This window comes from Shewanella sp. YLB-07 (assembly GCF_009377275.1).
In genome coordinates this window covers 230,687-288,357 of sequence record NZ_VOQB01000006.1, presented here as the reverse complement: position 1 = coordinate 288,357, position 57,671 = coordinate 230,687, and the positions used below count along the sequence as shown (strand labels likewise).

Here is a 57,671-nt window from a genome sequence, read left to right as displayed (position 1 = left end):
ATTGCTGTAAACACAGTGGGTATTATCGTGCTCAAGCGCATGCTCGACAGAATGGGCGAGGGTGATTGATTGCAGAGCAATCAGCCACAAGCCGAACACTAGCCAGAGGCTATTTTTAAGCGTCAGGGACATCCGATTTGTCATTATAGTTAACCTGATCTCCTCTTATGCTCGATTAGCTTATTAAACGATACGTTTGCTAATTCTATTTTAGTAATGGCTCAAGTTACTCTTGCTCGATAGAAATTGCAAAGCTAAAAAGTCGCGATAACTTCAAATTTCTGTTGAATAAACCGCTCCAGCAACCCAGTGTTTATCTGTCTCTATGAGAGTTTCCCCCCTTGATCTCTGATTCTATCTATCGGTGCAGGGACTGCCAGCCCTGTGTCTGAAGGGGTGTAGCTGTTACAGAGAAAGGTTTTGGTTATTAACTTGTGTTACAGCATGTTACCTCTGTGTTCGCAGGTGTGCCTTTGTGACGTAGGTCACACTTTAAACCTGTGATAGTTAATTAGCTCACAATAATATTCGTCGACTCGGGGTTTAATGTTTTATTCAATTAGAAAATAGTGAACCTATCCTGCATGAAAAGTGACACGAGTATTTTCAACCAGCCTAAACCCTTCAAGATGATATTTTTCATCGAGCTGTGGGAACGGTTCGGTTACTACGGCCTGCAAGGGATCTTAGCCGTCTATTTTGTCGAGCATCTGGGCTATAGCCAGCAAGATGCCTTCGTGACCTTCGGTGCATTTGCTGCCTTAGTGTTTGGCTTAGTGGCGATCGGTGGTTATGTGGGCGATCATGTGCTGGGGACTAAGAGAACCATGATTTTGGGCGCTCTGGTGTTGGCGCTAGGTTATTTCATGATGGCCATGTCAATTGAGCATCCCGGACTTATTTTCTATGCGCTAGCCACTGTGGCCGTGGGCAATGGTTTGTTTAAGGCTAACCCGGCAAGCCTGCTGGCAAAATGCTACGAGGATAACGACAGTCGTCTCGATGGCGCATTTACCTTGTACTATATGGCGATTAATGTGGGATCTCTGGTGGCGCTGTCACTGAGCCCGGTCATTGCTGACGCGTATGGTTATGGGGTGGCCTTTGCTATCTCAGGTCTTGGCCTGATCGCGAGTCTGCTGAGTTATCTGCTGTTTCGCTATACCGTACAAGGAATCGGCTCGAAACCCGATAATCAACCACTGAGCTATATCCGCCTATTGATTGTGATGCTAGTGTCTGTGGCTGCGGTATTTTTGTGTGCCTGGCTGATGGTCAACATCATGATGGCTAATATCGTGCTGGGCTTGATTGGCATAGGCGTGATTAGTATATTTGCCAAGGAAACCTTGGCAGAGACAGGTGTCACCAGAAAGCGGATGATAGTGGTGTTTATCCTGATGCTGCAAGCAATCATCTTCTATGTTCTCTACGCGCAGATGCCGACCTCGCTCAATTTCTTCACCATCTACAATGTCGATACCCAAGTGATGGGTTTTAATATTAACCCTGTTAGTCTGCAGGCGTTAAATCCATTTTGGGTGGTCTTGTGTAGTCCCATACTCGCTTACCTCTATTTGCGCTTTGGCCAGCAGGGACGGGATCTGTCCATGCCTGCCAAGTTTACCTTAGGCATGTTTATGTGTGCCTTTGCCTTCTTGATAGTTGCTGCTGCAGGCACTTACTTTGCCGACAGCCAAGGCATGGTGTCTATGTGGTGGATGGTACTAGTGTATCTGTTTCAGAGTTTGGGTGAGTTGCTGATCAGCGGTCTGGGTCTGGCCATGGTAGCCAGCCTAGTGCCTCAACGTCTGATGGGGTTCACCATGGGCGCCTGGTTCCTAACTCAGGCGGCATCGTTTGTCATCGGTGGTTACGTTGCCACCTTCAGCGCCGCACCAGAGAACGTGACCGAGCCACTGCTGACTTTACCTATCTACATAGATCTGTTTTTGGACATAGGTCTGGTGACCTTAGTCATCGCTATCATCATGGCTTGGCTTGCACCTAAGCTGACCAGGATGATGAATGATGATCAAGTAGCCGACAGTGAAGCGCTGCAGCAGGCAAGCTAATATTGGTTATCTGGGACAAGTGCGCTCTTGCATACAGAGTCGCATACTTATCTGCATAAAATGCCTTCGACTCTTGCTGTCCGAAGGCATTTATAAATCTGTTTAAACTTAAGTGCCGGATGTCACGTTTATCTGGTTAAGTGAGAAGTAACTCACTGTAATGGTTAGTGTAATTAAGTGTAAAACCAATAGATCTGACAAAAATATAGTCTAGACTTAAGTCAATCTTAATTTCAGATAAAGCCCATGAAAAATACTTCCTTGTTATTGGTCCTCTTAATCTTCCTTTTTGGTTGCGATAGCAATCAAACCAATAAAGCCAAAGAAAAAGAGATATACATTACCTCTGCGCTGGTTGAATCCCAGACTATTCTTGATTCGGTAAAACTTGTGGGAACACTTGTTGCTAAAAAGTCAGTGGTCATTACTTCAGAAGTTGATGGGCGAGTTGAAATGATAAGGATTGCAGACAGCGAGTATGTTGAGAAAGGGGATATCCTACTCACACTCAACAATGATCTGGTAAAAGCTGAATTGGCTGAGGCGCAGGCTTACCTTAAAGATGAAACTCGTAAGCTAGATGAGTATATACAACTTGGCCTCAAAGGTGGAGTGAGCCAAACCATCAAAGAGAGCCAACAGAACAGTGTGGATATAGCGCAAGCAAAACTTGATGCCGCAAGAGTCAATTTTAATGATCACCAATTAGTTGCGCCATTTTCAGGGGTATTGGGTTTAGGCAATATCACGGTAGGACAAAGGTTGATTAAGGATGAGTCCCTAATGACGTTGGACGATCTTTCATTGATGCAAGTGGATTTAAATATTCCCGAAAAGTATATTTCAAAACTAACGAAAGGCCTGATTATTACCACTAAATTCAGTGCATGGCGTAACGAGACGTTCATTGGTGTCGTAGAAGCAATTGACTCCAGAGTGCAGCCACAAAGTCTTGATATAAAAATAAGAGTTTCCATTCCTAATCTTCAACAAAAGCTAAAACCTGGCATGCTCGCTCATGCAAAACTCCAGTTTCCATCGTACGACTACACAGTTTTGCCGTTACAAGCGATTGAGTATGCAGCTGACCAGACCTATGTATACATCATAGATGATAAACAAATAGCTAACAGGATTGAGGTGGAGCTAGGGGATCAATTTGGTGAGCTGATGACAGTGATATCAGGCCTGAGTCCAGGTCAACGTATCGTGACAGAAGGCTTGGTGAATATACAAGACCAAGACATGGTAAAGGAATCCACTATACCAGCATCAGAGGCGACTAAATAATGTGGATCTCTGATACTTCCGTTGAACGGCCAACGATTGCGATAGTCTTAAGCATACTGTTGACCCTGTTTGGCATGGTGGCATTTCTTAAACTCCCAGTAACCGAAATGCCCGATATGGTAAGTCCTATTGCGAACATAAGCACCAAGTATAAAGGTGCCTCGGCATCGATCATAGAAAGTCAGATCACCGCTAAACTTGAGGAACAACTCACTGGTATTAATGGGGTTAAGGATATCACCTCAACCAGTAAAAATGGTGCGTCGAGTATCACCATTGAATTTGAGGAAGGCGCCGATATTAATGAAGGTGTGAGCGATATTAGAGATGCTATTGCACGGGCTAAGAACTCTCTACCTGAAGATGCAGACGAGCCCACAGTATCAAAAGATGACGGAACGGGTGAACCAGCGCTATATGTCAATGTCACCTCTTCAGCGATGAATAGAACCCAGCTGACTGATTTTGTTAGTCAGAATGTTGAAGACAGGTTTAATATCCTCAATGGTGTTAGCGCGGTCGATTTATCTGGTGGTTTGTTTAAAGTCATGTATATCAAGCTAGATCCAGAAAAAATGGCAGGGCATCAGATCACAACGACCGATATACTCGATGCTTTGAAGGCAGAGAATTTAGAGAGCCCGGCGGGCGAGGTGAGAAATGATTCCATCGTAATGCCAGTCCGCACAGAGCGCCTCTATGATGCTGAGAAAGATTTCAGGTTTCTTGTTATTGGTAAATCAAACTCTGGCACTGTGATCTATCTAAATCAAGTCGCTGAAGTGAAATTGAAGGCCGAGAGTGAAAATTCAAGCTATCGAAGTAACGGTATTTCCAGTGTGAGTCTGGCTATAGTGCCTCAAGCAGATGCGAATCCACTGGAACTTGCTAACCTGGTTCATCGCGAAGTGGCTCAGATACAAAAGTTTCTGCCAAAAGGTACCCAAATTCTTGTCGACTATGATGCTACCGTTTTCATAGAACGTTCGATTAATGAAGTATACAAAACACTGTTGATGACTTGTGCTCTGGTTATCTTGGTCCTCTATCTGTTTCTTGGTCAGGCGCGGGCCACATTGATCCCTGCTGTTACTGTTCCCGTCTCGCTTGTTGCGACATTTATCTTTGCCAGCTATTTAGGATTTTCGGTTAACTTAATAACCCTATTAGCCCTAATATTGGCGATAGGGTTAGTCGTTGATGACGCCATTGTAGTGGTTGAAAACATATATCATCACATCCAAAAAGGCCGGCCACCGTTACTTGCAGCGTATGAAGGAACTCGAGAAGTCGGTTTTGCTGTGTTAGCAACTACGTTTGTTCTGGTTATGGTGTTTCTGCCCATTGCATTTATGGACGGTATGATTGGGCGCTTGTTTACCGAATTTGCAGTAATGATTGCGGTTTCGGTCTTATTTTCAACCTTAATTGCATTAACTTTAACGCCAGTTTTAGGCGCAAAGCTGTTACGTAAAAAGCAAACAAACAATGTATTCAATACTAAAGTAGAGCAGGTATTATCAGGGCTAGAAGTGCATTATCGAAACTTGCTTAATCAGAGCTTAAAGCATAATTATAACGCACCAATTATCATCATTCTTTGCTTAGTGGCAAGTTTTATCATTGCCACTAACACTCCCTCACAGCTAATGCCTCAAGAAGACAGAGGCATTATTTTAATTAAAGTGAATGGCCCTGAGGGGACCAGTTTTACCCGCATGTCAGATAATATGAAGAAGATTGAAAAGCGGCTATTGTCGATGCTAAATGACGGTACTATAAAGTCAATCAGTGTACAGACACCCATCTCAGGCGGTAAAAGTGGCGATCAATTTGGTTTAGCCATCTTGCAATTAGAAGATTGGGATTTACGTCAGCAAAGTGCTCAAACCATCTTAAAAATAGTAAAGAAGCAACTTGCTAATATTCCTGATGTGCGAATAAGACCTACGCTTCCAGGATTTAAAGGTGGCTCTAAAGAACCAGTACAAATCGTATTAAGTGGCAGCGATTACGCCACGCTCAACGAGTGGGCGATGGTGATGGAAACCAAGATGGAGAGCAGTCCTCTCATGACTGGTGCGTTGATCGATTACTCGGAAAAAACGCCTGAAATGATAATTAAAGTCGATAGAAAGCGGGCGGCTGAACTGGGGATAAGTGTGTCAGAGGTCTCAGATACCTTAAATGTCATGTTAGGGGGGAAAACAGAGACCACTTATATTGAAAGTGGCAATGAGTACGATGTATTCGTGCGTGGCGATGAGCAAAAATTTAAATCGAGTAGTGATTTATCGAGCATATTTATGCGGACTAGCTCAGGGGAAATAGTATCTGTCGACTCTTTCACGCGTGTAAAGCGCATTGCTTCGGCGCAGAAACTGACACATATAGGAAAACGGAAATCAATAGTGATAAAAGCAGACCTGGCTGATGGAGCAAGCTTAGGTGATGCATTAACTTATGCTGAAGATCTGGCTATTGATAACCTACCTCAAGATATCAACTTGAGTTATTCCGGAGACTCTAAAGATTTTATTGATAATCAAAATAGCACCATGCTCATCTTTATACTGGCATTGTTGGTTGTTTACTTAGTGATGGCTGCGCAATTTGAAAGCTTCATCAATCCCTTTGTTGTCATGCTGACCGTGCCAACAGGCATATTTGGTGCTTTTCTGGGAATTTGGTTAACCGGTCAGAGTATTAATATCTACAGTCAGATAGGCATCATAATGCTGATAGGTATGGTGACTAAAAATGGTATCCTCATAGTGGAATTTATCGGCCAATTAAGAGATAAGGGCGAGTCGTTCGACTCTGCAATTATAGAAGGTGCGACTCGCAGATTACGACCTATCCTTATGACTGCGTTTACCACACTAGCTGGTGCCTTACCGTTATTATTGTCCAGTGGTGCTGGGGCTGAGAGTCGCATATCTGTGGGGATAGTGGTGTTTTTCGGTATGGGTTTTTCTACATTGGTTACACTAGTGGTTATCCCTACCATGTATAAATTATTGTGCAATTCAACTAAATCTCCGGGCTCTGTTAAACAAGAGATACTCGAGCTTAGAGAAAATAATACTCCGGTTAGTTAGTTCCTTAAATAGAAGTCTGGCGATTTAAGGAACTACTATGACAGAGCTACAGGGGGATAGACCTGTTCACAACATCTAATTAATCGCTATGGCTTAAGATTTTTGAGCCCGAATTTTACATCACTGGATCTTAGGACTTTGTCGAGCGATTGCAGGTGAGGGCGCTTGTCTCAACTCTTTTTTCGTTCAGGACTGTTTACCGTTCATGGCTTTTTACTGTTCAGGACTGTCTCTTCTCTTTATAACTTGCACTCGTTGTGACAGAAGGAAGCACTAGGCTTGCGGTCTGATACTAGGTTAGTTAATCTGGAGTTCGCTGATTGCTTTAAATCAGTTGTTTCTTTAAATCAGCTTTCTAAATCGATGACCGTTACAATGTGGCGGTATTTTGAGTCAATCAAACAAGGTATCTATGATGTGCACGACTTGTATCTGCGCTAACCGCTGCCCCCCGCGCGGTTAATATTTCCAGCCAAAGGCTGATGGCTTAGCTTCTACTTATTCATCACTGTTTAAGAAGCTGACCAAGTACAAGTACAATTTTTTAAACATCTGAGCGTGTCTCGGGTGGAATTGTTGCACATTTAAAAATGGAATTACCATGAATATCGATACTATTATCTTGTTCGCAGGAATTGTCTTCCTGATCGCCATTATCCCTGGACCCAATGCCTTACTGGTACTCTTTACTGCGCTGACAAAAAGTCGATTACTGGCTTTTAGCAACATTGCCGGTGTCAGCCTGGGATTCATCGTCCACGCGTTTATCTCGGCTCAAGGCATCAGTCTGTTATTGAGCCAGTCTGTATGGGCATTTATGCTTTTAAAATGGTTGGGCGTAGCCTACTTAATCTGGTTAGGCATCAGCAATATCCGCGCAGGCATCAACTTAAGCACATTGAAGCTAGCAGCTGAGCCCATCACAGAGCCAGTAGCCAAACCACAAGCCGATCTTGCCGGCGAAAAAGTAGCGGAAACTGTCGCCGCAAGCACTAAATTAAGTAAAGACAGTCGGGCTATGGCCAATGATTTTATGAAAGGCTTTCTGACTAACATGCTTAATCCTAAGATTGTCATGTTTTACCTGTCTATATTTCCGCAGTTTATCTCGCAGCAAAGCGTACTGGCCGACAGCATGATCTTAGGCCTGACTCAAGCCATCGTGGTTTCGAGCTGGTTTTTGGTGGTGATAATGATGGCTGAGAAGTTTAAATCTCTGCTGACGAATGTCAGAAACGCCCGCTGGATGAATTATGTCTCCGGCAGCATCTTCCTGGGCTTCGGCGCTAAGCTGGCAGTCACTAAGCTGTAACATGAGCTATGACCTGATATCAGCTTTATGTGAGCACTGAATAAAATAAATGAACCTTGACACCGCTATGGGTCCTGACCGTTAGGACAGCTGTTTAGGCGCAGGATTCTGTTTTACTCTGCTTAGACAAGCATGTCTAATCTCGCTAGTCCTTTCACCCGCAGCCTTCCTCTGAAGGCTGCGGGTTTTTTTTATGCATTAACTTATGCAGTCTAATTGATTTGATACTGGCACTATCAGAGATTATAGCGTTCCGCTTACCATCATATCCGTTAGTTTGTTCACCGGCTTGTAGCCTTTGGCACATGATGTTTTTTACTAATTAATTGAAATATAAAAAAAAGCGTCTTTTTGTTATGCCATTTATTTTGAATAAATGTATAAATTAGCAATCAATTATTAAATAAATAACTGGAGCCATATGCAGATACTTAACTCATCTCAGCCAACGACTATTTCCACACACACTAGTGATCAAAATGTATCGACGGTTAACCAAACCAGTTCAATTAAAAAAATTTCTGACAAGGTGGAGACGGCACGCAACAATCAAGTGCAGGATGTGATCTTCATTGGTCGTGGAAGCAGTATTGCTTATGCGTTAACTGAGGTTTGTGACCGATATGAAGGACAGCATTCAGCACAAGCACTATCCCATGAACCTCCATTAACGGGGCGAGCCATGGTCATAGGTAGCTCTGAGCCCTGGTCTAAAGAAGTACGAGGCTCTGGTTTTATCAATCATCAAAATGAGCTGATAGATACCTGGGGCAGTAAAGCACCAGAATATAGTAAGGAATATGCAGATCGCCAGCAATTTTCTGATGCGAATACCGCGCAAATTAACCGTGCGGTCAGCCTCGGTGTTCGAGAGGTAAATGACGAAGTAACCAGTGTAAAAAAAGGTGACAATGGCCTGTTTAAAGTGAGTACTAAGCAAGGCCATGAGTTTGTTGCTAAGCAGGTTATATTAGGTATTGGCGCTGGGCCACACACCAATGCTTTGGCTGAAAGTGATGATTCATCATCACTGACGCCTGCAGAACAACGCCTTGGCAATATCACTGTGAATAACAAAGAATCCCTTAAGAGTCAGGTCTTAGATTTAGATGAGTTTATGCGCTTAACAGATAATGGAGAATCGTTAAAAGGAAAAACGGTTGTCGTGCATGGCCCAAATGCTGGTATTGATGCGGTTGAAAGAGCAGGGAGTCTGGGTGCCGACATTAAATGGTTTATTCGTTCAACCTCGCCTGTACTGTTAGATGGTAATCAGCTTGAGCATGCACCAGAGGCTGCCGAAAAAAGTTTGGTTAAAGTCGATAAGGTTTCGATTTCTCCGGATGAAAACGGCAAGATTAACATTGATTTCTCTCATAATAACAAAGAGAAAACAGCGGACACTTTGAAGGCAGACTTTTATGTCTATGCACTGGGTCAAGATAGCAAGAGAGCTGGTGCTATTCATTCGGTATTAGACCCATCTATCTCAAAATACTTAGAACCCATTTATGATATCGATCAGATTTATTCCGATAAACCCTACAATACGGTACTGGGGATTCAATCTAAAAAGGCCGAATCAGAGAACGGCGTTATCATCGTGGGGGCTTCGGTCGCGCAGATGGCTGGTAATGTACAGCATACTTATTTAGAACAGGTGCGCGAGCGTATTAATGGACTGACAGACCAGCTTGATTTATCGCCAGTTGATGTTTCAAAATTACAAGACCAGTTAGCCGATATACAGGACCAGATTGATAGCGCTGCAAAAACTAAATCGGTCAGTTTAAACTCGCATGATAAGGCTGTTTATCAAGGACATGTGACCATTCTGCAACAAACGCTTTCTCATTATCAAACGGCGCAACAGGATTTAGCCAGTGCTAAAGGACCTGGCGTGCGAGACCAGGTCGAAAATGTAGTTAAAACAGAGGTCGCATCAGTTGTCGTCTCTCCGCAACTTGCTACTGTGAAAGCCTCAATAGGGGCGTTAACCAATATTATGCCGCAATATATAGCAGCAGGTGAGGTCAATTACTCCTCCGATAACAGGACTATGTTAAGAGTAAGTCTGGTCCATAATTTCCCCAAAATACCTGAGACTGCAGCAGAGCAGTTTATTCAAGACACAATCGATTTACGGGTGATGAATAAAGGGCAATTTCTAGATAGAATTGCGAGTGACTTATCACAATACACTCAAGAGTTATTGAAAACTCACGACGCTGAATCAGTCTTATCTCACTTGAGCCAGCTTAATGTGAAGCCCGAACTTACAGATGCTTTGATTGAATTACAGCAAAATAGAACCCTAGGATCTGAACAAAGACTAGAGCAGGAAAAAAACTTGAAACAGGAGCTGCTGAAATCCATTGATACTAATGCCATCCCTGCTTGGGGAACCCCTGAGCACGTTCGTTATGGTTATGCATCTAAGCTCTCTGACTTGCACCTTGAGAACAAAAATGAGACACCCATTAGTTTATTTTGGTTAGGGGAACCAATCAGTGAATTAAACGCAATACGGGTTTAATACTAGACTCGGGCTTGATGTTAAAAGCCATAATTTCTCCCTATCAACAGACGTAATGTGCAATCTCGCATAACACGTGATAAAAATAGGCCTTATGACATTTATGCTATAAGGCCTATTTTGTAAAACCATAATGTGTGGACTTAGCGAGTAACATAGGTCATTGATGGTTTGTATTGTTTATTCTCTAAAGGGGTTAAGAAACCGCTCTCTGGTTCTTGCGCTAGTAGACCTTCGAGCCGCTGCAGCAGAGTAATGAAGTGAGGCTGCTGGCAATGGTCATCGAATGCTTGCTGGTTGGAAAACTCCTCCTGAAATATAAATATATTGGGCTTTGTCGTGCTGTGATATGTAAACTCAGCTTACTGACAATATGATTAATTTAGATGATAGGCATTAATAAATGCACCTATGTGCACTAGACCAATGTTATATGTCTAATCTTCGAAACAAGGAATAAGTAAATGCAATATGAAAGGGATCAACTAGAAAATAGGTTAAAAGAAAATGAAAATAAACTAAAGAGGCTAAGCTGGTACGACTTTCCAGCCATGCTTGTGATAGGTTTAGGTTTGTTTTCAAAATTTGGAGACAACCCTGAGTCCCTTCATCCATTATTAGCAGACTCCTCGGTAGTTAATACAGCATTAGCCATCGCAGTTCCTTGGGCTGCTTTCTGTACTTTTCAGACAATTAAACTCGCGTTGGAAAACAATAAAATAAAAAAGGAACTTGGCATATAACGAGCCAATAACTGGGCAGGTAACAGCGGCCAATTTGCAGAGCCATACCCAGGTTTCTGTAATCAAGAATAAATCATTTTAAACATTAAATAACGTATTTCCTTGTAAACGGTCACCTGAAAATAACGAATGTAGGTGACACTTTATCGACGTTATTTGACATATATAAAACCTATTAGTGACTTAAATCGTTGCCCGCCGGAATCTCGTGTAGCCGTTGGAGCACAAATCACTCTTTATGTAAAAGCTGATAAGGAATTAGGTTATGCCTCTGAAGAACTGAAAAAAGTTAAAGATTTTTTGGGTGAGATAGAACTCACTTTAGGCCAAAATGTTATTTCACCTGGGGTTAAACCTGAATCAGATGTTTCTGCAGCGACTTGGAATTTTATCTCTTATCGAAATGAAAACAGAAGTGATCGGGAGGGAACGTCTTCTCACTTACTTTTCGAAGAACCTTTTTACCAAATCATCTCAGACTAATGGTATTGGGGACGATTTGTTGTTGATGACAAATTTCGTGGGCTTACGTGGGATTAGTATAGGAAAACAGCTTGTGTATCATTAATTAAAAGACATATTATGAGAACATAACTGAATCACTTACTAGTAATGTTCGCATCCCAAGCGTCTGACTTATCGACTATCAGGCTAACTATCTCCGCTAACTCTTTCCCTTTAGCGGTTAAACCATAATTGACCGTCACTGGAATCGTTGCTTGTTGCTCTCTCCAGATAAACTGCTCAGCCTCCAACAATTTCAACCTTGAACTGAGCACTTTACTGGATACTAATGCCAGTTCTTTCTGTATTTGGCCAAACCTCATTAGCTCACATTTCCCAAGCAGATAGACAATGTGCGCTGTCCACTTAGTTGATATTAAAGATAAATACTTATCAACATTACAGTACCCCTCGGGGGCTGTGACATGTCTCATTTAGTTTTCCTCACCGCTTTAGTTTGTCCAAAGTATCATTTTTTTGTGCAAAATGCCCTAGTAACCAAAAGGTAACTAGTTACTTTTTGGTTACTAATAGTAAAAAGAAACTAACTTGAGTATCGTAACTTCATTGCCAAAATATCGTTATTTAATGGCGCACACAATAAAGGAAATAAAGATGAATCTAGTAAAAACACTAATACTTTTGGTGTCATTTTTTGTTGTTAATGCAAAAGCCGATGTCCCCCTTGATTACCAGAAGCCACAATCACCCGATGAGCTTCACTCTCTATTTGCTCAGTATTTTAAGGCAAAAGATCTTACAGGACTGACAACATTATTTGCAGCAAATGCGACATTTATTCTTGATAGTGATGGGGGGAGGGCGACAGGCCATGAAGAAATTGCTAAAGCACTAGCCCCTTATTTAAGTTTTGACAGTGAAATGCAGACCTTGTCTACGTCGATTCATATCAATGGCAACATCGCTTTGATTCGTTCCGAGTGGAAGCTTGCCGATAGTGATGTTAGTGGCACCGCGCTTGAAGTTATGCAGTATCAAGATAATGGGTGGGTCTACTTAATTGATAATCCAAATGGATTCTAAAAAGGACGTAATATCTATAAAACAGTAGAGAATACTTTACTCAATAGCATATCGAATAACACCGACATCCACAGTTCTGTTATTCGCTCCGATACCTTTATGTCGCTCTGTCACCTTTGTTTGGACTTTCTTTCTGAGCTGTGTTCGGTCTTGTATCTGCATTCGCTTGATATATGCCTTTGTTCTAAATTTCTGGGGGTGTCTACCTGTCCGAAAGAGAAGTTACCATACGCGAGATTTTATTCTACATTGATAAATATCAACAGGTTATCAATTACTTGATGTGTAAGTGAATGGTTTCTTAATATAAGCGTCAATATATAAGGTAGGAATAAAAATGAGCAAAGCTCAAATTCACAATACAACATGTACACTTTTTGAAGCGCCTGTTTATGACGGTATCGAACACACTTATAGCCCTGAAGATGGTGTGATTGGCGCTACGGAAGAAGGGTTTAACGACAAAACTCAGTCTATTCGTGTAGGTAAAGATGTCTCTATTATTTGCTGGCAACACGGAGAGGGTTTAGGTATTACTCAGCAATTTTATGAAGATGAACCGGAAATTGGTAACAGTTTCGGTGAAGGTATTAGTTGTTTTTGCGTTATCCCTAATGATAACGACGTCATCTACATCAAACTTGAAACGAGTAAAAGCATAGAAGGGGTTTACACACTCCATTCTAACGTATCAGGTTCTGGCGCGTTAATTCCGGTTGTATCCAGTAGTGATGATCCCGATTTTTATCCTATCGGTAAAATGAGCCCTACACAAATTGAAGACATGTTTATCAGTGTGCAAGTCGAAAAAGGTGGGATATATCCTGCCAATGGTGCTCTGTACTTCAAACACTCAGCACAGAGTGGTGGAGTAGAAGTTGACTGGAATGCTTCTGATAATCTGTACCCTAAAAACATGTCTGTGAAGGCTGTTCCTGATGCAAAGAACTATTTCGTGTTGACGCTAGAATCTCTCCCTATCTAATCGCGAAGATCTCAGACCACCTGATTTAAATCAAGAATCCCTCGGCGAAAACTGAGGGATTTTTTGAACATAGTGCACTCAGAGTGTGAACCGATTTCACCGTGAGAAGTTGGTCAACTTGCCCTGGGAGAAATGGTTAAACCAAGCTAGGAATTTATATGTATGATTTTCAAGGTAAGCTCTACTTAATAACCGGAGCGACCAGTGGTTTGGGATTAGCCACTACCGAAAGTATTATCAATCATGGTGGCAAGGTTATCGCTACAGGACGAAATGTCACTAAGCTCAAAGAATTAGAAGAACAATATGGTTCGTGTATTTCTGTGGTTGAAAATGACTCCCGGAGTCCATCGACGGGGGTTGAACTGGCCGTAGTCGTCAAAGAGCATGGTTATCTCGACGGTCTTTGGCTAAATGCCAGCATAGATAGGCATGATACTTGTGATGAGATAACTGAAGACATTTATAAACCAGTATTGAGTGTGAATTCTAGAGGGCCAATATTACAGGTTGTGGCATTAAGTAAGTATTTGAAAAGTGATGCTTCGATTCTCGTTTCGAATTCCAGTTCTGTGTATGAAGAAGCCGCCCCAACGAGTTTATATTCAGCGTCAAAAGGTGCGCTACTAACAAGTATTCGAGTCTGGGCTAGAGAGTTAGGTCCAAAAGGAGTGCGAGTTAATGCATTGTTTTTTGGATCTATTGCAACTTCCCCCGGAAGTTTATTCCCCGAAGATGCAAAACTAGAATTTGAGCGTGTTGTCATTAATCAAGTGCCATTAGAAAGGATGGCTACAGCTCAAGAAGCAGAATCTGCTGCCTTATTTCTTTTATCAAATCAATCATCAAATATTACTGGCAGTTACATACCTGTCGACGATGGTTTGATATTGAGCCAGCAATCTATCTGATGAATAAAGCCTGATAAGAAGGATAGGGCGCTTACGCACCAACTTTTACCTAACATTCACTAATAACTATTTTTTGCGTTAGCCTACTTAGACTGACATACTCGGCCCATATAATTTATAGACAAGAATAAAACTAATGAAAATCCTTATTGTTGGCGCCGGTATCGCCGGGTTATCCCTTGCCAGGCGTCTTGATGCTACCGCACATGAATATACGCTCATAGAGCGAACTAGTTCATGGTCGTGTGATGGTGCTGGAATATGCCTTCCTGCGAATGCCGTAGCAGGTTTGGATAAGTTAGGATTGAAGCAGCAAGTCGTAGAGTCGGCTCATCAGGTTAAAACTGTCAGTTACGTTAAGCCCAATGGCAAAGTTATATCGTCTGCTTCCTTATTAGAAGAACCATTGAACCAGCAGCCATTTCTGGCATTGCCAAGAGTAAAGCTGCTCGAGTTACTGCGCCAAGGTATGGATAATAAAGTCAGGTTTGGCGTCACCATTAAGCGAATAAATCAATATGATGAAATTGCCGATGTTGAGTTCGACAATGGACACTCTGAGCTGTTTGATCTTGTGGTTGCTGCTGATGGTATAAACTCACAAACTCGTCATATGGCATTCGAGAACTCGGAATTAGAAGATCTGGGTGTGACAAACTGGCGTTTCTTGATTGAGCAAGATACTCAAGGACTAGAGCCTACATATTATTTGGGCTCAGATAACTTCTTTATGCGTTATCCTATGCCAGACAACAAAGTCTATTGCTATGCACACGTGCTAGATAAAAGTGGTGAGTTTGAATCGATAAGCGATAAGAAAGCCTGGTTGCGTAAACGTTTTTCTGGTTTCGAGAGCAAGGTTGTCTCTGCTATCGAGTCTTTAGAGGCCGATACGCCTGTTATACAAGGTAGATTAAAAGCCGTGGCTTCGCGTGATGTCTATTCGGGTAAAGTCGTGCTCATTGGCGATGCACTGCATGGATGCCCACCGACACTGCAACAAGGTGTTGGTATGGGCTTAGAAGATGTGCATTGTTTGGCTGACTTACTTAAGACTCATAAAACCACCAAAACCTTATTGCCAGAATTTAAAGCGCAACGTCTAGCGCAGATCTCCTGGGTTATCGATGAATCCAATAGAGTGATTCACCTGGCCGGAAAAGGGCGCTCATTTATCGGTCGTGTCATTCGTAACATGGTGATCCGAAAAACCGGCCCGGCTAACGTGAATGGCTGGCGCAAGCTATTACTTTGGGATAAATCTGAACACTCTTAAACATACCGATCATAAACAGGGCTCATTGTAATACTTCGATGAGCCTCTTTTATTGCGTTTTGTGAAAGCTGTAATGGTGGCAGTCTATGCTCATAAACAACTGGAATCCTAAGTGGAGTGGATCTTGAGTGAAAAGCATTATCAGCCCCTAATGTTAGATAAGTTATTTAACATAATATACATTGTGCGCATAAGAAGATATTTCGTCATACTATAGATTGAGGCGATCATATTGATTGCCTCCGTAAATACCTAGAAGCGTTGATTTTTACACTTTTCTTATTGCTGTTTAGTTTTGTCTTTCAAGCAATTGCTGCTCATCAATAAGAACAATTAGAAATAACTCCATAGGTAATTTATGAAAAATTGTTCTATAAAAAACGACTTAAATGGACTTTTATCTATGAAACCAAAAACACGTAGTTTCTTTTTGGCTAACTTTAACCGGGAAAATGGCACCATCGATACAAAGATCGCAGCTGCTTTTTTTCATGTCACCACTCGCACTATTAATAATTGGGTTATCACTGGTTGCCCTGATTGGGTTGATCATTACGTATCCCTGTATGAGCGTTCAATCCCTGACTCTAAAGAATGGGACGGATTCAAGTTTGTAGATGGTCGTCTTTATACGCCTTACGACAGATTAACTTTTGCACCAAGTGAGTTATTAAAAATCTTCTATGACAGGCAATTTAATAGATTTGATCGTGTCGAAAAAAACCAGCTAAAAATCCAAGTTTCAGAACTTAGAAACGATGACGAAGCCGAAGCTATACGTGAGGAAATAGACATTATGATTAGGACTCTGGAGAAAGTTAAACAGTCACCCATCGTCGCTGAAAAGATGGTTTTTTCGGAAAGAGTTAGAATAAAAAGCAAGTGATAGCTTGTAGTTTAATATTTCTAAACTAAGCTTTGATTACTTAAATAACTTCATGTGTTTAAGTAATCCGTTAAAAGAACAAAAGCCCGTACTTTATCCTATGGGCTTTTTATTGACTGAAAGTATGACTATTCTGATTTTTATATCAATTGCCGATAATGACACTTATCGGCATTAACACATCCTATTTTACACGCCGTTTTTAGCTTCTAGCCGTGTGACACGCTTATCAATATCATGGATAAGCTTTATCAATGTGGCTTTCTGCTCGGCCATAAGCGAGCTTATACGCCATAACAGAAATACAGCCATTGCACCTGTAATTGGTGCGCCTAGCTGCTTCATTAGAGTTAATGCTTCCAATTCCATAGATTATGGCCTCCAGAGTAAGGTTTTATCGTGCTTACGTTCATTTCTGAACGCTTCCCAAGCTCCTACTGCCCCGATTGCAACTACGCTCGCGCTTTGCTGGCTAACAATGGCATCCCCGACTGTGACCAGTGCATTAGCTGCATCTGGATGTATCCCTGATATCGCGGCCGCAATAAGCGCAAGGCCCCGCCATGTTGACCACTGAGTAAGATAGTTTCTGATTGCTTTCAAGTTAGAGCCCTTCTATTGGTTGACCGACTAAATGTCGATATTCTTGTTTCAGTGTTCGGTTATCAAAAAGTTGGTGCATGAGCGCCCTATTCTTCTCATCAACTGTAAGCACTCGCCATGCTTCACTTGAGATCTGAAAGTTGCTGTCTAAATACCAAGGCTGAATGATCAAGGCGGTCAGTTCTACCGCTTGCCAACCGCCCGCCCAGGCACTCACATCTGACCATGCTTGACCGACAGGTTTGGTGAGTATGTTGGCCGTTTCATCCAACCGCCCTAACCCTTTGGTTAACTGATGAACCAGATACACCGCCGCGCCAGCTATCACTGCACTATGCAAGCCCTTGGGCAGTTGCACTATTGATAAGCGTTTCATCATAGGGGTTATATCCGTTTTCAAAGTGGATCATTGCGCCAATCACTTTCGGATAATCGGCCATAGATAGCGGCTGTTGTACAGATACGCCTGCACGATTCGCCACAAAATTTGCATACTCTGGAGTGGGGTTTTCATGTGTAGGAGCCCAACGGTTAATGATGCCTTCAACGGTATTAAGCCCCCTTTTATCTCGATAAGTTTTCAAGATACGGGCGGCGGCTCTAATCCCATAAAATGGGGTATCAAACACTTCAAAACTTTCATCGTTATCGACGATAGATTCGCCTAACCAGTCGTAATCAACGCGGTCATTTTCCCGAATATTAAGCGGATTATTGTTAGCTAACCCCCGAGGCATTCGCATAGTACTTCCTGTATTGGGTTGTGTGGAACTTGTCGCTGTGTTCTCCCATGGGAAAAGCACAGCGTTAAAGTCAGTATTTGGCACTGAATTGACCGTGACAGGTGTTGTCTTAGTGCTTCGTGTAAACCACCAAGCGCCTAGGCTACACACGGTCGCAGCACCGATTAATGTTAGGTTGCGCACCTAGTTATTCTCAGCCAGCCATTGAAGCGGCACATCAAATATCGCCCCAACAGAAATCGCCACAGGCCAGACAATCGAAATAGGCACCGTGTTTTGTCTGTCTTCAATTTGCCTGACGATGATGTTCTGCCCGTCAAAGACAAGACGATCACCCGCATATTGCGCACCAGAGGCTAAATTAGATTCATACCATGTCAGCTCACCGCCAAAGTTTTCAATTACCCCAAGCCAGTTAAGCCCGCCAAGCACGACAGAGTTACCCACCTTAATCATGTATTTAGCAAAACGGGCCTCTTGGCGGCTGGTTGTCAACTCGTGCCATGATTGCCCACCATCATGGGTATGGAGTAACACACCCCGATTAGCATCAAACCAGTACAGCTTATTTCCGGTAGACACCAAGCTGTGACCAGAATCACCACCACTTAAAGCAATCTCCATCCATTGGTTATTTAACAGCTTGTATACATTGCGCTCAGTGATGGAATAGATATCACCCGTTGAGGTCTTATGAACCACTGAGTTAGCGCCATTGCGTGGTAAGGCTTCCCATGTTTGCCCAGCATCGAAGCTTTGCCAGATACGCTCCTCTGCGGCAAACAATAGGTTTTGTTCATCAGCAGAAATCCAACCACTGAACACATGTAAGCCGTCATTTATCACTTGGCCGTGAATATCAAGGGAACCTTGCAAGCTAGCGAAATAGTCAAAGGTTTCACCACCATCACGAGACACGCCTATTCGTGACAGGTGTGGTCTGAAAACAAAAATACCGTTAGGTGTTTGCCCAAACTGTTGGTACACCTCCATGGAATCCTTACCGAACAATGGGGCGACTTGGCTATCTAACCAAGTTCGGCCATCGTCCTGTGAATACACCAAACGGCCATTGCCGGTGATCAGGTTTCCGGTGGTTTTGTCATGGAAGAAACAACTGGATTCATCATTATGAAAGTAATCGTCATCTCTGCCCGTGGCCGGAACGCCTGTGCGTGAGGTTTGATTCGACACCATGTCAATTTTTGCGGGCTTAACGTAAGCATGAATCGCACCGCGCGTACCTAGGGTTAACGGCTCACCCGCTTTAAGGCTGTAACCGTTATTGGCATTCACATCTAAACCACCGATAACGATATCCGCCGAAGCGGTTAGCGTGATGCTCTTTCGTCTAAAATGTCGGTCAATGGCCAGATTTGAGCCTAAGCCACATATGGCATGACCTGAATTAACAAAAGAGCTAGCACCGCCAGCCGCTAACATGGAGTAATCGAGTTTGGTATTGCCTAACCAAAACTCGATACGTTGGGCCGTTTTACTCTCTAAAGTGATTTCGGTTATTTCAATGGGGAAATCTGCGCTCATCCCTTCACGCATATCTGTTTCAAAGTCAGTGGAGTGCTTAGCCCCATCACGGAAACGAATACGAACCACATCAGGTGAAGACAGCAAATAGAAGTAACGGCCGACTTTATTTAAGACGTTGGTTTGTCCTGCTAATAAGGTAGTGGTGAAAATCATTACTTCTTCCCCTTTGCCATAATTATTGCAACAGCAACCAGCGTTAACCCGCCGCCGACATACATCAGCGATTTATTGCTGTCTTTGGCTGCGGCCACAGAATCGGAGCGGCTAAAATCCTCGGCAAAATTCATCATATCTTTGAACCCGTCTGTTAGTTGGCGGGTAGTAGTTTGAGTGGTTTCGTTGTTGGAGTTGAGCGCGGCGAGAGTGAGGTTTTCGGCTAAGTCGCTACTGTTATCCATAGCGGCCAAACTAATGTCTGTGTTACTGCGAACCATGGTATCGACATTGCTAAATACTGAGTCCATAGCATCACGGCCAAAGTCATAACTGTCACCAACACCACGGTTAACTAAGTCCATAGCATCACGGCCAAAGTCATAACTGTCGCCAACACCACGGTTAACTAAGTCCATAGCATCACGGCCAAAATCATAACCTTCGTTAAGACCACGGCTGAGAATTTCGCCCGTTTCTGTCATGACATCGGCATTGAGACGAGCTATTTCCCGTTGAGTATTATTAGACTCAAGAAACAAGTCATTAGCGGCGTCTAATACGTTTTCTGTTTGACGTTCGCCCGCCATGGCAACATCTGCCACGGCATTAAACCCGTCAGTGACCATGCCCGCACCTTGGCTGAATAATTGCGGCAGCATATCGGCAATGTTAGCGACGATTTCAAATGCGCCGCCATCAGTAATTGTATTACCTGAGCCATTGAGAATGAGGCCATTATTCGCCCCCTGAATACCAAAGGTCGTACTGTTATTTTCTGTTGCCTGTTCTGATTGTGAACGTGAGTTTGACCCCATTATAAAACCGTCCTTAATACCGTTTCGGCTCGCTGATAACCTAGCCCCGCCTTACTGCTCATTCTGAGCATGGGTTCAGGTTTTAACGTGTGGAGCCTGATACTGGCAAAGCCCTGTGACTTTGCCAGTTGATTGATGTGTTGAAGGTGCGGCAGCGAGTTTTTACCCGCTGCCGCGACGATGACAAGTTCGGCACCATTGGCGGCATTTTCTGAGCGAACAACAGTATAAAACTCCCCTGCCCACTCGATTAATTGCGCCACGCCTTGTGAGACTTCGCGTTGAATGGTGCGCAAGTCATCACCTAAGGCGGGTGCAAGTAACCGCCATGCTCTTTGGTTTACTTCTTTAGTAGAAAGTAAGCTGCAATTGCTGCTGCGCCCAAGATTAGCCATAAGTTGCCACCCGCTCCGCTACCTGCACCGAAATTAACATTGCCACCCATAAAGGCGGCGTTGTTGGCTTGATCACCAGTACCCGAACTAGCAGCACTGGAATTACTCATTCCACCGCCGCCCATTAGTTCACCACCCTAGAGCGGTTCACTATCTGACTGACAATAAGCCCCGCGATAACCGTGGCGGCGATTGATTTTAAAAACGCTTTATTCATCACGCCGCCCCTATTTCCGCGTTAATAGCAGTAGACCGACAACCAGTGCCGCGCCAATAGCCATTACAGTGCTAGACCCCATGCCCTTTAACCCAGATTGAGCACTCGTCATGATTGCCATGGTCGGGTTACCACTTGGGGTTTGTACGGTGGTTTGCAGCTCTTTTTGCCCGGCACTGCTAGCATCTTTAGCCGCGTTAACCTGTTCGACAGCAAGCCAAGTTTTCAGGCCACCACTGACAAGGTCTTGTGTACTCTCCCAGAAACCGCCATTCATGGCCGAGTTATTCACCGCAGGTTTAGCGGGCATCGTCTTGTTAGATGGAGAGCCAAGGGCTTTATTAAAATCGAAATTTAGGTAATCCATTTCGCCCCCTTAGATACCCGCTAGGCCATCGAAATACTCGACGACTACAGTGGCCGAAGACCCCGCTGGCGTTGCATTATCAGCAAAGATACGCACACGGAAATCTTGACTCCCTGCCATGGGGATAGCTTGCAGCACATCACCTTCTAAGATGAAATCCGCAGTGATTTGACCGTTTTGAGGCTTACGGCCGTTATCCACTTGGATTTTTTCACCTAGCGTTTTGTCGACTTCATAAAGCTTGATTGAATCGAGTTCAACTTCAAGCTTTTCAATAGTCGCTTCTGTGACCACATGAATAGCAGCAATACGAGCGCCCGTCGGACGAGGAATGTTATCAACCTCTGTGACACCTGCATTGAGTGAAACAGGGAAGTTTTTCACCTTAGTCAGGAGACGAATGACAGTCGGGTTAGACTGAATTGCAGTTGCTTCGAGAACAGGCGCTGCGGCTGCGGCATCTATATCCATACGAATAGTGACGTTTTGGATAGCTGGCGAGCCTTGAGCCGTTGCCGTCCCTAGACTGAATAATCGGCTTTCGGCTAGCGTCTTCATTTCAGGGCGTTTAAAGTGGAAATCAAGCACCCCCGCAACCACATTACGACCGTAACGCTTGTTGTAATCGGCTAACGCTTTACCATCTTTAAAGGTAAGAATTGGCTTGCCGTTAACCTCAACAACAATGTATTTAATCTGAGCTGGAGTGATACCCGCGTATTTAACGTAAATCGTGTCGTAAGTACGACCGAGGGGTAAATCTAAAGTAGCGGTGTTACCTTTGGATACGTTAGAGAACGAAGGTAATTTGACAGTATTACGAGCCATAGTTAACGCTCCCTTTATCCGATAATGCGACGAACAGCGGGAACACGATTAGCCGCGTATACAGTGATAGCAGCCACGGCAAGCATGGGAAGGTATTTTTTAAGCATGTGTAGTCCTTAAAAGGAAAGTTAACGCTTCACAGCGTGGAAAATGACGTTTCACAACGTTATTGGACTACAGGTTATACGCGGATTTTAGGCATAAAAAAACCGTACCCGTTAACGGGTACGGTTTAATATTTATCAGCTAAATATTAGTAATGTCATGTATATATGTTCATAAACTAGCCGAATTGAAAAACGTTATTATCTGTATTCTCAGGTGTACTCTCTCCAGTTGGAGACTCTGCCTCAGCTTCTACCTCAGCTTCATCTTTTGTAAAGCTAGTATAATGAAAGTTCGTCAGCTCTGAAGTTAAAAAATCGTCCATCAAAATCTGAATAAATAAGTCTTTAGATATGCGTGTGTCTAATTGAATTTTGCTTTCATCACTATTAAAGCGGAATTTCCCTTTTAGCTTAGGAAACATTTTACAAAATTCTATGATTTTATTGTTAGGTATTTCGGCTTTAAGGACGGGAGAAGCCTTTGACACTCTAGTAAGCTTTCTAGCAAAAGTAATATCATCAACAAGTTCATGAAGAGTCTCTGGGTTTTCTATTAATGACATATTCTCAATAGCTTGTATGCCAATCTCAGCCTCTTTTCTTATCGCTTCTTCAAAACCAAAGAATCTTTCTATTGTTTTCAAATCAAGAACAATCAAACTCCCATTCACTTGAATCAACTGAAAGTTAGGACTGATTCTAAAAAACTCGTCATCTATTTTTTCAAACCTAACGTCGGACTTTATAAGGAAAAAGCTTTTTCTTCCATAGATATTTACTCTGGCCATGGTTTTATAAAGAATAATCTGTTTTTCACTATTTCCAATTTCAACTAATAAAGCTGTGACTTTCTCGACATCATCATTAGAAAAATTGAATGGCTGATGGCCATCACTTTGGTTTACATCACTCAACGAAGAAAGCTCATCTGGGATGTCAATATCATATTCGTATAGTACATCTTTTCGGTCATCTGAAGATGAAAGGTTAACTACTGACAGGTCATTATTTTTTACAATATCATCATCTATAGCTTTCAAGAACAGTTTTTTCAAATCTGGTAACGCAGTTGATTCAATATCAAGCTTTTTAGGCTTTTCTTCGCCTTTTATGACTACATATATAGTAATCCCAATGTCACTTTGGTTTTCACTAAAGTAGTTTAAGCTTGTATTTAGTTCATCCTTATTCATGTTCTTACCTTTTCTGCATAATAAATACGGTCATCAATTTTTATATATGACACATTATTGTTATTTGATAATTTACTAAGTGAAATCAGTATTATACCATCTCTTTTCTCATCGTTTTTAAAGCTCCCATCCACTTTATAAATATGGAAGCCAAAAAGGGCTAGTGATGGGTTGGCATAAAATAAATCGGTTTTTACATATATAACACCCATTACAACAAGCAAGACACCTAAAACAATTAAATATCTCTCACTGTCAAAGTTAAAACTTACAAGGGGAATTACGTAAGTAGCTAAAAATGTCAAATGTTCATAATTAACACCTTCTATTTTTTTGATTTTAAAGGGGATATTTGTTGACCCCTGTAAATCAAACCTGAATCTTTTGTACTCGAAAAATGCCCAGAGTAAACACACTAAGCAAATTACCGGTATAATATTTTTTTTTAAAAGCTCGCTTACGCCTATAAACTTACACTCATCTCCAAAACAGATTGGTACATCAACTTTTAAAATGAATATAAAGAGAAACAGTAAGGCTATGGATATTACATATAGTCCTATTTTTTTATGTGTCATGGTTTCAACCATCGGATATTTTCATTTTCCATAACGGATCCAAACTCCTGATAAAACATAACAACTTATTCATTAGCAGTACGATAAAGCTCTTGGCCACTACATTAGAATACTTCTGTGAAAATATCATTTATAACCAGTTGTTGTAAATAGGTTATTTACATTATTCTCAACAGGTTAAACTGTCGTTTTTCTCAAGTTACCCATCTTCACTTCCCCTGTAATATCATTTCTTTCCACGAAATCTAGTGGTTTCATCCCCGTTACGTCACTTATTGGTACATCTAACTCTTTAGCAACCATTTTACGGTCATCTATGCGCTTTAATCTACCTGTACGAAATATAGTGGCATTACCAATTGCTGTTTTATCTGACTCGGCTGGTCGTTGCGTAAGTGCAAAAATGGGAGATAGACCACGTGCACGACCTTTACGGATAAGTTGCCCCCACCAATATGGAGCTTTACTTGGACTGGTTACATCTGCTGTTTCTTCTGCCACTACGGCGGCATTACACCAAGCAAACGCACAACGCGCCCAAAATTCGAATGCTTCCTTACCATCTGAGACGAATCGAACCTTTAATGATCCATGAGGGTAGCGCTTTAATAAGTTAGCCAACTCACAGGGACTAGTAATGCGAACATTACATAAATCACCATACTCATCGACTGGGTCCCAAATAATAAGTCGTTTGGGCTTCATCTTCTTAAGCTCGGCTTTTACATAACTGGATTTTCCCGAACCACTACCGCCACACACGGCTCGAATATCAGGATTCCGGCTGGTATCAATTCTAGGTTTAGGCATCAGCTTTTACCTCCTCTGCGGTCTGTTCAGATAGTTCTTTGGTGGGTTTATCTTCGTGCTTGCGAGGCTTTTTAAGTCGTGGGGCAATGATTGCACCCGTTATGAGTAAAGCGGAAAGTTCAATACCAAATGTACCCGCCCCGCCTGGAAAGTATTTGTCGATTACATCGGCATAAGATTGAGCTAATGCGCCTTGTTCCTCAGCAGCTATCTCCCATGCAGGGCAAATAAAATTACAAGCAAGGCCGATAATTGGTGCGATTAATTCAGATGTGGGAATTTCTGGCTCTGGTGCTGTTCCTCCCAATTGGTTAACTGCTAATGATGCAACAGGAGCGTTACCTTCAAGCTCGGCTGCGTGTAGCTCAACACTGGCGAACTCGGCAAAGTGTGCGGGTTCTGTATGGGTGACGTCATCACCCATCAGTTGTTCTAATTCTGGATTTTCCATTTATATCCTTAACGCTTCACAGCGTGAAAATGTCTATCACATAACGAGAACTGCTATCAGGATTAGCCTATCAATACTCTCGATATACGTTGAAGTGGTGACTCTACCATGGGGGGAACGGGTAACGGTTTGGACTCGTTAACGGGTACATCTTGCTGCTTGGACTCGTTAACGAGTTCTGGCTGAATATTGAATGGCTCTGTTATAGCTACAGGCTTGACCCCATGAGGCCAAATAACGGCATTATTTAATAGCCAATCTTGCCCTGCGGGTAAATTAGGCTTAATCATTCCTGCCTTGCTGACATAATAGAGTTTACCGTTTCTATCTTTGCGCACTGGTGCGAGTTTGTTACACAGTGGACAGAGTATTTCGCCAATATCTGGATTAATTGGATTACGTGCCATTTAGACTCCTTTTCTCATTTTTCCGGTAGTAAGACTACGAACCATAAAGGGGATGTAGTCTTTGTTATCACAACAGAACTCAGCGATAGATTTAAGCTCTACTTGGCTTTCGGTTGGTATCCACAAGGTGATTTTTTTTAAACCTCTGGCTTTCATCTTTGTTTCGTACTTTTGGTTTTTTGTCATAGTAATCACCTTGAAAGGTCACCAGTGACCTAGCCTTAAAACGAATATTCGAATAGCTATTGAGCTTCGTTTAACGCAGATAAACATTTAAGCATATCGCCTAATAAATGATGCGAATCTGCCGCTGCTTTTTTGGCATAGAAGATAGCTTGAAAGGGATTAGCCTTTTCTGCTGCTTCAATCGTTGCGCCTATAGCGGCATGCTTGGTTTGTAGCTCAACTAACAATTTATCCATTTTTCGTACTCCAGTAAGTCATCTAAGTTATTTTCATTTTCAGGTTGAACACCCCAATAGCTTTCGGACAGCCAACGCGACCAACTTGCGGCGGCCTCTTCAAGTTTCGGTATTAAGTATTTGTAACGGCGGCGGGCACGGGTAATTCCATCAACCCATAAGCCAGAGGGAACCCGATTAGGCATGTAATCACACCCGACCTCTACTCCTTCCCATAGCCTTGCACCCGCAGCCCAATCGATAAATTTTTCAAGCGCACCTGTTCCTTTAAGCGTGACTTGATAATCGGCAATACGTGCAGGACGAGATCTCAATTTTTCATATTTGGTTTTAATCTGTTCTTCGAGTGCTTTTATTTTCTGAGATATGCCTTTAACTTTTCCTCTGTATTTGTCTCTAAGCTTAAAAGCCTGTTTATTCAGATCAGCAATTTCACCTTTAATCGGCGCGTCTTGTCTTGCCCACTTCTCTTTGACTTCACCAATAATGGCGGCCATGTGTTGAGCGTGATAACTGCCAAGGTGTTCCCATGCTGGGGCACGAGCGCTTTTTGATATGTTGTAGCGATTGCCGGAGATCACCCCCTGTTCATTTGCTTCACCTTTGGTCAAATAACCAAGAGCTTTTAATAAATAGCCGCTTGCAGCATCGGCTTGTTTAATTCGTTCAAGCTTGGCAAACCCTTGCCCCCATTGTTTTTCGATACGTTGCGCCCAATCGTGAAATAGATAGGGCTCAACTTGCCAGCGTAGTAACACATGGCAATGGGGATTTACATTACCGTCCTTATTGGTTGGTGCTTCGGCTACCCAAAGATAATCTAGCTTTTCACCTGACGCGGGGATCACTTCATTGGCCCCAACACAATTAAAGCCGTTTTGTGATTTTAAAATTGGGTTGTTGGTAATCCATCCGCGTTGATACATTTTGCTGATAGCATCAAAGAAGCGTGAACACTCTTTACCAATGGTCGATGCTCCAGAAGTGATACGCTCTCGAGCTTCATTATCAAAAGTGAGCGTTAGGAAAGTGGTATAGCCGCCACGAACGGCAGAAAGATAAGCGCCAGATTCAAGAATGCTTCGAGCGCCTCGACTGGTTAACGCTTTTGTTGAACGGTCGCCGCCTTGCTGTGGTGGTGGAGTCCCGACACGGCTTTGAGCTTCAACACGGATTCGATATTCATCTGACCATTCACGATAAGAGATCCTGGCAATGGCCGTTTTTAAGAATTTAACTGGCATAACTTCGCCAGTCTCACGATCGATTGATTCAATTGCGCCGAAACTATCAGCGTACAAGCCCGTATCCTGCACGATAACGCGTTGTTTTATTTCTGGCTCCACGCCCTTGTTAATCCTCAAATGAGCCTGATACAAGGCCAATTGCTCGCGCTTATGCTCATTTTCAACGACTTGCTTAGTACGTGTCGGACTTTTGCATCTCTGGACTAGCCTAGCTATATCATCCCTATCGGGCTGCCCTGCGGGGCGAGAGTTTTTACGAAAATAGGCAGCTTCAAGACACTGTAAATCACGGTCTAATTTCAGTTTTTCAACCTGATGAAATACAGAACTAAAAAAACCAGCTCTTGGGCTGGTTAAGTTTTCAGGTTTGAACTCTAAAGGGGGCAATGATTCGGGGTCGGGAATACCAATCGTATTAATCGAACTTTGGAGCGGCACACACTCACATTCACCGCCCGTTAACGTTTCACAGTTAGGGCGCTTACATGAGAGATCAGGGAAACTGGGGTTATAGTTTTCAATATGCCCTTTTACGGCATACTTTGCGGTTTTAATCTTCATCTTCATCACCTTCAATGGTAAAGGCTGAAAAATCCGCGTCAGGTTGCTGCTGACGAGTACGCCAATCAGGAGAAAAGTTTTCATCGGCATACAACTCGGCGAGCAATTGCCCACCGCCGTAGTGCTGCTCGATATAGTCGATTAGTCGAAGGGCATAATCAGTCATAATTAGCCTCTAAACCATTCAACCAGTGCCAACAGAAAATGTGAGGGAAAGAGTTTATTTAGGATTATTACAGGAATGTATACAGGCCATAAAATAGCCGCTTTGACATATGGACAATCACTATCAAAATTATTAGTAAAAGTTAACGCTACCGCCCATACACAAAAAGCGATTAAAGAATAAGCATAAATGACAAGTAAAAAAACAGGCACACCGACTAGTGAGCGACTATTACCCGCAAGAGACAAAGCGACAACACTAGGTGCAATAATAACAGCCATTACAACCCCCCACTTGTTTGTACGGCTAAGCGCGCATAAGCAGCAGCAACTTCGAAGGCTTGCTTTGCACCTTTCATGTCTACCCGATCGCTTTTATCGCCAGCAATTTTTAGCCATTTTTGATGTAGATTTTTGTAGTGGCCAGAAATGGAAGGTGTTAAGTCATGGCGTTTATTGAATTGCATAATGCTTTCATAAGATGGGTTTAACATTTGGAACGCCCCCCAAACTTTTTACGCTTTAGGACTGAAATTAAGCGACGGCTTCTTTTAGCCCTCTCTGGACATGGATTACCAAAACTATTTGGTAGCTCAAACCAAGTTGGGACTTGAATATGTGTGTTAGGGATATTTTTGTATTTCATGTGTTTGTCTCCAGTTATACCAGTTTGATTTGTAGCTAAGGGGTACATCCTGTACCCCCGCCACACTGGACGAACAAACAATACACATAACTAAATTCGTGTACAAGGAACTGCATTAGTCCATTGAAATGTATTTGTGTAGTGACTACACTCGATGTGAGAAAAACACTGGACAAGTGGATAATATGCAACCATCAGAACTTCTAGACCTCATAAGACAGGCTTTAAACCTCACATCTGACTACCAAGTAGAAAAGAAACTTGGTTTTTCACAGGGTTGCGTATCCTGTTGGCGCAGAAATGTATCTTTTCCTAAGAATGCTGTTTTAATTCAATTTGCAAAAATTTTACAGATGAATGCAGGTATCTTGATGATTTATGGGCTTGAATGGCGTGAAAAGGACGTTGAAGCCAAAGAGCAGATAGGCCAACTGATAAATGCAATTCATCATGCTAAATTTGATGATGATTTTATTGATTCACACGTTTAAATCGAGAAAAATTTTCTCGATTGGTATTTATGTAATCTATTGATTTAAAGACGAATGGTTATCGTTTTCATATTGCACACTCTATACATTGTGCGCACTCATGGGTGAGAGCGCCAGGATGAAGACATGTAGCCGTCAATCAGGCTCTTTACGCTGCGAACCACCAACGCTTTATTGCAAGATCAGAGATATGAGACGTTATTTGAGTGGCTGGATATAGACCCTATTTCAATTTTTTACTCAATTGCCGATAATGACACTTATCGGCATTAACTGAGCTGAAATTCTGATTGATTGGCGCTTCAGACTGATCATTTATAGCTTAAAACTTTCTCAGAAACCGGATTTATCCTATCCCTTGCAGATGATCTAATGGCTTGTTTTGCGCACTTTGGTGCCTCTCTATCTGTGATGTATGCAGATATTGGGATGTGGTATCGATACTCTCGTGCCCAGCATCGGCTTGAACATGAGATAGCGGCCTACCGTTAATATTGATGTCATGAGTGATCCCTGTGTGGCGTATGTTGTGTACACTTAGGCTCCTCATCTGCTTGGCATCTTCTGTAAAACCATCACTTTCGGCGGCGTTAGCCGCATGTTCGATGATCTTACCCACTTCGTCTCTGATTTGGCGTATTCCCAGGTTGGCATTGAGTGTGCCAGCTTCCCTTCCCCGTCCAGCGGCTTTACGACGTATAAACAAGGGATGTTGCTCCCCTGAGCTCGGGTAGTCGGGTAATTTTAAGAACTGGCGGTACTCGACTAACCCGGCAAGTAAGGCTTTCGATATCGCCACGCTACGTCGTTTCCCCCCTTTACTAAGGGGGATATGAAAACTCCAAATTCCTGTTTGTTTGTCTTGCCTGAATTGACTCATCACTGGTGAGTAACCTGCCCTGGCCCCGACTTCGGAGACTCGCAGGTAGCATGAGTAGACCAGTTTTATCATAAACAGGCTTCTTTGGTGTATGTCTGGAGCATCGATGGCGAGTTTTTCGACCGTGGCAATCACGTAAGACCATTGTAATTCGGTGAAAGCCAACATATTGCTGTCTTCTGGGTTTACCCGGTACTTCTTCTTAGAGGAGAAACGGCTGTGATTCATCCAAGCTTGGGCTGGGTTGCGCTCACAGTAGTCTTCACTCATCAAATAGCTATAAAAAGAAGAGAGAATGGCTATCTTGGTCTTCAAGGCATTTTCGCTGAGCAGATAAGGTAATTCTTTACCCATGGCTTTCTTACCCACGAATGGGCGCCATGCAAAATTGGGGACTCTTTGCCCTTCTGCCTTATCGAGTTTAAATTGGGCCACATTAAAGTAGCCTATCAGCTCTAGGGGAGGATTTTGGCAATAGGCGAGATAGCGGGCAATCTCCCTGCGCGTCAACGATGCAGGTGACTGTTTCACTACGTCGAAGCACCAATGAAAAAAAGTGGTAAATTCGCTACGGTAGGCTTTATAACTGTTTTCATTATGCTGTTGTTCGTAGAGCAGTTCTGATGCGTGTTCGAAGATTAAGCCTGCATCGCTCACCTGGTCGAGACTGATCTGAGTGATGTATTGATTGATGACACTGTTGCCTTCTTCAATGAATTTGGCTGATTCAAACAGTGGCAATACTGGGGGCATGTGCATATTTAACTCTCATTGCAAGTCCTGGTGCTTTTCTAGCAGAGGATCTAAATATCGCTAAGATATTGATCTTAACAGTGTACTTGCCATGGAGACAATATTTTATACCTAAGAATATCCCGGTTCACCACCAACCTAAGAAAATATCTCATCTGAGACTAACCCTTACTTGTAGTGACCCCATTACAGCAGCCGTTCATACTTAGTGCTGGTATTTGTTGTTGATTGACTTGTTATTTCTTTAACTTGTTCAATACTTGAATGGGATTGATATTTCGTGGGTGAGGCACATCCGGGAGAGCAGCTCAGGGCGCAGTCTTTAGTACAACTGATTTTCTTGCTACAGCACCAGAGGCACATCTGCCACACTTTCTGCTTAGACACTTGGTCCAGGCAACGAAAATCAGCGGCGCATAAGACGCCGTCTTGAATCAGCTGAGTCAGCTTTTCTGTTGATATAGACAGGTTTACCCTTTGGTTATTCATCAGCGTGTTCCTATTGTTGTTTTAATAGTAAGTCTACACGTAAATGAGAATGGTTATCAACACGAATAGAGGGATGAGACAAGTAATAGCAGGCTCGTTTCTAAGGTCTATATAAATATGGAATAAACAAATTGAGTTTTTTGTCGTCAGGTATTCACTGTTCTAAACATTGATCTACACTCAATGTATAGGGATGAAAGTTTTTTTAACATTATTGAGGTTGTCTAATGCTGATCGATATAGCAAAAAAGAGCCCCCTCTTTTCAGGCAAAAAGAAGACGCAAGAAGTTGCGTCGGGTCCGGCGTGGCGGATCCTCGTTGTCGATGATGAACCCGATGTCCATACGGTGACAAAGTTAGCGCTTTCAAGATTTAAGCTCGATGGCCGCTCCCTCGAGTTTATCAATGCATACAGTGGGGAAGAGGCAAAACAGATACTCTCTAACGAGAACAATGTTGCCATGGCATTTGTCGACGTGGTGATGGAAAGTGACCATGCAGGTTTAGAGTTAGTAAAATGGATACGGGAGGATCTTAAAAATGCTGCTATCCGTTTAATCTTGAGGACAGGACAACCCGGCCAGGCGCCCGAAGAAGATGTTATCGTCAATTACGATATTAATGACTATAAGGCCAAAGCTGAGCTAGATTCTCGTAAACTAGTGACCAGTGTCTACTCTGCTCTTCGCTCATATCGTGACATCATAGAAGTTGAAACAGCAAGAGCTAATCAAGTTAAACACCGCAAAGGGTTAGAGCGTGTTCTTCAGGCGACATCTGGACTGTTTGAGCTACGTACCTTACACAACTTTGCCGATGGCTTGTTGACACAAGTTGCTAATCTACTGAATTTAGACACGCAAACCTTATTGCTATCCTGTAATGCTATGGATGCGATGAGTGAAGACGTAAATACCGACAGTATGCATATCCTGGCTGGAACGGGGCAATTTTCCAGTCATCATGACAAACCTGTACCTGATCGTATCAAGTCCTTATTGGAAGAGGCGTTAAGAAAGAAACGCTGTCTCTATGAGGAAGACTGTTTCGTTGGATATTTTCCGGCTAAGAGTGGTTGGATTAATCTGCTCTATATGGATGGGATCAATAAGATAGACGATATGGATAAGAAGCTGGTCGACATTTTTGCGATTAATGTCGGCGTAGCATTCGAGAATCTGTTATTGAATAAAGAACTAGAAGATACACAGTCAGAGCTCATTCTACGCTTGGGCGATGTGGTCGAGAGTCGCTCGAAAGAAGCAGCTTACCACGTGAAGAGAATGGCTGAGTATTGTTACAAGTTGGCTCTCCTTTCTGGCATGCAAGTGCATGAAGCGGATTTGATCAAACACGCCTCCCCCATGCACGACATAGGTAAAATTGCGACCCCAGATGCCGTATTACTAAAACCCGGTAAACTGAATGCTGAAGAGTGGCAGATCATGCGTCAGCACCCCGAGATAGGCTATCAAATATTGGCCAACTCGGAGCGGCCTATTCTTAAAGCTGCCAGCACCATAGCGTTACAACACCACGAGAAATACGATGGATCTGGATACCCTTCGGGTTTGAAAGGCACTGAAATTCATGTGTTTGCACGTATCGTGGCTATTGCCGATGTGTTCGATGCCCTCTCTCACGCCCGCTGTTATAAACCTGCCTGGCCTATCGAAGAGGTGATGAAGGTGATGAAAGAAGGCGCTGGCAACCATTTTGATCCTGATTTACTCAAAGTCTTTATCGATAACATAGATGTATTCACCCAAGTTAAAGAGGAATTTAGCGATCAAAACGCAGAACTGGATATCACGGCGAGTTAGCGGTTAAGTCTGTTATTTACCGCTATCGGCAAGAAAGTCAAAAATGGCGACCTGTGGTTCGCCGTTTTTTGTGAAATTAACAAAGGCACGCCAAACCATATAGTTACTGCTACAAGAGCCGAATATCAGCTGACCATTATATTGCTTTTCATTAAGTTTAGACAGTTTCACTGGGATAACCCCCATAAACATGTCTCTTCCTTCGATTCTCATGGTAACGTCATTAATGGCCTCAGAGCTAGCTAGCTCAATGGTTAGCGGCTTTTCACTGGGGGTGTTAAAGGGGGTGATCAAAAGTGACAAATTGATACCAGTTACTTGTTTGTTACATGAAGCCTGACTAAAGTTACATAAGCTGGTGTCTTTGACAAAAATAGAGGCTGGGAAGTCTGTTTCGGCTTGTTGTTGAGGCGAGCAGGCTGAGCATAAGAATGCCAAGATCAGTGGTGTGTAGAGGCTCAATTTAACGGATAAGTTAACACGTAGCACAAAAATCAACCTTTATATAAAAAGTAGTTACATTCTATTGCGTAGGTTGATCTAGATCAACATTTCACCACGCACAATTCCTATCTTTTTTGATATGGCTCAAGTATCATTGCTTTACCTTGTTAATAATACAATTATCGCAAGGATACACGTTGACACATCTACCGTGATTCCGTAGGAAAGCGGCATTTGTGTCTTTTTAACGGGTAAAGTCATAATTTACTCAAACTATAAGTATAAGTAATAAGCAGTGGAAGCAAAATGATGAACCATTCCCAGCCTCAAGGCGCTGATTACAATTACACCGTAGTCCGCCAATTTGCCCTCACGACTGTGTTGTGGGGAATAGTTGGTATGTCTGTCGGTGTATTGATCGCGGCACAGCTAATCTGGCCACAACTAAACTTCGATACTCCATGGTTAACATACAGTCGTCTTCGACCACTGCATACTAATGCCGTGATATTCGCGTTTGGTACTTCAGCACTTTTCGCAACATCCTACTATATCGTCCAACGAACCTGTCAAACCAAGCTATTTGCGCCTAAGTTAGCCGCATTTACGTTCTGGGGTTGGCAAGCCGTCATTCTATCAGCAGTAATCACACTACCCCTAGGTATCACCAGTGGTAAAGAGTACGCTGAACTGGAATGGCCTATTGATATCCTCATTACCTTAGTCTGGGTGTCATACGGCGCCGTTTTCTTCGGAACTATTGTCAAACGAACCACCTCACATATCTATGTGGCAAACTGGTTCTTTGGCGCATTTATTATCACGGTTGCCGTATTACACATAGTTAACTCTATGGCTGTACCGGTAAGTATGTGGAAGTCATACTCCATCTATTCTGGTGCTGTGGATGCCATGGTACAGTGGTGGTATGGTCATAACGCCGTTGGTTTCCTACTGACAGCGGGCTTCCTGGGTATGATGTACTACTTCGTACCTAAGCAAGCGGGTCGTCCTGTTTACTCATACCGTCTGTCAATTGTTCACTTCTGGGCACTGATTGCACTGTACATCTGGGCTGGTCCTCACCACCTACATTACACGGCACTTCCTGATTGGACGCAATCTCTGGGTATGGCGATGTCATTGATCCTATTTGCACCTTCATGGGGCGGTATGATTAACGGTATCATGACACTATCCGGCGCTTGGCATAAATTGAGAACCGATCCTATTTTACGTTTCCTTGTTGTTTCATTGTCTTTCTATGGTATGTCTACCTTCGAAGGCCCAATGATGGCAATCAAAACCGTTAACGCACTATCTCATTATACTGACTGGACCATTGGTCACGTTCATTCTGGTGCGCTAGGTTGGGTTGCTATGGTTTCAATTGGTTCGCTTTACCATCTGATCCCTGTTCTTTTCGGACACGGTCGCATGTATAGCTCTAATCTAGTAAACGTTCATTTCTGGTTAGCAACGATTGGTACTGTTTTGTACATCGTATCTATGTGGATTTCTGGTGTGATGCAAGGTCTGATGTGGCGTGCAGTTAATGCCGACGGTACTCTGACTTATAGCTTCGTTGAAAGTATTGAAGCCTCATATCCATTCTACTTTGTCCGATTCCTCGGTGGCTGTTTCTTCTTGACGGGTATGTTCATTATGGCATTCAACGTGATTAAGACAGTAAGAGCGCCTAAAGAATCCTTGCCTGCATTAGCAGAAGCATAAGGGGTAGATCAGATGAAATTTAATCATGAGTTAGTCGAGAAAAACATCGGTCTGTTAGGTATCTTCACCGTCATCGCCATTAGTTTTGGTGGTTTGGTTCAGATAACTCCCCTGCTGTTTCAGAAAGACACTACCGAGCCTGTTGATGGTTTGATTCCTTACACAGCGTTGCAGATCGAAGGTCGTGATATCTATGTCCGTGAAGGTTGTTATAACTGTCACAGCCAGATGATCCGTCCACTGCGCGCCGAGACCGAGCGTTATGGTCACTACTCGGTTGCTGGCGAATCTGTATGGGATCACCCTTTCCAGTGGGGCTCTAAGCGTACTGGACCGGATCTTGCCCGTGTTGGCGGTCGTTACAGCGACAAGTGGCACGAAGTTCACTTGATCGATCCTCGCGCCGTGGTGCCTCAGTCGAATATGCCTGGTTTCCCTTGGTTAGCCGAGAACAAGCTAGATGGCGAATTGACCAGAAAGAAGATGGAAATTCTACTCAACTTCCACAAAGGTGGCTATAAGGGTAATGACCTTTACACCGATGAGGAGTTAGCTGGAGCAAAAGCTGCCGTCGAAGGTAAGACTGAGATGCAAGCACTGATCGCCTATCTGCAGTCCCTAGGACATGCACTGAAATAATAGGAGGTATGATATGGATTACGGAATTATACAAGGCATAATCACGATCGTTGTGATGTTTACCTTCCTGGGTATATTTGCATGGGCTTATAGCTCGCGTCGTAAGGATCAATTCGACGAAGCGGCTAATCTTGTGTTTGAAGATGAGACGAACACAAAGTCAGGAGAGAATAAGTGATGAGTACTTTCTGGAGTATTTGGATCACAGTCCTGACATTGGTTGTGATCGCAGGCTGTTTCTTTTTATTAAGAGCCGTTTCTAAAAACTACACAGGTGTTGAAGAAGGCAAGTCGATGGGCCACAACTTCGACGGTATTGAAGAGCTGAATAACCCACTGCCAAAATGGTGGAGTTATATGTTCTATATCTCTATCGTCTTTGCCTTGATTTATCTGGCCCTTTATCCGGGTCTGGGTAACTTCAAAGGTTTCCTTGGCTGGAGTAGCTCTAACCAAAGCATAGGCACAGTGAACGGCATTAAGGCCGATTCTGAAGCCGCTATTGCCTTGGCTAAGGACGAAGGTCGTTGGGTTCAGTATGATCAAGAAGTGATGCGTGCCGATGCAAAGTATGGCCCTATCTTCAAGGCATATGCTGATACGCCTCTGGATGAGCTGGTTCACAACGAAGAAGCACTGAAAGTTGGTGGTCGTTTGTTCTTACAAAACTGCTCACAGTGTCACGGTAGTGATGCTCGCGGCAGTAAAGGCTTTCCTAACTTGACTGACGGTGATTGGTTATATGGTGGCGAGTTAGCCACGATTAAGACCACTATCATGAATGGTCGTCATGGCATGATGCCACCTAAAGGTGGTTTACCTATCGAAGACAGCGAAATTAAAGGTTTAGCTGAATACGTAGTTAAGTTATCGGGTCGTGATCACGATGAGGCGCTTGCGGCTCAGGGTCAAGGTTCATTCATGAAGGGCTGTTTCGCCTGTCATGGTATGGATGGCACCGGTAATAAGATGATGGGTGCACCTAATCTTGCTAACAACATGTGGCTATACGGCGGAAGCCGTGGCGTAATCCAAGAGACCATTAAGAATGGTCGAAGTGGGGTGATGCCGGCTTGGAAAGATGTGTTGGGTGAAGAGAAAGTTCACGTTATCACAGCTTATGTATATAGCTTATCAAACAAGTAGTTACATCTAAGTAACATAAAGGCCTCGATCTCATCGGGGCCTTTTTTTTAGAGTGCTATATCACACCTTTCACGGTAAAATATTATCAATTATTTTAATAGGTATGACAGATGAACAAGCAACAACCCTGGTATAAGCAGTTCTGGCCTTGGTTCTTAATTATTTTACCCCTCTGCGCTGTCGTGGCGAGCGTCAACTTGCTCTACCTTGCCGTCGTCAACAAAGATTCCTTGGTGTCTGAAGATTATTATAAAGATGGTAAGCGCATCAATAGGGATCTGAAGAAAATCAAGTATGCTAAGCAACTCGGACTGCAGTTCGAGATGATAGTGGATGACAACACGTTAACCATCACACAGCATGGTGGTGAGCCTTATCTGGCCGCGATGAATGTCGAGTTTTTTCACCCCACCATCAAAGCACGTGATTTTACCCAAGTCGTGACTGCAGATGGCAATCAGATTTATCGGATTGCACTCGAGCAACCTATCACAGGTAGTTGGGAAGTGAGACTCGACGGCTATGACCGTAAATGGCGTATCCAGAAACGACTCGAAATAACCGATGACGGTCAATATTGGTTAAACTAGATTCGTCAGGCGTAATCAAATGAGCCGGCAAAGGCCGGTTCATTTGCATGAATAATTATCAATAAGAACCAAGTCGACTCTGTACATGATTGAATTCGACTTGATGATTGTACATTGAAGCAGGTTAATGGCAGTGATTATGAATCCCCTCGATTGTTTCCATTGTGGAGAGCCGGTATTAACGGATACACAATTCACTACCTGTATTAATGATAAAGAACAGCCTATGTGTTGTCCCGGGTGTCAGGCTGTCTCTAAGGCGATCATAGATGCGGGGTTAACCAACTATTATAAATTCCGTACCGAGCCCGGTAGCAAACAAAATGCCATAGTGCCCGAAGAACTCAGCAGCTTCTGTGCATTCGACCTCGCCGAAGTACAGGAAGATTTTGTCCATAAGGAGAGTGATACATCGACGGTGTCATTGTCGATAGACGGCATCACCTGCGCCGCCTGTGCCTGGCTTATTGAGCATAAGCTTAAGCATGTGGAGGGTATCATCAAAATCCAGGTTAACAGCACTACCGAGCGTGCTCTGGTTACCTGGTTACCAGAAAAGATAAAGCTCAGTGCCATTCTCAATCAAATCAGCGCCATTGGTTATCAAGCCGCCCCCTATCAGGTGGACGAACAAGAATTACTCAGCAAGAAAAATAGTCGGCAATACCTGCTAAGGCTAGGTTTGGCTGGCTTTGCCACCATGCAGGTGATGATGTTCGCCCTCGCCCTCTATGCAGGTTACTTCACCGATCTCGACGTCGAGTTTCGTGATTATTTCCGTTGGGTTAGCCTTATCTTTGCCGCACCTGTGGTCTTCTATTCGGCACAGCCCTTCTATTTCAGTGCCATCCGCTCCATATTTAGTGGCAGGCTCAATATGGATGTCTCGGTTTCAATCGCCATCTTAGGGGCTTATATTGCCAGTTGCATCGCGACTATTAACGCCAATGGTGAAGTGTATTTCGAGTCCGTGAGCATGTTTACCTTTTTCTTGCTTTTGGGGCGATATTTTGAACAAAATGCACGCCAAAAAGCCTCGGTAAGCTCGAGTAACTTACATAAGCTAGTGCCGTTAACCGCACACTTGATCACAGAAGGCGGTGCTAAGGATATTCCGGCTAAGGGACTCAAGGTCGGCGATATCATCTTAGTCAAACCTGGTGAAGTGGTTGCTGCCGATGGTCTTATTGTCGATGGCTGTTCTAGTCTCAATGAGGCCATGCTCACCGGCGAGCAGATGCCAGTATGCAAGTCTCTAAGCTGCGAAGTCTATGCGGGCACTATCAATGTCGAGCAGCCTATCAGGGTCGAAGTGACTGCAGTCGGTCAGGAACAATTGGTCGCTGAAATCATCCGCCTACAGGAGGCGGCATCTAACAACAAGCCAAAAGTCGCACGTTATGTGGATAGCATCTCAAACTATTTTACCTGGACCATTTTAGTCGTTGCCGCACTGACCTATGTGGTGTGGAAAATCTATTGGCCTGAAGATGCTTTCTGGGTCACATTGTCGGTGTTGGTTGCCACTTGCCCTTGCGCCTTAGCTCTTGCTACTCCCACTGCTGTTACCTGTGCGACAGGGATCTTTACCCGCATCGGCGTGATAGCAAGAACCCCCGGAGTATTTGAGAAGCTGACTCAGATCCAGCATGTGGTATTCGATAAAACAGGCACCCTCACCTGCGGCAACCTAAAGATAGAATCAACCAAGCTTCTCACCGCTACGGATGAGAAGCAGGTCCTCGCTATTGCCGCATGCCTAGAAGCGAACTCACAGCATCCCATAGCAAAAGCTTTCGAGTCATACCGTGATCCAAACTTGCGTGTTATGCAGAGTAAAAACCATATCGGACAAGGGCTCAGCGGTGAAATCAATGGTCTGAAATACCGAATTGGCAGCGCCGCATTTGTTGGTACTACTGATATCACTGATAGCACCAAGCAAGCTATTTACCTGGTCGATGAGTCACAAATCTTGGCGAAATTTTTGTTAGTCGATGCCATTCGAGGCGATGCCGCCGAAACCGTTAAGCAGTTAAAAGAGAATGGCTGTCGAGTTTCTATTGCTAGCGGAGATTCGTCGAATCATGTGGAAGAGGTAGCGAATAAGATAGGCATTGACGATGTCAACAAGGGCCTGAGTCCGGAAGGTAAGCTGCAACTGGTTCGTCAGTATCAGACCCGGTCGAATGTGGCCATGTTCGGCGACGGTATCAATGATGCTCCCGTGCTAGCCGGGGCTAATCTCTCCATTGCCATGGGCAGTGGCGCCGCGGTAACGAAAAGCTCGGCCGATCTTATCTTATTAGGCGATAAACTCTCTCGTTATACGGATGCTGTCAAGGTCGCTAAGTTAGCTGACAGGATCATTAAACAAAATTTATTCTGGGCGCTGGGTTATAACCTGTTTATAATTCCCCTCGCCGTAACAGGACATGTCTTACCTTATGTTGCCGCGCTTGGTATGTCCGCGAGTTCTCTTATCGTTGTGGGCAACAGTCTCAGATTATTAAAGGTTCGTTTATGAGTATTATCTATGTATTAATCCCTATCGCCATGCTGTTTGTCTTGATCGCCATCGGCATTTTTTTCTGGGCGGTTAAATCCGAACAATTTGATGATCTCGATAGACAGAGCGTATCGATACTGTTCGATGATGATAAGCCTGTAAATACTGAGACTAAAAACAGTGAATCTAAAGACTCCACATCCTCTTGATTGATTACAATGTTACCGGCGCTTTCCTCGTCGGTTTGATGGGAGCGGGTCATTGTATTGGCATGTGTGGCGGTCTTATCGGCGCTTTTTCATCTCAGTTACCTAAGTCGAGGCACCAAAGCCAATTTGTATCTCAGCTACGCTTCATGCTTAGTTATAATTTGGGTCGCATTTTGAGCTACGCCTTGGCTGGCGCCTTGGTCGGTGGCTCTGCCAGTGCATTAGCGCTACTGTTCGATATTGATCTGTACCTGATCACTCTAAGAGTGATAGCAGGCTTAATGATGATAGCCACGGGTCTCTACATAGCTAAAATTTGGTCCGGTGTGGTGCAAATTGAGCGTGTTGGCAAGTACCTCTGGCGCTTCCTCTCCCCCCTAGCTAAACGGATTTTGCCCATTCAAACTATGCCCCAGGCGTTTGTCGGTGGTATGTTGTGGGGCTGGCTTCCTTGTGGCCTGGTCTACAGCACGTTAACTTGGGCTGTTGCGGCTAACTCTGCTCAGCAAGGCGCTATGATAATGGCGGCGTTTGGGCTTGGTACCTTACCGGCACTCTTAAGTGTCGGCATGGCGGCAAATCTGTTTGGCCGCTGGGTACAGAACCGAGCCGTCAGATTGATCAGTGGCTTGATCTTAGTGCTGTTTGGTTTACAAACTTTATACATTGCAATTGCCCAGCTTCGCTAGCTGAGTTTATTAAATTAGTTTAATATAGGACTAATTGTGACATTTGAGAAACACTATGACAGATAATAGTAAGAGTCGTCGTTCGTCAGTGCCTGGAGGTGCCATCCATTGCCATGACTGTAGTATGGCAGACTTGTGTATTCCTTTTACTCTCAATAGCAACGAACTCGATCAGCTCGATGAAGTTATCGAAAGAAAGAAGCCGATTCAAAAAGGTGAACAGATTTTCAAGTCAGGTGACCCATTAAAGTCGCTATTCGCTATTCGCTCCGGTACGGTCAAAAGCTTTACTATCACAGAGCAAGGTGATGAACAGATCACTGGTTTCCATCTGGCTGGTGATGTCATAGGTTTCGACGGCATCCACTCCCAACAGCATCAAAGTTTTGCTCAAGCCTTAGAAACCTCTATGGTGTGTGAGATCCCTTACGGCACCTTGGATGAACTCACAGGTACCATGCCTAAGTTGAGGCAACAAGTGATGCGTTTGATGAGTCATGAGATCCAGAGCGATCAGGAGATGATACTCTTACTGAGTAAGAAAAATGCCGAAGAGCGTCTCGCCGCCTTTATCAGTAATCTAGCCAATCGTTTCGGCAGCCGCGGCTTCTCACCTAAAGAGTTTAGATTAACCATGACTCGTGGTGATATCGGTAACTACTTAGGCCTGACCGTTGAGACCATTAGCCGTTTACTGGGTCGCTTTCAAAAAGCTGAACTGATAGAAGTCAAAGGTAAGTACATCACCATCATCAATTTCGACGCGCTAGCTGAGCTAGCCGGCAATCACGCCATCGCAAGATAAACGATATCGGGTAACCCGGCCCACTTTTCAGGTTACCCATCTCCTCGCCTACATTTTACTATTTAGTTTAATACCAACAATTTAGCCAAATTGTGATTAAAATCATTGCATTTTGTTCTCTTTAGCTCATTATTAATTCATTGTCTGAATTAAGGAGTGACTATGAAGGATTTAAAGAAACTCTTAGTTGTTATCGATCCAACAAGTGATGTACAACCGGCTCTCGCCAGAGCCATCGAGCTAGCCTCTCCTAATAGTGCCGATATTACGGTGTTTCTCTCTATCTTTGATTTTTCTTATGAGATGACCTCGATTCTTTCGGGTCACGAGCGAGAAGCGATGCGCCAAGGAGTCATATCTCAACGTCAGGCTTGGTTAGAAGAGCTGCTAATTGGCTATACCAACGAAAAAGTGCAGATCGAAAGTGAAGTGATTTGGCATAATCGTCCCTTCGAGAGCATTATTCAATTTGCTATCTCGGGCAATTTCGACATTATAGTGAAAGGAACACATCTTCACGATAAGCTTAAATCTGTCATTTTCACGCCTACCGACTGGCATCTGATGCGTAAATCCCCGGTACCTGTGCTATTAGTTAAAGATCATGCTTGGCCTGTTGCAGGTAAAATACTCTGCGCCGTCAATGTGGGCTCTGAAGATGATGATCATCAGACACTCAACGGCAAGATCATCGAGTATGCCAAAGACCTGGCAAAGCAATTTGATGCACAAGTACATCTTGTTAACGGTTATCCGGGAACACCGGTTAATCTTGCCATAGAGCTCCCCGATTTCGATGCCCATACCTATGGAGAAACGATTCGGATGCAGCATGAGCAAAGAATCAGCTACCTGGCAAACAGTTTCGATATTTCCAGTGATTTTTGTCATGTTAAAGAAGGTCTTCCTGAAGATGTTATTCCTGATATCGCCCAGCAGATAGATGCTGAGTTAGTGATTTTAGGCACTGTAGGCCGTACCGGTTTTTCAGCGGCTCTGATTGGTAATACTGCCGAGCACGTTATCGACAGCATTAACTGTGATCTGTTGGCAATTAAACCCGATGGTTACCGCTCCCCCTTAGAGAAAGACTAAGTCGAGCAGTTATGTCAGAGTAAGAAGTCGGTCAGCTTGGTTCTAAATCTGCTCATTTTACTATATAATACGCGCCCAGAATTCAAGTGTAATTAGGCGCGTTTTTTATGTCCGACATTCTCTCAAAAACACAGCTCACCCGCATGAGTAAGCTACAAAGGAAACTACGTAGCGAAGTGGGTAAGGCGATATCTGACTATCAGATGATAGAAGAAGGTGATCGCGTGATGTGTTGTCTCTCTGGGGGCAAAGACAGCTACGCTATGCTGGATATCTTGCTCAATCTTCAGCAGAGAGCACCAATCAAGTTTGAAATCGTGGCGGTTAACTTAGATCAGAAGCAACCAGGTTTTCCTGAAGAAGTGCTGCCCAATTACCTTGATACTCTCAATGTCCCTTACCATGTCCTCGAGAAAGACACTTACTCTATCGTCAGATCTAAGATCCCTGAGGGGCAAAAGACCTGCTCTTTGTGTTCACGACTCCGTCGAGGCACCCTCTATGGTTTCGCTCAGAAAATCGGGGCGACTAAAATAGCCTTAGGGCATCACAGAGATGACATCATAGAAACCATGTTCCTCAACATGTTTTATGCTGGTAAACAGAAAGCCATGCCGCCTAAGCTGTTGTCCGATGATGGTGCTAACATGGTGATAAGGCCACTGGCTTATTCGCGCGAGAAAGATATCGCCGAATATGCAGAACTGAAATCATTTCCCATCATTCCGTGCAATCTTTGCGGCTCTCAGGAAAACCTGAAACGTGCATCGGTTAAAGCCATGCTAGAGCAATGGGATGCAGATCATCCTGGTCGAATAGAATCAATCTTTACCGCGATGCAGAATACTTCGCCTTCCCAGGGGGTCGACCGGGAGCAATTTGATTTCCTTGCACTGCAAAGAGATGCTGATGCCCCTTTGAAAGGAGATGTGGCCGAGTCTGACTTGCCAGCTTTCGATTTTCTCGATGTGGCCAATAATGGCCATATCGATCTCGATGCTGCAAGTAGAGTCACTAAAGAGCAGAAAATCAACGTCGTGAGTACTTATACTCCCTAATTCGATTCGTGCTTTAAATTGCGTCGCTAAAACTAAAAATCCCGGACTAGTCCGGGATTTTTGTTATCTGTTTACCTGATTTGAAACAGTATACCGATTGATATTATTAACCATTTGTCCATGGACTGATGACCAGGGGCTTAGCGTCAAATTTGATGTCAGATAATTTGTCTATCTGCTCGCTAGATAGCCTAAGTTTGTCGGTAACAATTTGCTCTTTACCATCGATATAAACCAATGTCTTGCTATCAGGCTCAAACTCAAAATTAACCCCTGCAATATCTTGGCTAAAATAGCGCATAGGGAACCCCTGCATATCGCTGAGCATAGTGTTCATCTCAGCCTGAATTTCTTGTACTTCTTTCTGGCTATAGCTCTGCTTGGTGTTCTTAGCCCTGACTTGCATTGAGATACTGCAATTATCCGCTGAGCCTTCAATATCCAAATTCACTAACGCCCTATCTGACTTGAGTCGAGCATCATAGGGTAAGAAGATTCTCTGATCCTCTGTGATAGTCAGAGGAAAAGATTCTTTTTCCGTGGTGAGTGTGCCACTTTTAATCAGGCACCGGGATTTATCAGGCACCGAAAAAGCGATCTCAATTAATGGATAGTTCCCTTTATTAACTTGTTTAAGCCTTTGATAAAAACCTTGGTACGGTATTGATATTGGTGCTGCTTGTACCGAAGTAACAGCAACGAGTAAACAGCTAAACAGAAGGCCTTTCTTCATGATTCTCCACCAAATACTGCTTGTTTTGACGTAACATCTCCAGGAGTTCATCTATATATGCCTCCTGTCGCTCGGAATAATTAACTAATCCGTATACTAACTGATCTGCAACGGGAAGTTTGTCTTGGGCACGTAAATCTGCACGAATAGATCTCAATAATGCATACGCGGCATTGGAATTGAGGTTTTTCATATAAGATGCCACCGAGTCTGCTACGGAATCGAATACTGCAACTTCATGGCTTTTACCGGCAGTTCGTGATTGAGGCACGAGTCCACAGCCTTTCCTGAAACACCATTGGCCGAAGAAGTTGAGCCCTTGTTTGGCAAATCGAGAGCTGCCCCAACCCGTTTCATTAGCGGCTTGTATGAGTACCATAGACTCAGGGATGATGTCGGCTCTGATCAGCAGCTCACTAAGGGTCTTTTGATTGATACTTCTGGGCGAGTACTGATATTTATTGGCGATCTCTTCAATTCTGTAATGCTCGGCTTCGGTGAGGCTCAGTCCATCTTCAAGATGCTGTGAGCTTCGTAAAAGAAAATGTCGCTCATCTGAAATGATGGCGTTTTGATGTCGAATTGCCGGGCGTAGATAATCGAAGAAGGCTTGCTTCTTTTGAGCCACGTTGGCAATAGACTCAAAGTCCGGGATCAGGCTCAAAGGCTGTTCATTTTCAATTAATTTACCAAGAGTACTCTTATCAGCATCGTCAATTTTAATAAAGATAAGCCTTAAAAAAATCAAGATGACAATCACTAGACTCAGGGATACGGTAAATTTTCCGATTCTACCTGTTTTCATTTTTCTCTCTTATTTCGAAAACTGACGGCAATTATATGTCATATATCTTAATTGACAAAACCCCACACAAAACTCTAGTTGTAAGTTATAATCCTAAGCCTATGATGCGCATATTCGTTGGGTATTCAGGAAGGAAAAACCCAGATGCAAAATAACAAATTAAATCAATTTGAAAACATAGTCGCCGTTGGCGGAGGCCATGGACTGGGGCGTGTATTATCGTCTCTTTCATTTCTAGGCGCTAAGCTCACAGGGGTCGTCGCCACTACGGACAACGGTGGATCGACAGGGAGATTACGTCAACAGCAGGATTGTATCGCCTGGGGAGATCTTAGAAACTGCTTATCTCAACTTTCAAACCAGCCTTCTACCGGCTCTTTGTTATTTGAGTATCGATTTTCCGGGAAAAATGAATTGAGCGGACATAACCTGGGCAATCTTATTTTACTTGCCTTAGATCAACTCTGTGTCAGGCCATTAGAAGCGGTCAATCTCATCAGGCAGTTGCTTAACATAGAGACCAAAGTGATCCCTATGTCTGAAGAGCCTACGCACTTAGTGGCAATCGAAGCTTGTGGTAATCGCGTCTTTGGCGAAACCAGTGTCGATGGCATGGACACTCATCCTATGGCCTTATCGTTAGAGCCAATGGTGACTGCTACCTATGAGGCTTGCGAGGCCGTAAGAAAGGCTGATTTAGTGATATTAGGACCTGGCAGTTTCCTCACCAGTATTATGCCGCCCTTATTATTACCGAAATTTGCATCGGCCCTTAATCAATCGAAAGCTAAAGTCATCTTAGTCGATAACTTGACCCGTGAGCCTTCACCCTCTGCGGACTTTTCTTTACAGCAGAGAATAGACTGGTGCCACCAGATCTTAGGGCTTAAAGTCGTGGATCAGATCTTATGCCACTCAGAGGAAAGCTATCAGGATGGCATCATCTCTTATCGGCCGCTAGTGAGTAAACACCATGCGGGTTTACATGACAAAAGGGCTCTTGCCGATGCTTTGGCTAGTATGGTTGAACTAGACATAGAGAAGAATGATTTATAGAAAGGCTAAGAGCAGAAAAGGACAGCATTCGCTGTCCTTTTTGATTACATACCACTTAACTACATTTTTGTGCTAGTTAATAGTTACAGCACGGCTGCAATGGCTTTACAGATCACCGGCATATTTTCAATGGTCATGCCCGCGACACTGATGCGGCCGGAACCCACTATGTACACGGCGTGATCGTCTTTAAGTTTAGCCACCTGCTCCTTGGTTAAGCCAGAGAAACTGAACATACCATTCTGTGTAGAGATAAAGCTAAAGTCTTGTTTAACCCCTTCAGATTTAAGCGTCTCGACAAATAAGCCGCGCATTTTTGCGATACGCTCACGCATCTCTTTAAGCTCGCTTTGCCAAAGCGTCTTTAATTCACTATCACCGAGTATGGTGCTGACGATCAATGCGCCGTGAGCCGGTGGATTAGAGTAGTTACCACGGATAGTGCTCTTTACTTGGCTAAAAGCTTTAGTGACATCAGCCTGATTCTCGGCGACTACAGTTACGGCACCAATTCTTTCGTTATACAGGCCAAAGTTCTTAGAAAAAGAGTTAGCTATGATAAGCTCTGGTACCTTGTTGGCAACAATTCTTAAGCCCTGTGCATCTTCTTCTACGCCAGTACCGAAGCCCTGATAGGCGAAATCGAATAATGGCACTAAACCTTGCTCAAGGCAGAGGTCGGCTATGATGTGCCATTCAGCTTCGATGAGGTCTATGCCGGTTGGGTTATGACAACAGCCATGTAATAAGACCAGATCACCCGCTTTTGCCGTTTTGAGATCGGCAATCATGGCATCAAAATCTTTACCGTGAGTTTCAGCCTTATAATAACGATACTGTTCAATCTTGAGTGCTGCAGATTTAAAAATATTCTGATGGTTTGCCCAAGTCGGGTTACTCACCCAAATGGTGTTTGATTCTGTGTTACGCACTAAAAACTCAGCGGCCACTCTTAACGAGCCTGTGCCGCCTGGTGCTTGAGCCGTTAATGCTCGCTTATTTTTGACGACGTCATGCTCGGCACCAAACAGTAGTTCTTGTACTACACGGTTATACGCCTCGACGCCTTCGATGCCCAGATAACTTTTGCTCTTCTCTGTGACAAGTAATCTCTCTTCGGCAAGTTTGACCGACTTAAGTATTGGAGTCGAACCAGACTCGTCCTTATAAATGCCGACCCCAAGATTTACTTTCTCTGTTCTTGTATCTGCTTTAAAAGCATCGGTGAGGCCTAAAATGGGATCGGCAGGAGCAAGTTCAACCTGAGTAAATATCATGACGTCTTTCCTAAAAAGATGATGTAGGGGATTGTAGAGCCTCTTTATACCATTGTGAGTCTGGCATCGAAAGCTAGTTTTGATATTAGTAGAATAAATCGTTTTCATTTGGGGTAACAAGCAGTAAATCAAGAATAATATGAATAAAATTGATTATTTAGGTGGTTTTTTTAAGGATCGTTATATTCATATCATTGTGTTTGAACTCCGTCATACTTCAAATATTCTTTTGGAATTCTAGAGTCGAAAATCCCCAGCTGTCGTTGAGATTAATTGCCAGTTCTCAAATAAATATGGTACTCGAGCCAGATTTTGAAACAGAGAGTTGAATCTGCACGTGCCCTGCTCCTTATAAAAGAAGGGAAGAGTAGCGAGGAATTTTAAAAGCCATTAACAGGATCATCTACAAACAGTAGATACAAAAAAGCCTCAACTTTCGTTGAGGCTCATTGCCAGTTCTCATAGAGAAATGATGGTACCCGAGGCCGGACTTGAACCGGCACGCCTATTAAGCGAGGGATTTTAAATCCCTTGTGTCTACCGATTCCACCACTCGGGCAAACTCGTTGATTTTGATGATACGTATTATCGGTAGTTAATACTGTGTCTCTCGAAAGAAAACACTCATCAGAATCTAAATATGGAGGCGCGACCCGGAGTCGAACCGAGATAGACGGATTTGCAATCCGTAGCATAGCCATTCTGCCATCGCGCCAATTTGTATTATCTTCTTGTAAGATACACAGTTGATTTCAGTAAAGAGTCAACTGAGCTAATGCCACACATCTTGTTTAGATGATTGGAGCGACATATCGGGTTCGAACCGATGACCTATACCTTGGCAAGGTATCGCTCTACCAACTGAGCTAATGTCGCTTACATCAATTTATTAATCTTACTTGCAGCAAGTTGTTTCTTAAGAAGCTTTCCCTTGACTGCGGAATGGCATTCTACCGATTTACTGGTGATAGTCAATCAAGAAACTTACTAAAAATGGGCTTTTTTAACTGACCGATGTTAAAACGATCATTGTGGTTAAATTTAAGCTGGATTCTGTTTGTTCAATGCTCAATTTGCAGTATCAAGCGCTAAAAACACTAGCCATCACTATAAGTACTAGTAAGGCAGAGTTAAAAATTGAGCAATAAGATCAGACAAGAAATAATATTGAAGGCTAACCATTTTTGACCCCAAAAGAATACTAGTTAAACCAATTCATTGCTAACTCCCCCACTCTATTCATTTCTGTTTAGGCAACTTACAACCAAGAGAATTTCCCGGTGACACTATTTGTAAAACACACACTGGCAGTTGCGATCGCAGCGTGCATATTCAGCACCACGGTCATGGCCAAGAGCGAGATATTGCAAACCAATACCGGAACTATTTCAGAAATAGGCGACTGGATGCAGATTATTATCCCTGCTGGTGCGATGGCAGGAAGTCTCGCTATAGGAGATACTGAAGGGGCTTGGCAGCTAACTAAAGGGCTGGGAACCTCTGCATCCATTACCCACGGCTTAAAATTCGTGTATAGAAAGATGAGACCAGACGGTACACAGCCGAACTCTTTCCCGTCCGGCCATACTTCTGCCGCGTTCGCGGGCGCGGCTTACCTGCATCATAGATACGGTGATGCTTGGGCTGTTCCAGCATATGGCGCAGCTGCATTCGTTGGCTTTAGTCGTGTTCACGCAAACAGACATTTTATGGATGATGTCATGGCTGGCGGTGCTATCTCAGTGCTCACTAGTCTCTATTTTACGGACCCTTACAATCAGTCAGATTTAATGTTTGTCCCCTCGATGACAAAAGATGGTTTCGCGATTAACGCTAGTTATGTATTTGGACGAGAGAAAAAGCCAAGGGACGGATACAGCAACCTTAGAGATAGCACTGATTACCGTAATAGTTACTCACTGTTTATCGGTGGTTCAAGTACTAAAAGAAACATTATTGACGATGGCGTGAATAATCCGTTCGATCTGTATTACTTCGGACGCGCGAACGAACCAAACACCTATGCAGCTTCTCACTTCACCTTTGGGATCGCAGACAACCAATATGTGAATCTCTCATTCACTCCTTATGAGTCGAGAACTCAGAAAGAACACAGGGAGGACGTGAAGTTTAAAAATGAGACATATCTTGCGGGCAATGAGATTGTAGTAGCTTATAGTCTATGGAATGCCACTGCTGATTATATGTTTGAGTTGTTACCGGACAGCAACTGGAAGCTTGATGTTGGTGCAGGTCTAACTACGAGCTTGCTATCAATGAGAATGGACTATGTCGTTGGTGAGCACTTAGCTGAGGCCAGTAACTTCTTTATCGCGCCATCTGTGGCAACAGAAGTTGGATACCAATTCACAGATAAACTATCTGCAAGTATTGGCTTAAGACTCACTGCTTCTTCAAGTTTGAATTCTCAAGACATATGGTCAAGCATTGGCTATAAGTTCAATAATCGCTGGGCTGCTTCTATTGTTGTCGGCAGGTTCGAACAACAAGTGGAATCTAAACAGATAAATAATGACCTAGTTCTTGATTACAGTGGTTTTAACGTTAAATATTCGTTCTAGAGTCCAGCAGCGCAAGCTAATGTATTAAAGTTCTTAATAGAGGCTAATTAATCTCCCAACAAAAAATGGTACCTACTAGATGCCTTTATTTTGAGTATAAACTCTTCTCGGGACGGAATACTGAGTAGTAATAAAAAAGCCTCGTATTAACGAGGCTTTTTATCATTAAGCGTTAATCAATCGCTAGGTGATCTGATTAACAGTTTGGCAATGATTGATAGTTAAGCTCAAGCATCTTCTGCATTACACCAACAACCTGACAGCTGTAGCCAAACTCATTGTCATACCATACATAAAGAATGGCACGGTTACCGTCAGCGATGGTGGCGTGTGAATCGACCACTCCGGCATAACGTGAACCGACAAGATCAGATGAGACTATCTCTGTTGATTCAGTAAAATCGATTTGATTTTGAAGTTCTGAATGCAGTGACATGTCACGCAGGTATTCATTTACCTGCTCTTTATCTGTCTCGCTTTCAAGGTTCAAAGAGATGATAGCCATAGACACGTTTGGTGTAGGTACGCGGATTGCGTTACCCGTTAGCTTACCTGCAAGTGCTGGTAAGGCTTTAGCAACCGCTTTAGCGGCACCAGTTTCTGTGATAACCATGTTTAATGGTGCACTACGTCCACGACGATCGGCGCTATGATAGTTATCAATTAAGTTCTGGTCATTGGTATAAGAGTGAATGGTTTCTACATGGCCATTAGTGATGCCATACTTATCATTCATCGCTTTTAATATCGGGGTGATCGCATTAGTAGTACAGCTCGCCGCCGACACTATCTTATCTTCACTGAGGATATCTGACTCATTGACACCAAAAACGATGTTTTTGATCTGACCTTTCGCCGGCGCGGTAAGGAGGACTTTAGCTACGCCTTTAGACTTTAGGTGCAAACCGAGTCCATCTTCGTCTTTCCAGATACCAGTGTTATCTACCACTAACGCATCGCTGATACCGTACTTAGTATAATCCACTTCATCTGGAGAGTTGGCATATATCACCTGGATATAAGTACCATTCGCGATAAGGGCATTATTCTCTTCATCGACTTCAACAGAACCATTGAATGGACCATGAACCGAATCGCGTCTGAGCAGACTGGCACGCTTCTCTAAATCGCCCTTACGACCACCACGCAGTACGATGGCGCGAAGACGAAGTTTATTACTTACACCGGTTCTTTCTATTAACAGGCGAGCAAGTAGGCGACCGATACGACCAAAGCCGTAAAGCACAACATCTCTGGCTTCTTGAGTATCATCATGATCGATAGCAGGTGCCAGCTCACGGCTCATATAGGCTTCTATATCACTTGCATCGTCATGTTCACGCCAATAGTTGATAGCCAGTTTGCCTATATCAACTTTACACTGTTTAACGGCGAGTTTGCTTAATGCTTCTACAAAAGGAAAGCTTTCACGCAACCTCAGTTTATAGCCAACAAAACGACGTACCAGACGGTGTGACTTGATGATCTCAATGGTAGAGGCATTGAGTAGCGGCTTACCGTATAAAACGACTTCGACACCTTGATTACGATATAATTTACCAAGCAGAGGCTGCATAGCCTCTGCCATTTCGAAACGTTCTTGCCAGCTTTGTAGGTGTTTATCAGCGCTCATTTACAGATCCTTTATCTCACTTTTCCGATTTATTTTCAGAAATGATTGAGTAACAAAAAGAAAAGACCAATACTCTAATTAATAATAGGGGATAATCCCCTATTGGTCGGCGCTATTGTAATGAAAAGTAGCCTTTCAGGCTAGCAAGATATTTTTTGTAACGCTGTAATTTTATTAGCAAAAACTTGGCTTGGAGCCTATTTTGACTAGAAATTTTGTAATAATTACATCATTTATTAGCTTTATTGCATTTTCTTGCCTATCAGGCTGTGAAAAACAAACAGATACAGGCACCATTTGTAAAAATAATCCTGAACTTTGTAACGATCTTCATGCCGATAGTTGGTGCAGATATGAAAAAGGCGACTTAATTCGTAATAGATATAAGCTAAAGTTCACCGAATCGCCTTCCAGCAAGCAGATATACCACCAACTACTCAACTTAGAAAAGTACAATCAATGCATCGAACTGGCCGCAGGAGTACAACATATTTTGCATCCAGAGAGAACGAACGACCGACTTCGTGCTTTTGGTTTGAGTGCACAAAGCCTTTCTCAGCTTCAAGACACCACCAAGAATAGTCAAGATCTCTACCTAGCCTTCTATCACTGGACGCGCTTCAATGATCTGAAAGCTGAGAAAGTCGTGTTAGCAGCCTATAAGGCTTATCAGATAGATGACATATTATTACTGTCTCGAGTGGCCTCCTATTATCAAAAATTTGATGCCTTACAATCTAATTTAATCTATCTTCAGGTGCTTGATATCAGTGACGAGGAGAACTTTAATCCTGACTGGCTATTGGGACTGTCCAATAATTACCAGAAGCTCAATGACCTCGAGTTAACATATCTATTGGCCAGAGCAAATGTATTGATGACCAAGCAGAATGTATCGGAAGAGATGATGCTCGGATTAATCTATGGTGATAAAACCCTGCAGAGATTTTTAGATCAACAGGCCGAAGAACTTGTTGATGTGATAGAAGATGGAGAATTCTCATCCAGTGCTATTAAGACGATGCTGCTCCGTTCCCCTCCTACTCCATAAGCAAGAATTGCCCAGCCTTTAACCATTTTCTTATGGGCGCTTGCCCGTCGAAAAATGTATGCCATATTGGAAGATATTTACAAAGAACATGCTAGTTTTTGTTAAAAACATGACCAATGTAAAAATAAAAGCGAAATTGTTACGTATAAATGGCTTTTACAGGGGATATTACTTGACGGTAGCTGTCAGTTTGGTAATTTTACAACCAGAAGATAATTTTACAAATCACCAGAGGGATATCGAATGACTATCCGCGTAGCAATTAACGGTTATGGCCGTATCGGACGAAATATTTTACGTGCACTTTATGAAAGCGAAAAGGATTATTCAATCCAGATCGTTGCACTCAATGATCTTGGCGATGCATCTATCAACGCTCACCTGACCAAATATGACTCTGTTCATGGTCGTTTCAACGCTAAAGTCGATCATGACGATGAAGCCATCTATGTTAACCAAGATAAGATACTGACATTCTCAGAAAGAGACCCGTCTAAACTACCTTGGGCCGAATTAAAAATTGATGTGGTATTTGAATGTACTGGTATCTTCACATCTAAAGAAGCTGTACAAGCGCATCTTGATGCAGGCGCTAAGAAAGTCCTTATCTCTGCACCGGGTAAAAACGTAGACGCAACAGTCGTTTACGGTGTTAACAACCATGTCATCACCTCTGACATGACTGTGATCTCGAATGCTTCTTGTACCACAAACTGTTTAGCACCTATGGTTAAGCCATTAAACGATGAGATCGGTATCGAGTCTGGTTTGATGACAACGATTCACGCTTACACTAACGACCAACGTCTGTCAGATGTTTACCACACCGACCTACGTCGTGCTCGTGCTGCTGCAATGTCAATGATCCCGACTCAGACAGGTGCTGCTGCAGCCGTTGGACTCGTGCTTCCTGAGCTCGCCGGTAAATTCGATGGATTGGCAGTACGTGTTCCGACTGTTAACGTGTCTTTGGTCGACTTAACATTCATCTCGACGCGTGATACTACGGTAGAAGAGATCAATGCCATTATCGAAAGTGCAGCATCACTATCACCAATGAGTGAAGTGTTAGCCGTCAACAAGGAGCCTTTGGTTTCTATTGATTTCAACCACAACCCATTCTCATGTAACTTCGATGCTACCCAAACTCGCGTCAACGGTCGTCTTGTCAAAGTCATGGCCTGGTACGACAACGAGTGGGGTTTCAGTAACCGTATGCTAGATAATGCCGTCGCCTTGATGACTGCCAAGTAATCTAAACAAGTTTTCGAAAAAGCCAACCTTCAAGGTTGGCTTTTTTATGCCAAGATGATATGCCGTCTCGGATATGTTTACTTGTCTATACCAGTACTTGTATATACAAATAGGCGATCTTGTTTGGCAGAACATTAAAAAGGAAGCATTTTGCTTCCTTTTTTATGAGGTAACAAACTTGGGCCTTGTTACTGCCCTCTTCTTCTCCACCCCATAAATTGTCCAAGCATCAATAACAAACCGCCACAAGTTTGATAGAAGGAATGGATAACAGGCCTAATAAGGGGCTGGTAGGTTGGGCAGTGGTAAAGCCATCGATGCGGGTTTGTGACCAATCTGACATCTTGGGCTCTGACAGCTCAGTCTCTGTCTTGTGGTGTGTGAATGAATCGTTTGTGATTTGTTGGCTAGGGCTCTGCTTTTTAGCTGTATATTGACTCAGGGCGATTGCAGAATCTAGAACGCCTACTTGTTCTAGGATGAAACCTTCTGCAGCCAGGTCATCTGATAATGGTTTCTGCTCGGCTTGATTCGAGGCGATAAGATCGTTGATTCATCCTTGTTTAGCCGAAAATAACATTTAATTACATTAGAGTTTATTGAACTGGTAGCAATCCCGCCCCATGGATTTTGCTATGTACATAAGGTGATCGGCTTGATTAATCAGAAATTGGTGATCGATGTTAGCCTCTTCACAGTAGACAGCGCCTAGGCTGATACTGACCGCATGACGAATATTATTCTGGCAGTAGTGGCTACTAGTCACCGATGATTGAACTCGTTTGGCTAATTCTTGAGATTGTTCAGGTGTGAGTCCCTGAATGAAAATACAAAACTCCTCTCCTCCTATCCTGCCAAATACAGCTTCGGGAGGGAGTTGCCGTTTAATCGTCTTGACCATCGCACAAATAATGAAATCGCCGACACTGTGGCCAAAATTATCATTGATCGACTTAAATCTGTCTATATCAAACAGCAACAGAGAAAGCCCGGTCTGGTTGTCATCACAAGCCTGTTGTAACAGCTCGATAAAATAACGACGATTATAGATGTTAGTCATTGCATCTATGGAGGCGAGTCTTTGTAACTCTCTGTTTAATTGGTGCAGCTCATGGGTTCTATGTGCAACGGCTCTGCGTAGGTGAAATATATAGGCCGCCGTCAACAGGAGGATTAACGCGAAAAACATGGGTAACAAGTATTTGGGGTAAACCGTTTCTACATGGATCCATTTACGCTGTATGCGCTCAAGATCCACGGCTGAGATCTGTTTAAAACCATGTTGAAGTTCCAGCCTTAATCGGTTTTGACCTTCAGCGACCGCAGGCCTAATTAATCCGCTATAAAGATGCTTCACCGGAGAAAACTGATTAGGTCTTTGTGATGTGTATAAGTAAAAGTTGGCGACTTGAAAATCTGCTACGAAGGCATGAATCTCACCTGAAAATGCACTCTTCAGCATAAGTTCATTATTATCAAAAGCGATGAGCTTAACCTTAGGATAGTGCTTCATCATATATGTTTCTTCATAGCCCGCAAAGACCACGCCTACCCTACCCGACTCGAGATAGTTGCGTACATCTGTGCCCAATAGCTTAGATGAAAAGAATAGTTGGGTATCGATCTTGACTATGCCAGGGAGGAAATCCAGGTAAGTTTCTCTGTGTTCGGACCAAAGCAAGCCAGCATGTACATCTGCCTCTTTAGCTTTAACTGCTTGCAATGAATCATTCCAATCTGTTAAGAGGAATGACACATCTACATCGTTGACTCTGGCATATTCCTTCCAGATATCAATGAGTAAACCTTGAGCCTCGCCATTAGTATCTATATAAGAAAAAGGTTTCCATGCCTTAGAATTGGCTATGATCAGTTGTTTTTTATGCTTGGTATTTTTAATGTCCTGATCATTTTCACTGGCGCTGGAGCACGTTGCAAGCAGGTAGTAAAATATGGCAAAGAAAAAAAGTGATTTTTTAACTAAGCAGATGTGTCGTAATCGACGACACAGTGGCAGGTTAAGGTCCATTGGCTACATCCAGTTGTAAGCGCAAAAATTCGATCGCAAGACAACGCTTGCCAAGCATCACAAAATAATAACATTAACGAGTGACTAAGGTCATCATTATGTTTGGCATATTCAAACTCGAATTTCGTATGGAAACTCAGCGTCCTGCTTGAGGTTAACATCTGCATCCAGCCTCATGTGCAAGTTGCCAAAGAGTGATTGACTCCGGAGTGTAAAATAACTCGCAGATCCATTTACTTTGGCATTAGTTCAGGTAAAAATATGCCACCGTTTATCCTCTTCAGTCTGCCTTTTATATGTCTCTTGTTTTCGTGCTCGTAGAACCTAGTCGTCCAGCCAATGTTGGCGCCGCCGCTAGGGCAATAAAAACCATGGGCTTTAAACAGCTTATTCTAGTCAATTCAAACCTACATCTCGACAAAGAGGCCCATTGGCTGGCCCATGGTGCCACAGATATATTGGAACGAACCTTAGTCGTTGACTCAGTTGCAGACATTCGAGCGCAATATGATCACTTGATAGCAACCACTGCGAGAGAGAGAGGAACTCCCAGACAATATTTAACGCCTGACGAGCTTAAAAATACAGTATTACGACAATCAGGCTCAGTAAAGAAGATTGCCCTACTCTTTGGTCGAGAGTCCAGTGGTTTGTCCAACAGTGAGCTCGAGTTATGTGATCTTTTTTCCTATGTGCCCTTGATAAACGACTATCCTTCGCTCAATCTGGCTCAGGCTGTCATGGTATACAGTTACTCCCTTAGCGAAGTCAATAATCGGCTCAACCTTAGGCAAGTCGATGCACAAGAGGGTCAACTGCAGGCCCTGAAAAATAGAACCAAGATATTGTTACAGCAGCTCGATGCCCATGATGATGTAAAACTGTCCCGCTGGTTACTCGATGGCATGAGCTTACTCGGTGACAGGGACTGTAAAATGGCGCACCAACTGCTCAATGACATTGGCAGGAAGCTAA

The 57,671-nt window shown here is 43.3% G+C and carries 61 protein-coding genes, 3 tRNA genes and 1 pseudogene (2 of these 65 running past the window's edge); 30 read left to right on the top strand and 35 right to left on the bottom strand.

Features of this window, described 5'->3' with window-relative positions; genetic code table 11:
- Positions 1–144: the 5' portion of a hypothetical protein gene (locus tag FS373_RS15390; protein ID WP_144046570.1), read on the bottom strand. It extends 147 nt beyond the left edge of the window; the window shows 144 of its 291 coding nt (coding positions 1–144); its start codon is at positions 142–144; its stop codon lies beyond the left edge, outside the window.
- Between the two features lie 440 nt (positions 145–584).
- On the opposite strand from FS373_RS15390, the gene FS373_RS15385 reads away from it, so the two are divergent.
- The 5 genes from FS373_RS15385 (at position 585) to FS373_RS15365 (ending at position 10,314) form a co-directional block, all read left to right on the top strand.
- Positions 585–2,075 carry an oligopeptide:H+ symporter gene (locus tag FS373_RS15385; RefSeq protein ID WP_152829797.1) on the top strand — a complete coding sequence of 497 codons (1,491 nt, stop codon included), beginning with the start codon at positions 585–587 and terminating at the stop codon, positions 2,073–2,075.
- 246 nt (positions 2,076–2,321) lie between these two features.
- Positions 2,322–3,365 (top strand): efflux RND transporter periplasmic adaptor subunit, encoded by a 1,044-nt coding sequence (locus FS373_RS15380; protein WP_152829796.1) that lies wholly within the window; start codon positions 2,322–2,324, stop codon positions 3,363–3,365.
- Complete coding sequence (locus tag FS373_RS15375; protein WP_152829795.1) at positions 3,365–6,466, top strand: efflux RND transporter permease subunit; 3,102 nt, start codon at positions 3,365–3,367, stop codon at positions 6,464–6,466. The genes FS373_RS15380 and FS373_RS15375 overlap by 1 nt, the downstream gene beginning before the upstream one ends.
- Before the next feature lie 601 nt (positions 6,467–7,067).
- Positions 7,068–7,778 (top strand): LysE family translocator, encoded by a 711-nt coding sequence (locus FS373_RS15370; RefSeq protein ID WP_144046567.1) that lies wholly within the window; start codon positions 7,068–7,070, stop codon positions 7,776–7,778.
- A gap of 421 nt (positions 7,779–8,199) precedes the next feature.
- Positions 8,200–10,314, top strand: a complete 2,115-nt coding sequence (locus tag FS373_RS15365; RefSeq protein ID WP_152829794.1) for a hypothetical protein — start codon at positions 8,200–8,202, stop codon at positions 10,312–10,314.
- Between the two features lie 143 nt (positions 10,315–10,457).
- On the opposite strand, the pseudogene FS373_RS32755 reads toward FS373_RS15365, so the two are convergent.
- Positions 10,458–10,652 (bottom strand): annotated as a pseudogene (locus FS373_RS32755) (putative quinol monooxygenase); the annotation flags it as partial.
- Between the two features lie 126 nt (positions 10,653–10,778).
- On the opposite strand from FS373_RS32755, the gene FS373_RS15360 reads away from it, so the two are divergent.
- Together FS373_RS15360 and FS373_RS15355 are read left to right on the top strand one after the other, a co-directional pair.
- Complete coding sequence (locus FS373_RS15360; protein ID WP_144046565.1) at positions 10,779–11,057, top strand: hypothetical protein; 279 nt, start codon at positions 10,779–10,781, stop codon at positions 11,055–11,057.
- Between the two features lie 135 nt (positions 11,058–11,192).
- The gene (locus FS373_RS15355) at positions 11,193–11,540 is read left to right on the top strand and encodes a hypothetical protein (RefSeq protein WP_144046564.1); all 348 of its coding nucleotides are present in this window, start codon (positions 11,193–11,195) and stop codon (positions 11,538–11,540) included.
- Between the two features lie 116 nt (positions 11,541–11,656).
- Here the strand turns inward: FS373_RS15355 and FS373_RS15350 are convergent, their stop codons facing one another.
- Entirely contained in the window at positions 11,657–11,995 is a 339-nt protein-coding gene (locus FS373_RS15350) for a winged helix-turn-helix transcriptional regulator (protein WP_144046563.1), read from the bottom strand.
- A gap of 181 nt (positions 11,996–12,176) precedes the next feature.
- Here FS373_RS15350 and FS373_RS15345 point away from each other — a divergent pair, with 181 nt between their 5' ends.
- The 5 genes from FS373_RS15345 (at position 12,177) to FS373_RS15325 (ending at position 16,663) form a co-directional block, all read left to right on the top strand.
- Positions 12,177–12,605 (top strand): YybH family protein, encoded by a 429-nt coding sequence (locus FS373_RS15345; protein ID WP_152829793.1) that lies wholly within the window; start codon positions 12,177–12,179, stop codon positions 12,603–12,605.
- Between the two features lie 337 nt (positions 12,606–12,942).
- Positions 12,943–13,590: a beta/gamma crystallin domain-containing protein gene (locus FS373_RS15340; protein WP_144046561.1), complete on the top strand. Its 648-nt coding sequence runs from the start codon at positions 12,943–12,945 to the stop codon at positions 13,588–13,590.
- Positions 13,591–13,748: 158 nt separating this feature from the next.
- Positions 13,749–14,501 (top strand): SDR family NAD(P)-dependent oxidoreductase, encoded by a 753-nt coding sequence (locus tag FS373_RS15335; protein ID WP_144046560.1) that lies wholly within the window; start codon positions 13,749–13,751, stop codon positions 14,499–14,501.
- 136 nt (positions 14,502–14,637) lie between these two features.
- Entirely contained in the window at positions 14,638–15,777 is a 1,140-nt protein-coding gene (locus FS373_RS15330) for an FAD-dependent monooxygenase (RefSeq protein ID WP_152829792.1), read from the top strand.
- A 358-nt stretch (positions 15,778–16,135) separates the two neighbouring features.
- Positions 16,136–16,663 carry a hypothetical protein gene (locus FS373_RS15325; protein WP_152829791.1) on the top strand — a complete coding sequence of 176 codons (528 nt, stop codon included), beginning with the start codon at positions 16,136–16,138 and terminating at the stop codon, positions 16,661–16,663.
- Between the two features lie 189 nt (positions 16,664–16,852).
- Here FS373_RS15325 and FS373_RS15320 read toward each other — a convergent pair whose 3' ends face one another.
- The 21 genes from FS373_RS15320 to FS373_RS15230 form a co-directional block, all read right to left on the bottom strand.
- Complete coding sequence (locus FS373_RS15320) at positions 16,853–17,032, bottom strand: hypothetical protein (protein WP_152829790.1); 180 nt, start codon at positions 17,030–17,032, stop codon at positions 16,853–16,855.
- 3 nt (positions 17,033–17,035) lie between these two features.
- Positions 17,036–17,266 (bottom strand): hypothetical protein, encoded by a 231-nt coding sequence (locus FS373_RS15315; RefSeq protein ID WP_152829789.1) that lies wholly within the window; start codon positions 17,264–17,266, stop codon positions 17,036–17,038.
- A 1-nt stretch (position 17,267) separates the two neighbouring features.
- Entirely contained in the window at positions 17,268–17,645 is a 378-nt protein-coding gene (locus FS373_RS15310) for a hypothetical protein (RefSeq protein ID WP_227992814.1), read from the bottom strand.
- The gene (locus FS373_RS15305; RefSeq protein WP_194165860.1) at positions 17,599–18,192 is read right to left on the bottom strand and encodes a hypothetical protein; all 594 of its coding nucleotides are present in this window, start codon (positions 18,190–18,192) and stop codon (positions 17,599–17,601) included. The genes FS373_RS15310 and FS373_RS15305 overlap by 47 nt, the downstream gene beginning before the upstream one ends.
- Positions 18,193–19,710, bottom strand: coding sequence for a WD40/YVTN/BNR-like repeat-containing protein (locus tag FS373_RS15300; RefSeq protein WP_152829788.1), 1,518 nt, complete (start codon positions 19,708–19,710; stop codon positions 18,193–18,195).
- Entirely contained in the window at positions 19,710–20,528 is an 819-nt protein-coding gene (locus FS373_RS15295; protein ID WP_152829787.1) for a hypothetical protein, read from the bottom strand. The genes FS373_RS15300 and FS373_RS15295 overlap by 1 nt, the downstream gene beginning before the upstream one ends.
- Positions 20,528–20,824 (bottom strand): hypothetical protein, encoded by a 297-nt coding sequence (locus FS373_RS15290; protein ID WP_227992813.1) that lies wholly within the window; start codon positions 20,822–20,824, stop codon positions 20,528–20,530. Before FS373_RS15290 ends, FS373_RS15295 begins: the two co-directional genes overlap by 1 nt.
- A gap of 44 nt (positions 20,825–20,868) precedes the next feature.
- Positions 20,869–21,033 (bottom strand): hypothetical protein, encoded by a 165-nt coding sequence (locus FS373_RS31525; RefSeq protein WP_194165859.1) that lies wholly within the window; start codon positions 21,031–21,033, stop codon positions 20,869–20,871.
- Between the two features lie 117 nt (positions 21,034–21,150).
- Positions 21,151–21,507, bottom strand: coding sequence for a hypothetical protein (locus tag FS373_RS15285; protein WP_152829785.1), 357 nt, complete (start codon positions 21,505–21,507; stop codon positions 21,151–21,153).
- Between the two features lie 9 nt (positions 21,508–21,516).
- On the bottom strand, positions 21,517–22,335 hold the full coding sequence (locus tag FS373_RS15280) for a major capsid protein P2 (protein WP_152829784.1): 819 nt from the start codon (positions 22,333–22,335) through the stop codon (positions 21,517–21,519).
- A gap of 283 nt (positions 22,336–22,618) precedes the next feature.
- Positions 22,619–23,635 (bottom strand): anti-phage protein KwaB, encoded by a 1,017-nt coding sequence (gene kwaB, locus FS373_RS15275; protein WP_152829783.1) that lies wholly within the window; start codon positions 23,633–23,635, stop codon positions 22,619–22,621.
- Positions 23,632–24,213: an anti-phage protein KwaA gene (kwaA, locus tag FS373_RS15270; RefSeq protein WP_227992811.1), complete on the bottom strand. Its 582-nt coding sequence runs from the start codon at positions 24,211–24,213 to the stop codon at positions 23,632–23,634. Before kwaA ends, kwaB begins: the two co-directional genes overlap by 4 nt.
- A gap of 177 nt (positions 24,214–24,390) precedes the next feature.
- Complete coding sequence (locus tag FS373_RS15265) at positions 24,391–25,023, bottom strand: hypothetical protein (protein WP_152829781.1); 633 nt, start codon at positions 25,021–25,023, stop codon at positions 24,391–24,393.
- The gene (locus FS373_RS15260) at positions 25,016–25,474 is read right to left on the bottom strand and encodes a hypothetical protein (RefSeq protein WP_152829780.1); all 459 of its coding nucleotides are present in this window, start codon (positions 25,472–25,474) and stop codon (positions 25,016–25,018) included. Before FS373_RS15260 ends, FS373_RS15265 begins: the two co-directional genes overlap by 8 nt.
- A 62-nt stretch (positions 25,475–25,536) precedes the next feature.
- The gene (locus tag FS373_RS15255) at positions 25,537–25,881 is read right to left on the bottom strand and encodes a hypothetical protein (RefSeq protein ID WP_152829779.1); all 345 of its coding nucleotides are present in this window, start codon (positions 25,879–25,881) and stop codon (positions 25,537–25,539) included.
- Positions 25,882–26,067: a hypothetical protein gene (locus FS373_RS15250; RefSeq protein ID WP_152829778.1), complete on the bottom strand. Its 186-nt coding sequence runs from the start codon at positions 26,065–26,067 to the stop codon at positions 25,882–25,884.
- A gap of 56 nt (positions 26,068–26,123) precedes the next feature.
- Complete coding sequence (locus tag FS373_RS15245) at positions 26,124–26,303, bottom strand: hypothetical protein (protein WP_152829777.1); 180 nt, start codon at positions 26,301–26,303, stop codon at positions 26,124–26,126.
- Positions 26,288–28,111, bottom strand: coding sequence for a hypothetical protein (locus FS373_RS15240; RefSeq protein WP_152829776.1), 1,824 nt, complete (start codon positions 28,109–28,111; stop codon positions 26,288–26,290). The genes FS373_RS15245 and FS373_RS15240 overlap by 16 nt, the downstream gene beginning before the upstream one ends.
- Entirely contained in the window at positions 28,101–28,277 is a 177-nt protein-coding gene (locus tag FS373_RS31520; protein ID WP_194165858.1) for a hypothetical protein, read from the bottom strand. The genes FS373_RS15240 and FS373_RS31520 overlap by 11 nt, the downstream gene beginning before the upstream one ends.
- A 2-nt stretch (positions 28,278–28,279) precedes the next feature.
- On the bottom strand, positions 28,280–28,558 hold the full coding sequence (locus tag FS373_RS15235) for a hypothetical protein (protein ID WP_152829775.1): 279 nt from the start codon (positions 28,556–28,558) through the stop codon (positions 28,280–28,282).
- The gene (locus FS373_RS15230) at positions 28,558–28,770 is read right to left on the bottom strand and encodes a hypothetical protein (RefSeq protein WP_152829774.1); all 213 of its coding nucleotides are present in this window, start codon (positions 28,768–28,770) and stop codon (positions 28,558–28,560) included. The genes FS373_RS15235 and FS373_RS15230 overlap by 1 nt, the downstream gene beginning before the upstream one ends.
- A gap of 337 nt (positions 28,771–29,107) precedes the next feature.
- Here FS373_RS15230 and FS373_RS15225 point away from each other — a divergent pair, with 337 nt between their 5' ends.
- Entirely contained in the window at positions 29,108–29,413 is a 306-nt protein-coding gene (locus FS373_RS15225) for a hypothetical protein (protein WP_152829773.1), read from the top strand.
- A 346-nt stretch (positions 29,414–29,759) separates the two neighbouring features.
- On the opposite strand, the gene FS373_RS15220 is transcribed toward FS373_RS15225, so the two are convergent.
- Together FS373_RS15220 and FS373_RS15215 are read right to left on the bottom strand one after the other, a co-directional pair.
- Positions 29,760–31,052 carry a tyrosine-type recombinase/integrase gene (locus FS373_RS15220; protein ID WP_152829772.1) on the bottom strand — a complete coding sequence of 431 codons (1,293 nt, stop codon included), beginning with the start codon at positions 31,050–31,052 and terminating at the stop codon, positions 29,760–29,762.
- A 180-nt stretch (positions 31,053–31,232) separates the two neighbouring features.
- Positions 31,233–31,535, bottom strand: coding sequence for a hypothetical protein (locus FS373_RS15215; protein WP_144046558.1), 303 nt, complete (start codon positions 31,533–31,535; stop codon positions 31,233–31,235).
- A 227-nt stretch (positions 31,536–31,762) separates the two neighbouring features.
- On the opposite strand from FS373_RS15215, the gene FS373_RS15210 reads away from it, so the two are divergent.
- Complete coding sequence (locus tag FS373_RS15210) at positions 31,763–33,358, top strand: DUF3369 domain-containing protein (RefSeq protein ID WP_144046557.1); 1,596 nt, start codon at positions 31,763–31,765, stop codon at positions 33,356–33,358.
- 12 nt (positions 33,359–33,370) lie between these two features.
- Here FS373_RS15210 and FS373_RS15205 read toward each other — a convergent pair whose 3' ends face one another.
- The gene (locus tag FS373_RS15205) at positions 33,371–33,847 is read right to left on the bottom strand and encodes a hypothetical protein (RefSeq protein WP_322619510.1); all 477 of its coding nucleotides are present in this window, start codon (positions 33,845–33,847) and stop codon (positions 33,371–33,373) included.
- Between the two features lie 261 nt (positions 33,848–34,108).
- Between FS373_RS15205 and ccoN the strand changes: the two genes are divergently transcribed.
- The 11 genes from ccoN (at position 34,109) to ttcA (ending at position 44,276) form a co-directional block, all read left to right on the top strand.
- Positions 34,109–35,536, top strand: coding sequence for a cytochrome-c oxidase, cbb3-type subunit I (ccoN, locus tag FS373_RS15200; protein ID WP_144046556.1), 1,428 nt, complete (start codon positions 34,109–34,111; stop codon positions 35,534–35,536).
- A 12-nt stretch (positions 35,537–35,548) separates the two neighbouring features.
- Positions 35,549–36,175, top strand: a complete 627-nt coding sequence (gene ccoO, locus FS373_RS15195) for a cytochrome-c oxidase, cbb3-type subunit II (RefSeq protein WP_077751443.1) — start codon at positions 35,549–35,551, stop codon at positions 36,173–36,175.
- A 13-nt stretch (positions 36,176–36,188) separates the two neighbouring features.
- On the top strand, positions 36,189–36,353 hold the full coding sequence (locus FS373_RS15190; protein ID WP_144046555.1) for a cbb3-type cytochrome oxidase subunit 3: 165 nt from the start codon (positions 36,189–36,191) through the stop codon (positions 36,351–36,353).
- Positions 36,353–37,321 (top strand): cytochrome-c oxidase, cbb3-type subunit III, encoded by a 969-nt coding sequence (ccoP, locus tag FS373_RS15185; RefSeq protein ID WP_144048962.1) that lies wholly within the window; start codon positions 36,353–36,355, stop codon positions 37,319–37,321. Before FS373_RS15190 ends, ccoP begins: the two co-directional genes overlap by 1 nt.
- A 110-nt stretch (positions 37,322–37,431) precedes the next feature.
- Positions 37,432–37,911 carry a FixH family protein gene (locus FS373_RS15180; protein WP_144046554.1) on the top strand — a complete coding sequence of 160 codons (480 nt, stop codon included), beginning with the start codon at positions 37,432–37,434 and terminating at the stop codon, positions 37,909–37,911.
- A 139-nt stretch (positions 37,912–38,050) separates the two neighbouring features.
- Positions 38,051–40,438 carry a heavy metal translocating P-type ATPase gene (locus FS373_RS15175; protein WP_152829770.1) on the top strand — a complete coding sequence of 796 codons (2,388 nt, stop codon included), beginning with the start codon at positions 38,051–38,053 and terminating at the stop codon, positions 40,436–40,438.
- Complete coding sequence (gene ccoS / locus FS373_RS15170) at positions 40,435–40,629, top strand: cbb3-type cytochrome oxidase assembly protein CcoS (protein WP_144046552.1); 195 nt, start codon at positions 40,435–40,437, stop codon at positions 40,627–40,629. Before FS373_RS15175 ends, ccoS begins: the two co-directional genes overlap by 4 nt.
- On the top strand, positions 40,626–41,318 hold the full coding sequence (locus FS373_RS15165; protein ID WP_144046551.1) for a sulfite exporter TauE/SafE family protein: 693 nt from the start codon (positions 40,626–40,628) through the stop codon (positions 41,316–41,318). Before ccoS ends, FS373_RS15165 begins: the two co-directional genes overlap by 4 nt.
- Before the next feature lie 55 nt (positions 41,319–41,373).
- Positions 41,374–42,123 carry an electron transport transcriptional regulator EtrA gene (gene etrA, locus FS373_RS15160; RefSeq protein WP_144046550.1) on the top strand — a complete coding sequence of 250 codons (750 nt, stop codon included), beginning with the start codon at positions 41,374–41,376 and terminating at the stop codon, positions 42,121–42,123.
- Between the two features lie 162 nt (positions 42,124–42,285).
- Positions 42,286–43,218 (top strand): universal stress protein UspE, encoded by a 933-nt coding sequence (uspE, locus tag FS373_RS15155; protein ID WP_144046549.1) that lies wholly within the window; start codon positions 42,286–42,288, stop codon positions 43,216–43,218.
- 107 nt (positions 43,219–43,325) lie between these two features.
- Positions 43,326–44,276, top strand: coding sequence for a tRNA 2-thiocytidine(32) synthetase TtcA (ttcA, locus tag FS373_RS15150; RefSeq protein WP_144046548.1), 951 nt, complete (start codon positions 43,326–43,328; stop codon positions 44,274–44,276).
- A gap of 106 nt (positions 44,277–44,382) precedes the next feature.
- Here the strand turns inward: ttcA and FS373_RS15145 are convergent, their stop codons facing one another.
- Positions 44,383–45,009 (bottom strand): DUF2987 domain-containing protein, encoded by a 627-nt coding sequence (locus FS373_RS15145; RefSeq protein ID WP_144046547.1) that lies wholly within the window; start codon positions 45,007–45,009, stop codon positions 44,383–44,385.
- Complete coding sequence (locus tag FS373_RS15140; protein WP_144046546.1) at positions 44,987–45,814, bottom strand: glucosaminidase domain-containing protein; 828 nt, start codon at positions 45,812–45,814, stop codon at positions 44,987–44,989. The genes FS373_RS15145 and FS373_RS15140 overlap by 23 nt, the downstream gene beginning before the upstream one ends.
- A gap of 144 nt (positions 45,815–45,958) precedes the next feature.
- Between FS373_RS15140 and yvcK the strand changes: the two genes are divergently transcribed.
- Positions 45,959–46,870: a uridine diphosphate-N-acetylglucosamine-binding protein YvcK gene (gene yvcK / locus FS373_RS15135; RefSeq protein ID WP_144046545.1), complete on the top strand. Its 912-nt coding sequence runs from the start codon at positions 45,959–45,961 to the stop codon at positions 46,868–46,870.
- Positions 46,871–46,953: 83 nt separating this feature from the next.
- Here yvcK and FS373_RS15130 read toward each other — a convergent pair whose 3' ends face one another.
- From FS373_RS15130 to FS373_RS15115, 4 genes are all read right to left on the bottom strand, one after another.
- The gene (locus FS373_RS15130; RefSeq protein WP_144046544.1) at positions 46,954–48,147 is read right to left on the bottom strand and encodes an amino acid aminotransferase; all 1,194 of its coding nucleotides are present in this window, start codon (positions 48,145–48,147) and stop codon (positions 46,954–46,956) included.
- Positions 48,148–48,620: 473 nt separating this feature from the next.
- Positions 48,621–48,706: transfer RNA gene (locus FS373_RS15125), tRNA-Leu, on the bottom strand.
- Between the two features lie 82 nt (positions 48,707–48,788).
- Positions 48,789–48,862 (bottom strand) — tRNA-Cys (locus tag FS373_RS15120).
- 85 nt (positions 48,863–48,947) lie between these two features.
- Positions 48,948–49,023: transfer RNA gene (locus tag FS373_RS15115), tRNA-Gly, on the bottom strand.
- Positions 49,024–49,427: 404 nt separating this feature from the next.
- Between FS373_RS15115 and FS373_RS15110 the strand changes: the two genes are divergently transcribed.
- Positions 49,428–50,729: a phosphatase PAP2 family protein gene (locus tag FS373_RS15110; RefSeq protein WP_322619509.1), complete on the top strand. Its 1,302-nt coding sequence runs from the start codon at positions 49,428–49,430 to the stop codon at positions 50,727–50,729.
- 196 nt (positions 50,730–50,925) lie between these two features.
- On the opposite strand, the gene FS373_RS15105 is transcribed toward FS373_RS15110, so the two are convergent.
- Positions 50,926–52,362 (bottom strand): glyceraldehyde-3-phosphate dehydrogenase, encoded by a 1,437-nt coding sequence (locus tag FS373_RS15105; RefSeq protein WP_144046543.1) that lies wholly within the window; start codon positions 52,360–52,362, stop codon positions 50,926–50,928.
- Between the two features lie 202 nt (positions 52,363–52,564).
- On the opposite strand from FS373_RS15105, the gene FS373_RS15100 reads away from it, so the two are divergent.
- Complete coding sequence (locus FS373_RS15100) at positions 52,565–53,413, top strand: DUF2989 domain-containing protein (protein WP_152829769.1); 849 nt, start codon at positions 52,565–52,567, stop codon at positions 53,411–53,413.
- A 243-nt stretch (positions 53,414–53,656) separates the two neighbouring features.
- Positions 53,657–54,667: a type I glyceraldehyde-3-phosphate dehydrogenase gene (gap, locus tag FS373_RS15095; RefSeq protein WP_144046541.1), complete on the top strand. Its 1,011-nt coding sequence runs from the start codon at positions 53,657–53,659 to the stop codon at positions 54,665–54,667.
- A gap of 589 nt (positions 54,668–55,256) precedes the next feature.
- On the opposite strand, the gene FS373_RS15090 is transcribed toward gap, so the two are convergent.
- Entirely contained in the window at positions 55,257–56,696 is a 1,440-nt protein-coding gene (locus tag FS373_RS15090; protein WP_152829768.1) for a diguanylate cyclase, read from the bottom strand.
- A gap of 296 nt (positions 56,697–56,992) precedes the next feature.
- Between FS373_RS15090 and FS373_RS15085 the strand changes: the two genes are divergently transcribed.
- Positions 56,993–57,671, top strand: the 5' portion of a protein-coding gene (locus FS373_RS15085) for a tRNA/rRNA methyltransferase (protein WP_152829767.1). It continues 14 nt past the right edge of the window; the window shows 679 of its 693 coding nt (coding positions 1–679); it begins with the start codon at positions 56,993–56,995; the stop codon falls past the right edge of the window.

Coding starts and splice junctions, on each gene's coding strand:
- FS373_RS15385 (WP_152829797.1), top strand. CDS start 585: ATGAAAAGTGACACGAGTATTTTCAACCAGCCTAAACCCTTCAAGATG.
- FS373_RS15380 (WP_152829796.1), top strand. CDS start 2,322: ATGAAAAATACTTCCTTGTTATTGGTCCTCTTAATCTTCCTTTTTGGT.
- FS373_RS15375 (WP_152829795.1), top strand. CDS start 3,365: ATGTGGATCTCTGATACTTCCGTTGAACGGCCAACGATTGCGATAGTC.
- FS373_RS15370 (WP_144046567.1), top strand. CDS start 7,068: ATGAATATCGATACTATTATCTTGTTCGCAGGAATTGTCTTCCTGATC.
- FS373_RS15365 (WP_152829794.1), top strand. CDS start 8,200: ATGCAGATACTTAACTCATCTCAGCCAACGACTATTTCCACACACACT.
- FS373_RS15360 (WP_144046565.1), top strand. CDS start 10,779: ATGCAATATGAAAGGGATCAACTAGAAAATAGGTTAAAAGAAAATGAA.
- FS373_RS15350 (WP_144046563.1), bottom strand. CDS start 11,995: ATGAGACATGTCACAGCCCCCGAGGGGTACTGTAATGTTGATAAGTAT.
- FS373_RS15345 (WP_152829793.1), top strand. CDS start 12,177: ATGAATCTAGTAAAAACACTAATACTTTTGGTGTCATTTTTTGTTGTT.
- FS373_RS15340 (WP_144046561.1), top strand. CDS start 12,943: ATGAGCAAAGCTCAAATTCACAATACAACATGTACACTTTTTGAAGCG.
- FS373_RS15335 (WP_144046560.1), top strand. CDS start 13,749: ATGTATGATTTTCAAGGTAAGCTCTACTTAATAACCGGAGCGACCAGT.
- FS373_RS15330 (WP_152829792.1), top strand. CDS start 14,638: ATGAAAATCCTTATTGTTGGCGCCGGTATCGCCGGGTTATCCCTTGCC.
- FS373_RS15325 (WP_152829791.1), top strand. CDS start 16,136: ATGAAAAATTGTTCTATAAAAAACGACTTAAATGGACTTTTATCTATG.
- FS373_RS15320 (WP_152829790.1), bottom strand. CDS start 17,032: ATGGAATTGGAAGCATTAACTCTAATGAAGCAGCTAGGCGCACCAATT.
- FS373_RS15310 (WP_227992814.1), bottom strand. CDS start 17,645: ATGATGAAACGCTTATCAATAGTGCAACTGCCCAAGGGCTTGCATAGT.
- FS373_RS15300 (WP_152829788.1), bottom strand. CDS start 19,710: ATGATTTTCACCACTACCTTATTAGCAGGACAAACCAACGTCTTAAAT.
- FS373_RS15295 (WP_152829787.1), bottom strand. CDS start 20,528: ATGGGGTCAAACTCACGTTCACAATCAGAACAGGCAACAGAAAATAAC.
- FS373_RS31525 (WP_194165859.1), bottom strand. CDS start 21,033: ATGAGTAATTCCAGTGCTGCTAGTTCGGGTACTGGTGATCAAGCCAAC.
- FS373_RS15285 (WP_152829785.1), bottom strand. CDS start 21,507: ATGGATTACCTAAATTTCGATTTTAATAAAGCCCTTGGCTCTCCATCT.
- FS373_RS15280 (WP_152829784.1), bottom strand. CDS start 22,335: ATGGCTCGTAATACTGTCAAATTACCTTCGTTCTCTAACGTATCCAAA.
- kwaB (WP_152829783.1), bottom strand. CDS start 23,635: ATGAATAAGGATGAACTAAATACAAGCTTAAACTACTTTAGTGAAAAC.
- kwaA (WP_227992811.1), bottom strand. CDS start 24,213: ATGACACATAAAAAAATAGGACTATATGTAATATCCATAGCCTTACTG.
- FS373_RS15265 (WP_152829781.1), bottom strand. CDS start 25,023: ATGCCTAAACCTAGAATTGATACCAGCCGGAATCCTGATATTCGAGCC.
- FS373_RS15260 (WP_152829780.1), bottom strand. CDS start 25,474: ATGGAAAATCCAGAATTAGAACAACTGATGGGTGATGACGTCACCCAT.
- FS373_RS15255 (WP_152829779.1), bottom strand. CDS start 25,881: ATGGCACGTAATCCAATTAATCCAGATATTGGCGAAATACTCTGTCCA.
- FS373_RS15250 (WP_152829778.1), bottom strand. CDS start 26,067: ATGACAAAAAACCAAAAGTACGAAACAAAGATGAAAGCCAGAGGTTTA.
- FS373_RS15245 (WP_152829777.1), bottom strand. CDS start 26,303: ATGGATAAATTGTTAGTTGAGCTACAAACCAAGCATGCCGCTATAGGC.
- FS373_RS15240 (WP_152829776.1), bottom strand. CDS start 28,111: ATGAAGATTAAAACCGCAAAGTATGCCGTAAAAGGGCATATTGAAAAC.
- FS373_RS31520 (WP_194165858.1), bottom strand. CDS start 28,277: ATGACTGATTATGCCCTTCGACTAATCGACTATATCGAGCAGCACTAC.
- FS373_RS15235 (WP_152829775.1), bottom strand. CDS start 28,558: ATGGCTGTTATTATTGCACCTAGTGTTGTCGCTTTGTCTCTTGCGGGT.
- FS373_RS15230 (WP_152829774.1), bottom strand. CDS start 28,770: ATGTTAAACCCATCTTATGAAAGCATTATGCAATTCAATAAACGCCAT.
- FS373_RS15225 (WP_152829773.1), top strand. CDS start 29,108: ATGCAACCATCAGAACTTCTAGACCTCATAAGACAGGCTTTAAACCTC.
- FS373_RS15220 (WP_152829772.1), bottom strand. CDS start 31,052: ATGCACATGCCCCCAGTATTGCCACTGTTTGAATCAGCCAAATTCATT.
- FS373_RS15215 (WP_144046558.1), bottom strand. CDS start 31,535: ATGAATAACCAAAGGGTAAACCTGTCTATATCAACAGAAAAGCTGACT.
- FS373_RS15210 (WP_144046557.1), top strand. CDS start 31,763: ATGCTGATCGATATAGCAAAAAAGAGCCCCCTCTTTTCAGGCAAAAAG.
- ccoN (WP_144046556.1), top strand. CDS start 34,109: ATGATGAACCATTCCCAGCCTCAAGGCGCTGATTACAATTACACCGTA.
- ccoO (WP_077751443.1), top strand. CDS start 35,549: ATGAAATTTAATCATGAGTTAGTCGAGAAAAACATCGGTCTGTTAGGT.
- FS373_RS15190 (WP_144046555.1), top strand. CDS start 36,189: ATGGATTACGGAATTATACAAGGCATAATCACGATCGTTGTGATGTTT.
- ccoP (WP_144048962.1), top strand. CDS start 36,353: ATGAGTACTTTCTGGAGTATTTGGATCACAGTCCTGACATTGGTTGTG.
- FS373_RS15180 (WP_144046554.1), top strand. CDS start 37,432: ATGAACAAGCAACAACCCTGGTATAAGCAGTTCTGGCCTTGGTTCTTA.
- FS373_RS15175 (WP_152829770.1), top strand. CDS start 38,051: ATGAATCCCCTCGATTGTTTCCATTGTGGAGAGCCGGTATTAACGGAT.
- ccoS (WP_144046552.1), top strand. CDS start 40,435: ATGAGTATTATCTATGTATTAATCCCTATCGCCATGCTGTTTGTCTTG.
- etrA (WP_144046550.1), top strand. CDS start 41,374: ATGACAGATAATAGTAAGAGTCGTCGTTCGTCAGTGCCTGGAGGTGCC.
- uspE (WP_144046549.1), top strand. CDS start 42,286: ATGAAGGATTTAAAGAAACTCTTAGTTGTTATCGATCCAACAAGTGAT.
- ttcA (WP_144046548.1), top strand. CDS start 43,326: ATGTCCGACATTCTCTCAAAAACACAGCTCACCCGCATGAGTAAGCTA.
- FS373_RS15145 (WP_144046547.1), bottom strand. CDS start 45,009: ATGAAGAAAGGCCTTCTGTTTAGCTGTTTACTCGTTGCTGTTACTTCG.
- FS373_RS15140 (WP_144046546.1), bottom strand. CDS start 45,814: ATGAAAACAGGTAGAATCGGAAAATTTACCGTATCCCTGAGTCTAGTG.
- yvcK (WP_144046545.1), top strand. CDS start 45,959: ATGCAAAATAACAAATTAAATCAATTTGAAAACATAGTCGCCGTTGGC.
- FS373_RS15130 (WP_144046544.1), bottom strand. CDS start 48,147: ATGATATTTACTCAGGTTGAACTTGCTCCTGCCGATCCCATTTTAGGC.
- FS373_RS15105 (WP_144046543.1), bottom strand. CDS start 52,362: ATGAGCGCTGATAAACACCTACAAAGCTGGCAAGAACGTTTCGAAATG.
- gap (WP_144046541.1), top strand. CDS start 53,657: ATGACTATCCGCGTAGCAATTAACGGTTATGGCCGTATCGGACGAAAT.
- FS373_RS15090 (WP_152829768.1), bottom strand. CDS start 56,696: ATGGACCTTAACCTGCCACTGTGTCGTCGATTACGACACATCTGCTTA.